General features: G+C 55.5%; 63 protein-coding genes and 1 tRNA gene (2 of these 64 cut by a window edge). 44 read left to right on the top strand and 20 right to left on the bottom strand.

Annotated features, from left to right (window positions below):
- On the bottom strand, positions 1-215 hold the 5' portion of the coding sequence (locus tag AURMO_RS08340; protein WP_110234718.1) for a DUF6421 family protein. Its footprint begins 1,144 nt before the window's first position; 215 of the gene's 1,359 nt are visible here — the first part of the coding sequence; it begins with the start codon at positions 213-215; its stop codon lies beyond the left edge, outside the window.
- A gap of 127 nt (positions 216-342) precedes the next feature.
- Here AURMO_RS08340 and AURMO_RS08335 point away from each other — a divergent pair, with 127 nt between their 5' ends.
- Entirely contained in the window at positions 343-1,176 is an 834-nt protein-coding gene (locus AURMO_RS08335; RefSeq protein ID WP_110234717.1) for an SDR family NAD(P)-dependent oxidoreductase, read from the top strand.
- Positions 1,177-1,260: 84 nt separating this feature from the next.
- Positions 1,261-1,863, top strand: coding sequence for a hypothetical protein (locus AURMO_RS08330; RefSeq protein ID WP_110234716.1), 603 nt, complete (start codon positions 1,261-1,263; stop codon positions 1,861-1,863).
- A gap of 11 nt (positions 1,864-1,874) precedes the next feature.
- Here the strand turns inward: AURMO_RS08330 and AURMO_RS08325 are convergent, their stop codons facing one another.
- Both AURMO_RS08325 and AURMO_RS08320 read right to left on the bottom strand, forming a co-directional pair.
- Positions 1,875-2,204, bottom strand: a complete 330-nt coding sequence (locus tag AURMO_RS08325; RefSeq protein ID WP_110234715.1) for a hypothetical protein — start codon at positions 2,202-2,204, stop codon at positions 1,875-1,877.
- Between the two features lie 6 nt (positions 2,205-2,210).
- Positions 2,211-3,044 (bottom strand): exodeoxyribonuclease III, encoded by an 834-nt coding sequence (locus AURMO_RS08320; RefSeq protein ID WP_110234714.1) that lies wholly within the window; start codon positions 3,042-3,044, stop codon positions 2,211-2,213.
- A 112-nt stretch (positions 3,045-3,156) separates the two neighbouring features.
- Here AURMO_RS08320 and AURMO_RS08315 point away from each other — a divergent pair, with 112 nt between their 5' ends.
- The 5 genes from AURMO_RS08315 (at position 3,157) to AURMO_RS08295 (ending at position 8,066) form a co-directional block, all read left to right on the top strand.
- Complete coding sequence (locus AURMO_RS08315) at positions 3,157-3,951, top strand: transglutaminase-like domain-containing protein (protein WP_110234713.1); 795 nt, start codon at positions 3,157-3,159, stop codon at positions 3,949-3,951.
- Between the two features lie 70 nt (positions 3,952-4,021).
- A tRNA-Arg gene (locus tag AURMO_RS08310) sits at positions 4,022-4,094 on the top strand.
- Positions 4,095-4,149: 55 nt separating this feature from the next.
- Entirely contained in the window at positions 4,150-4,911 is a 762-nt protein-coding gene (locus AURMO_RS08305; protein ID WP_110234712.1) for an SDR family NAD(P)-dependent oxidoreductase, read from the top strand.
- An 80-nt stretch (positions 4,912-4,991) separates the two neighbouring features.
- Entirely contained in the window at positions 4,992-7,133 is a 2,142-nt protein-coding gene (locus tag AURMO_RS08300) for a glycosyltransferase (protein ID WP_110234711.1), read from the top strand.
- Between the two features lie 192 nt (positions 7,134-7,325).
- Positions 7,326-8,066 (top strand): DUF429 domain-containing protein, encoded by a 741-nt coding sequence (locus AURMO_RS08295; protein WP_110234710.1) that lies wholly within the window; start codon positions 7,326-7,328, stop codon positions 8,064-8,066.
- 3 nt (positions 8,067-8,069) lie between these two features.
- Here the strand turns inward: AURMO_RS08295 and AURMO_RS08290 are convergent, their stop codons facing one another.
- On the bottom strand, positions 8,070-9,800 hold the full coding sequence (locus AURMO_RS08290) for an ABC1 kinase family protein (RefSeq protein ID WP_239406828.1): 1,731 nt from the start codon (positions 9,798-9,800) through the stop codon (positions 8,070-8,072).
- Between the two features lie 3 nt (positions 9,801-9,803).
- The gene (locus AURMO_RS08285; protein WP_110234709.1) at positions 9,804-10,334 is read right to left on the bottom strand and encodes a PadR family transcriptional regulator; all 531 of its coding nucleotides are present in this window, start codon (positions 10,332-10,334) and stop codon (positions 9,804-9,806) included.
- Positions 10,335-10,452: 118 nt separating this feature from the next.
- Between AURMO_RS08285 and AURMO_RS09110 the strand changes: the two genes are divergently transcribed.
- From AURMO_RS09110 to AURMO_RS08260, 5 genes are all read left to right on the top strand, one after another.
- Positions 10,453-10,590 carry a DUF2256 domain-containing protein gene (locus AURMO_RS09110; RefSeq protein ID WP_110234708.1) on the top strand — a complete coding sequence of 46 codons (138 nt, stop codon included), beginning with the start codon at positions 10,453-10,455 and terminating at the stop codon, positions 10,588-10,590.
- 73 nt (positions 10,591-10,663) lie between these two features.
- Positions 10,664-12,361 (top strand): circularly permuted type 2 ATP-grasp protein, encoded by a 1,698-nt coding sequence (locus AURMO_RS08275; protein ID WP_110234707.1) that lies wholly within the window; start codon positions 10,664-10,666, stop codon positions 12,359-12,361.
- Entirely contained in the window at positions 12,355-13,284 is a 930-nt protein-coding gene (locus AURMO_RS08270; protein ID WP_110234706.1) for an alpha-E domain-containing protein, read from the top strand. Before AURMO_RS08275 ends, AURMO_RS08270 begins: the two co-directional genes overlap by 7 nt.
- Positions 13,281-14,126: a transglutaminase family protein gene (locus tag AURMO_RS08265; protein WP_110234705.1), complete on the top strand. Its 846-nt coding sequence runs from the start codon at positions 13,281-13,283 to the stop codon at positions 14,124-14,126. Before AURMO_RS08270 ends, AURMO_RS08265 begins: the two co-directional genes overlap by 4 nt.
- 37 nt (positions 14,127-14,163) lie before the next feature.
- Complete coding sequence (locus AURMO_RS08260) at positions 14,164-14,526, top strand: rhodanese-like domain-containing protein (protein ID WP_110234933.1); 363 nt, start codon at positions 14,164-14,166, stop codon at positions 14,524-14,526.
- 52 nt (positions 14,527-14,578) lie between these two features.
- Here the strand turns inward: AURMO_RS08260 and AURMO_RS08255 are convergent, their stop codons facing one another.
- Both AURMO_RS08255 and AURMO_RS08250 read right to left on the bottom strand, forming a co-directional pair.
- Positions 14,579-16,000 carry a cryptochrome/photolyase family protein gene (locus AURMO_RS08255; protein ID WP_110234704.1) on the bottom strand — a complete coding sequence of 474 codons (1,422 nt, stop codon included), beginning with the start codon at positions 15,998-16,000 and terminating at the stop codon, positions 14,579-14,581.
- A gap of 182 nt (positions 16,001-16,182) precedes the next feature.
- Complete coding sequence (locus AURMO_RS08250; protein WP_110234703.1) at positions 16,183-16,827, bottom strand: winged helix-turn-helix domain-containing protein; 645 nt, start codon at positions 16,825-16,827, stop codon at positions 16,183-16,185.
- Positions 16,828-17,036: 209 nt separating this feature from the next.
- Here AURMO_RS08250 and tadA point away from each other — a divergent pair, with 209 nt between their 5' ends.
- Positions 17,037-17,507, top strand: a complete 471-nt coding sequence (tadA, locus tag AURMO_RS08245; protein ID WP_204163613.1) for a tRNA adenosine(34) deaminase TadA — start codon at positions 17,037-17,039, stop codon at positions 17,505-17,507.
- Here the strand turns inward: tadA and AURMO_RS08240 are convergent.
- Entirely contained in the window at positions 17,504-18,466 is a 963-nt protein-coding gene (locus AURMO_RS08240) for a cation diffusion facilitator family transporter (protein ID WP_110234702.1), read from the bottom strand. The genes tadA and AURMO_RS08240 overlap by 4 nt on opposite strands.
- Positions 18,467-18,513: 47 nt before the next feature.
- On the opposite strand from AURMO_RS08240, the gene proC reads away from it, so the two are divergent.
- Entirely contained in the window at positions 18,514-19,365 is an 852-nt protein-coding gene (gene proC, locus AURMO_RS08235; RefSeq protein WP_420807771.1) for a pyrroline-5-carboxylate reductase, read from the top strand.
- Between the two features lie 2 nt (positions 19,366-19,367).
- Here the strand turns inward: proC and AURMO_RS08230 are convergent, their stop codons facing one another.
- Both AURMO_RS08230 and AURMO_RS08225 read right to left on the bottom strand, forming a co-directional pair.
- Complete coding sequence (locus AURMO_RS08230; RefSeq protein WP_110234701.1) at positions 19,368-20,039, bottom strand: potassium channel family protein; 672 nt, start codon at positions 20,037-20,039, stop codon at positions 19,368-19,370.
- Positions 20,032-21,450, bottom strand: a complete 1,419-nt coding sequence (locus tag AURMO_RS08225) for a TrkH family potassium uptake protein (RefSeq protein ID WP_110234700.1) — start codon at positions 21,448-21,450, stop codon at positions 20,032-20,034. The genes AURMO_RS08230 and AURMO_RS08225 overlap by 8 nt, the downstream gene beginning before the upstream one ends.
- 73 nt (positions 21,451-21,523) lie before the next feature.
- On the opposite strand from AURMO_RS08225, the gene AURMO_RS08220 reads away from it, so the two are divergent.
- The 4 genes from AURMO_RS08220 (at position 21,524) to AURMO_RS08205 (ending at position 22,832) form a co-directional block, all read left to right on the top strand.
- Entirely contained in the window at positions 21,524-22,003 is a 480-nt protein-coding gene (locus AURMO_RS08220; protein ID WP_110234699.1) for an ArsR/SmtB family transcription factor, read from the top strand.
- Between the two features lie 81 nt (positions 22,004-22,084).
- Positions 22,085-22,183, top strand: a complete 99-nt coding sequence (locus AURMO_RS08215; protein WP_003792170.1) for a 30S ribosomal protein bS22 — start codon at positions 22,085-22,087, stop codon at positions 22,181-22,183.
- A gap of 92 nt (positions 22,184-22,275) precedes the next feature.
- Positions 22,276-22,533: a glutaredoxin family protein gene (locus AURMO_RS08210; protein WP_110234698.1), complete on the top strand. Its 258-nt coding sequence runs from the start codon at positions 22,276-22,278 to the stop codon at positions 22,531-22,533.
- Positions 22,530-22,832, top strand: a complete 303-nt coding sequence (locus tag AURMO_RS08205; RefSeq protein ID WP_110234697.1) for a Dabb family protein — start codon at positions 22,530-22,532, stop codon at positions 22,830-22,832. The genes AURMO_RS08210 and AURMO_RS08205 overlap by 4 nt, the downstream gene beginning before the upstream one ends.
- Positions 22,833-22,893: 61 nt before the next feature.
- Here the strand turns inward: AURMO_RS08205 and AURMO_RS08200 are convergent, their stop codons facing one another.
- Entirely contained in the window at positions 22,894-23,277 is a 384-nt protein-coding gene (locus AURMO_RS08200; protein WP_110234696.1) for an SHOCT domain-containing protein, read from the bottom strand.
- 96 nt (positions 23,278-23,373) lie between these two features.
- Between AURMO_RS08200 and AURMO_RS08195 the strand changes: the two genes are divergently transcribed.
- Positions 23,374-23,634 (top strand): glutaredoxin domain-containing protein, encoded by a 261-nt coding sequence (locus AURMO_RS08195; RefSeq protein ID WP_110234695.1) that lies wholly within the window; start codon positions 23,374-23,376, stop codon positions 23,632-23,634.
- Positions 23,635-23,698: 64 nt separating this feature from the next.
- On the opposite strand, the gene aspS is transcribed toward AURMO_RS08195, so the two are convergent.
- Positions 23,699-25,009: an aspartate--tRNA(Asn) ligase gene (aspS, locus tag AURMO_RS08190; protein ID WP_110234694.1), complete on the bottom strand. Its 1,311-nt coding sequence runs from the start codon at positions 25,007-25,009 to the stop codon at positions 23,699-23,701.
- A 65-nt stretch (positions 25,010-25,074) separates the two neighbouring features.
- Between aspS and AURMO_RS08185 the strand changes: the two genes are divergently transcribed.
- From AURMO_RS08185 to ccsB, 5 genes are read left to right on the top strand one after another with little or no spacing between them, the layout of a single operon-like run.
- Positions 25,075-25,734: a histidine phosphatase family protein gene (locus AURMO_RS08185; protein WP_110234693.1), complete on the top strand. Its 660-nt coding sequence runs from the start codon at positions 25,075-25,077 to the stop codon at positions 25,732-25,734.
- Positions 25,731-26,333 carry a TlpA disulfide reductase family protein gene (locus AURMO_RS08180; RefSeq protein WP_110234692.1) on the top strand — a complete coding sequence of 201 codons (603 nt, stop codon included), beginning with the start codon at positions 25,731-25,733 and terminating at the stop codon, positions 26,331-26,333. The genes AURMO_RS08185 and AURMO_RS08180 overlap by 4 nt, the downstream gene beginning before the upstream one ends.
- Entirely contained in the window at positions 26,334-27,086 is a 753-nt protein-coding gene (locus AURMO_RS08175; protein ID WP_110234691.1) for a cytochrome c biogenesis CcdA family protein, read from the top strand.
- Positions 27,070-28,707, top strand: coding sequence for a cytochrome c biogenesis protein ResB (resB, locus tag AURMO_RS08170; RefSeq protein WP_110234690.1), 1,638 nt, complete (start codon positions 27,070-27,072; stop codon positions 28,705-28,707). The genes AURMO_RS08175 and resB overlap by 17 nt, the downstream gene beginning before the upstream one ends.
- Positions 28,700-29,617, top strand: coding sequence for a c-type cytochrome biogenesis protein CcsB (gene ccsB, locus AURMO_RS08165; protein WP_420807770.1), 918 nt, complete (start codon positions 28,700-28,702; stop codon positions 29,615-29,617). The genes resB and ccsB overlap by 8 nt, the downstream gene beginning before the upstream one ends.
- Before the next feature lie 3 nt (positions 29,618-29,620).
- Here the strand turns inward: ccsB and AURMO_RS08160 are convergent, their stop codons facing one another.
- Positions 29,621-30,595 (bottom strand): o-succinylbenzoate synthase, encoded by a 975-nt coding sequence (locus AURMO_RS08160; RefSeq protein ID WP_110234689.1) that lies wholly within the window; start codon positions 30,593-30,595, stop codon positions 29,621-29,623.
- 45 nt (positions 30,596-30,640) lie between these two features.
- Here AURMO_RS08160 and AURMO_RS08155 point away from each other — a divergent pair, with 45 nt between their 5' ends.
- From AURMO_RS08155 to AURMO_RS08145, 3 genes are read left to right on the top strand one after another with little or no spacing between them, the layout of a single operon-like run.
- A complete protein-coding gene (locus tag AURMO_RS08155) occupies positions 30,641-31,531 on the top strand; it encodes a 1,4-dihydroxy-2-naphthoyl-CoA synthase (RefSeq protein ID WP_110234688.1) in 891 nt (296 codons plus the stop codon).
- 7 nt (positions 31,532-31,538) lie between these two features.
- Complete coding sequence (locus AURMO_RS08150) at positions 31,539-32,702, top strand: AMP-binding protein (RefSeq protein ID WP_110234687.1); 1,164 nt, start codon at positions 31,539-31,541, stop codon at positions 32,700-32,702.
- Positions 32,703-32,712: 10 nt separating this feature from the next.
- Positions 32,713-33,633 carry a 1,4-dihydroxy-2-naphthoate polyprenyltransferase gene (locus tag AURMO_RS08145; protein ID WP_110234686.1) on the top strand — a complete coding sequence of 307 codons (921 nt, stop codon included), beginning with the start codon at positions 32,713-32,715 and terminating at the stop codon, positions 33,631-33,633.
- Here the strand turns inward: AURMO_RS08145 and AURMO_RS08140 are convergent.
- Positions 33,604-33,891: a DUF4229 domain-containing protein gene (locus tag AURMO_RS08140; protein ID WP_162532713.1), complete on the bottom strand. Its 288-nt coding sequence runs from the start codon at positions 33,889-33,891 to the stop codon at positions 33,604-33,606. The two genes, AURMO_RS08145 and AURMO_RS08140, sit on opposite strands and share 30 nt — an antisense overlap.
- 62 nt (positions 33,892-33,953) lie before the next feature.
- Between AURMO_RS08140 and AURMO_RS08135 the strand changes: the two genes are divergently transcribed.
- Both AURMO_RS08135 and menD read left to right on the top strand, forming a co-directional pair.
- Entirely contained in the window at positions 33,954-34,241 is a 288-nt protein-coding gene (locus AURMO_RS08135) for a PLD nuclease N-terminal domain-containing protein (protein WP_110234684.1), read from the top strand.
- Positions 34,234-35,925: a 2-succinyl-5-enolpyruvyl-6-hydroxy-3-cyclohexene-1-carboxylic-acid synthase gene (gene menD / locus AURMO_RS08130; RefSeq protein WP_239406826.1), complete on the top strand. Its 1,692-nt coding sequence runs from the start codon at positions 34,234-34,236 to the stop codon at positions 35,923-35,925. Before AURMO_RS08135 ends, menD begins: the two co-directional genes overlap by 8 nt.
- A gap of 7 nt (positions 35,926-35,932) precedes the next feature.
- Here the strand turns inward: menD and AURMO_RS08125 are convergent, their stop codons facing one another.
- Positions 35,933-37,207: an isochorismate synthase gene (locus tag AURMO_RS08125; RefSeq protein ID WP_110234682.1), complete on the bottom strand. Its 1,275-nt coding sequence runs from the start codon at positions 37,205-37,207 to the stop codon at positions 35,933-35,935.
- Between the two features lie 36 nt (positions 37,208-37,243).
- Between AURMO_RS08125 and ubiE the strand changes: the two genes are divergently transcribed.
- From ubiE to AURMO_RS08105, 4 genes are read left to right on the top strand one after another with little or no spacing between them, the layout of a single operon-like run.
- On the top strand, positions 37,244-37,951 hold the full coding sequence (ubiE, locus tag AURMO_RS08120; protein WP_110234681.1) for a bifunctional demethylmenaquinone methyltransferase/2-methoxy-6-polyprenyl-1,4-benzoquinol methylase UbiE: 708 nt from the start codon (positions 37,244-37,246) through the stop codon (positions 37,949-37,951).
- A 19-nt stretch (positions 37,952-37,970) separates the two neighbouring features.
- Positions 37,971-39,032, top strand: a complete 1,062-nt coding sequence (locus tag AURMO_RS08115; protein WP_110234680.1) for a polyprenyl synthetase family protein — start codon at positions 37,971-37,973, stop codon at positions 39,030-39,032.
- 3 nt (positions 39,033-39,035) lie between these two features.
- Positions 39,036-39,395: a sterol carrier family protein gene (locus AURMO_RS08110; RefSeq protein ID WP_110234679.1), complete on the top strand. Its 360-nt coding sequence runs from the start codon at positions 39,036-39,038 to the stop codon at positions 39,393-39,395.
- 1 nt (position 39,396) lies between these two features.
- On the top strand, positions 39,397-39,690 hold the full coding sequence (locus AURMO_RS08105; RefSeq protein ID WP_110234678.1) for a hypothetical protein: 294 nt from the start codon (positions 39,397-39,399) through the stop codon (positions 39,688-39,690).
- Positions 39,691-39,701: 11 nt separating this feature from the next.
- Here AURMO_RS08105 and purF read toward each other — a convergent pair whose 3' ends face one another.
- Entirely contained in the window at positions 39,702-41,159 is a 1,458-nt protein-coding gene (purF, locus tag AURMO_RS08100) for an amidophosphoribosyltransferase (RefSeq protein WP_110234677.1), read from the bottom strand.
- Positions 41,160-41,256: 97 nt separating this feature from the next.
- Here purF and purM point away from each other — a divergent pair, with 97 nt between their 5' ends.
- Complete coding sequence (gene purM / locus AURMO_RS08095) at positions 41,257-42,363, top strand: phosphoribosylformylglycinamidine cyclo-ligase (RefSeq protein WP_110234676.1); 1,107 nt, start codon at positions 41,257-41,259, stop codon at positions 42,361-42,363.
- Positions 42,364-42,375: 12 nt separating this feature from the next.
- A complete protein-coding gene (locus AURMO_RS08090; protein WP_110234675.1) occupies positions 42,376-43,140 on the top strand; it encodes a sulfite exporter TauE/SafE family protein in 765 nt (254 codons plus the stop codon).
- Here AURMO_RS08090 and AURMO_RS08085 read toward each other — a convergent pair whose 3' ends face one another.
- The 4 genes from AURMO_RS08085 to AURMO_RS08070 all read right to left on the bottom strand — a co-directional run bounded on the left by AURMO_RS08085 (position 43,141) and on the right by AURMO_RS08070 (position 46,201).
- Positions 43,141-43,335, bottom strand: a complete 195-nt coding sequence (locus AURMO_RS08085) for a DUF3073 domain-containing protein (protein WP_110234674.1) — start codon at positions 43,333-43,335, stop codon at positions 43,141-43,143.
- 91 nt (positions 43,336-43,426) lie between these two features.
- Positions 43,427-43,807 carry a fluoride efflux transporter FluC gene (locus AURMO_RS08080; RefSeq protein ID WP_110234673.1) on the bottom strand — a complete coding sequence of 127 codons (381 nt, stop codon included), beginning with the start codon at positions 43,805-43,807 and terminating at the stop codon, positions 43,427-43,429.
- A complete protein-coding gene (locus tag AURMO_RS08075) occupies positions 43,808-44,218 on the bottom strand; it encodes a fluoride efflux transporter FluC (RefSeq protein WP_162532712.1) in 411 nt (136 codons plus the stop codon).
- Between the two features lie 15 nt (positions 44,219-44,233).
- On the bottom strand, positions 44,234-46,201 hold the full coding sequence (locus tag AURMO_RS08070) for an APC family permease (protein WP_110234929.1): 1,968 nt from the start codon (positions 46,199-46,201) through the stop codon (positions 44,234-44,236).
- 188 nt (positions 46,202-46,389) lie between these two features.
- Between AURMO_RS08070 and AURMO_RS08065 the strand changes: the two genes are divergently transcribed.
- The 9 genes from AURMO_RS08065 to AURMO_RS08025 form a co-directional block, all read left to right on the top strand.
- Entirely contained in the window at positions 46,390-49,572 is a 3,183-nt protein-coding gene (locus AURMO_RS08065; RefSeq protein ID WP_110234671.1) for an efflux RND transporter permease subunit, read from the top strand.
- Positions 49,573-49,585: 13 nt separating this feature from the next.
- Positions 49,586-50,506 (top strand): DMT family transporter, encoded by a 921-nt coding sequence (locus tag AURMO_RS08060; RefSeq protein ID WP_110234670.1) that lies wholly within the window; start codon positions 49,586-49,588, stop codon positions 50,504-50,506.
- 36 nt (positions 50,507-50,542) lie between these two features.
- Entirely contained in the window at positions 50,543-51,097 is a 555-nt protein-coding gene (gene pyrE / locus AURMO_RS08055; RefSeq protein ID WP_110234669.1) for an orotate phosphoribosyltransferase, read from the top strand.
- A gap of 2 nt (positions 51,098-51,099) precedes the next feature.
- Positions 51,100-51,735 carry a TrmH family RNA methyltransferase gene (locus tag AURMO_RS08050; protein ID WP_110234668.1) on the top strand — a complete coding sequence of 212 codons (636 nt, stop codon included), beginning with the start codon at positions 51,100-51,102 and terminating at the stop codon, positions 51,733-51,735.
- A gap of 10 nt (positions 51,736-51,745) precedes the next feature.
- A complete protein-coding gene (locus AURMO_RS08045; RefSeq protein ID WP_110234667.1) occupies positions 51,746-52,366 on the top strand; it encodes a class I SAM-dependent methyltransferase in 621 nt (206 codons plus the stop codon).
- A gap of 100 nt (positions 52,367-52,466) precedes the next feature.
- Positions 52,467-53,753 carry an adenylosuccinate synthase gene (locus AURMO_RS08040; protein WP_110234666.1) on the top strand — a complete coding sequence of 429 codons (1,287 nt, stop codon included), beginning with the start codon at positions 52,467-52,469 and terminating at the stop codon, positions 53,751-53,753.
- Positions 53,754-53,835: 82 nt separating this feature from the next.
- Entirely contained in the window at positions 53,836-54,750 is a 915-nt protein-coding gene (locus tag AURMO_RS08035; RefSeq protein WP_110234665.1) for a DMT family transporter, read from the top strand.
- Between the two features lie 24 nt (positions 54,751-54,774).
- Positions 54,775-55,077, top strand: coding sequence for a chorismate mutase (locus AURMO_RS08030; RefSeq protein ID WP_204163612.1), 303 nt, complete (start codon positions 54,775-54,777; stop codon positions 55,075-55,077).
- 3 nt (positions 55,078-55,080) lie between these two features.
- On the top strand, positions 55,081-55,253 hold the start of the coding sequence (locus AURMO_RS08025; protein ID WP_110234664.1) for an HtaA domain-containing protein. 280 nt of this gene lie beyond the right edge of the window; the window shows 173 of its 453 coding nt (coding positions 1-173); the start codon lies at positions 55,081-55,083; its stop codon lies off the right edge, out of view.

Here is a 55,253-nt window from a genome sequence, read left to right as displayed (position 1 = left end):
GAAGCATCGTGAGGGAATGAGGGTGCGAGCTCGGAGATTGACTCGACCATGACAGCTACGAGTTCACGAGCAGATGCGTGGTTACTTGCCTCAGGGATGGAGCCATCCTTGATCTGCATTGCCTGAAGAGCAATGGCCGCATTCTTGAGTGCAACCCATGCAGGAGTGGTTTCAGTAATGTCTGCAGCAGCAGTGAGGTCGAGTACGTTTGTCATACCTCTACGCTAACGCTGAATGCGCGCACGTTTCAGCGAAATCTTGCGTGAAAACAGCAAGTTTTGGCAACATCACGCACCAAAACCGCAAGGTCACGCAATAAATCTGCGTGAGTAGAGTATTGCTATGACCTTCACTGTTGCAGGAACCAGAATCTTGATCACCGGCGCTGCCATGGGAATGGGCCGCCTCTATGCCGAGCGTGCAGTTGCCGAGGGTGCAGAGACAATCATTCTGTGGGACATCAATAAAGAAGCCCTGAGTGACACCACCAAGGCACTTCGTGTTCACGCCGACAATACTCAAGAGATTGTTCCCATGCTCGTCGACATCGGACAGCGCACTGCCATTGAGAAGGCAGCTGCCAATGTCATGGAAAACCATGGTGGTGTGGACATCATCATCAACAACGCGGGCGTTGTTCGTGGCACCTACTTCTGGGAGCACGAGAACGAGCGTGACACCGAATTCATCATGAAGATCAATGCCCTGGCACCCATGTTCATTACCCATGAGTTCCTCAATGGAATGATCTCGGGCAAGCGCCCCTCGCGCATTGTGAACATTGCCTCGGCTGCCGGAACACTCTCCAACCCCAAGATGAGTGTCTATGCCTCGAGCAAGTGGGCACTGATCGGCTGGAGCGACTCCGTCCGCCTCGAGCTCAAGCAACAAGGTCACGACAACGTGAAGGTGACTACTGTCTGCCCCAGCTATATTGCCACCGGAATGTTTGAGGGCGTGAAGGGCCCTTTGATGACTCCCATCATGCAGCCCGAGTATGTGGTGAATCGCGTGTGGCATGCCATGACCGCAGGCAAGCCCATGCTCATGCTGCCCTGGACGGTGCACCTGTCTAAGGTGCTCAAGGGGATCTTGCCCCAGAGCTGGTTCGACGCCATCGCAGGAAACATCTTTGGTGTTTATAACACCATGGATAAATTCACTGGGCGGAAGTAAACAGAGGGCTCAACCCCTCTCCCTCAGAATTCTCCGAACTTGCTCTCGGTATCCTTGTATGTAAGAAAACTCGGGGAGTAACGCATGGCTGGCTGGCGCATCTGGCGCAAGGACTCCTTCGTTGACGAACCCACACCAGAGATTCTCGAGAGTATTGAGAACTCTGCTGAAGATGGCCTTGCCATGGCCCGCTTGGGTGCCATCATGGCGGTCAAGAACAAGATTCTTGTTCAAGCCATCACCGGACCTGAAGCTTTTGATCCAGGGCTCTTCATCGAGCCAGCCAAAGAAGCGGTCACCATGCTTGCTGTGGAATCACTCGAGACGGCAGCCACTGTCTCAGCCGATCTGAAGCGCGCTCGTAAGCTTCGTGGTGAAGCGATGTATCGAGACGACTATCGCCGGGGCGATGTGAAGAACCTCACCATCCGTCTGGGGTCACTCGAGAAAGTTGCCCAGTCACTCAAGGACAACCTTGAAAACGAGGAATGGCTGCGCGCACTCATTACCGAAGCACACGAACTCGCCTGGGCAGAGCTCTCCCGAGAGATGGAACGCTCACTCGATCGCAAAGAAGCGAGCGAGTTTGGCGACGAGAACTACGAAGAAGAGCGCAAGGATCGACTACGTCAGTTCATCAACCTTGATCTCGCTCAACTTATCGAAGAGCAGACGCCCGAATACTGATCGAAGCGCAGCTACTTGAGTGACGCTGTGATGAAGGTGATGGCTAAGCCGAGCATGAATGCTCCATAGGTTCCACCCAGTCCAATGAGAGCGAAGCTCACAGCGTCTTGCTTCTTCACCATCTTGATAATGGTGAAGACAACACCGGTGATCGCCGCGAGAGGCGTTCCGAACACCGCGATGTAGTAACCGAGGGTGAACACGGCCATGTTGCAGCCAGAACTGCAGCTATCGCTGACCATGGCAAGCATGAGTGAAGGAACAAACAGCACGAGTGCACTGAGCACGGTAACTACCAGCAACACAATGCTGGTGATGTTGGTCTTCTTGGAAGCTGTCATGTCTGCCTACCAAATCATGGGGCGGTCGTCTTCGTCGCCCTCGCGCACTAAGTCAACCACGACGGGAACGTGGTCACTAGGGCCATCACCCTTGCGCTCGTCGCGCGCGATCACCGCGCTGTCGACGAGTTCAGCAAAAGCAGGAGAGCCCATGATGAAGTCGATGCGCATTCCCTCATTGCGAGGGAAGCGCAGCTGCTTGTAGTCCCAGTAGGTGTAGCCCTCAGGAATGAGAGGACGCACAACATCTTTCAGCCCCACAGCTTCGAAAGCGAAGAAGGCTTCGCGCTCGGGAGGAGAGACGTGGGTGCTTCCGGCAAACTCGCGAATGTCCCAGACATCGTGGTCATAGGGAACAACGTTCCAGTCGCCCAGCAGCGCGAGAGGCATATCAGGTGACTCAGCAAGCCAGCCCGCGGTGTCGCGGGCAAGGCCACGCAGCCATTCCAGTTTGTAGACATAGTGTGGGTGGTCAAGTTCGCGGCCGTTGGGCACATACAAACTCCACAAGCGGACACCATCCACCGTGGCAGCTATGGCACGAGCTTCCAGTGGAGCATTGCCGTCTGCGTCTGGTTCACCAAAGCCAGGCTGTGAAGGGAACGTGATTTGCACATCTTCGAGAGGAAGGCGTGAGGCGATGGCCACACCGTTCCACTGGTTCAATCCGTGAAGTACGACCTCATAACCTGCAGCAGTGAATTGTTCATAGGGGAACTGGTTGTCCCGGCACTTGATTTCCTGCATGCACAGAACGTCAATCTCTTCGCGGACGATGTAGTCCACCACGCGCTCCACACGAGCACGTATCGAGTTCACGTTCCAGGTGGCGATGCGCATGCTTCTAAGTTATCGGCTGGTGAGTAAGCAGGTGACATTGACCGCTATTCTGTGAGAGCAGGTGGGGGCCTGTCCTCTTGTTATTCACTCTTTGAGACCGGACACTGTATTCATGCAGAGAACTGCTTCCACGCACATCGTTCTTCACGCGAAGGCGCCTGCCCGACTGCTACTTTCCATTGCAGTTGCAGATAAAGCCAACGCTGAAGAAACCTTGGTTGTGCGCCAGGACGAAGTTGAGGTTCCCGTCCGTGAACTCGTTGAAGCCAACGGCAGCAGACTCCACATCGCAGAAGTCACCTCAGGTCGCGTCACAGTTTCTTATGACGCCACCATCACCGGAGTAACTCCACCACCTCCAGTTGAGGAATCAGATCTCATTCTCTATTCACGTCAGAGCCGCTACTGCGAATCAGACCAGCTGGGCAATGTTGCTCGTGCTGAGTTTGGTGGACTTGCCGGTAGTGAACTGGTGAACAGTGTTCGTGACTGGGTCAACCAGCAGCTCAGCTATACACCTGGAACTAGTCGCTCCTCTGACGGAGCACTCCACACCCTCATTTCTCGTCACGGCGTCTGCCGAGACTTTGCTCATCTCAACATTGCGTTGTTGCGTGCTCTAGATGTTCCAGCACGATTGGTCTCCACTTATGCGCCGGGTGTGACCCCCGCTGATTTCCATGCAGTCACCGAAGCCTTCATTGATGGTTCCTGGCACGTCTTTGACTCAACTGGCAAAGCACCTCGTCAAACTCTGATGCGCATCGCGACCGGTCGCGATGCTGCAGACACTGCGTGGCTCAGTGTGGTGGGAGGTCAGGTGAACTTCGGTTCACTGGCCGTCAACGCTGAAGCTGATGATTTCCAAGAAGACGATCACACCGCTTTGGTAAACCTACCTGCCTAGGAATCGTTTCCAGCTCGATTTTCTAGGCACCTCCTAGCCCTGCTATGCTTTCAAAGTTGTTTTCAACACTGCGCCCGTAGCTCAACGGATAGAGCATCTGACTACGGATCAGAAGGTTGGGGGTTCGAATCCCTCCGGGCGCACAAATCAAGACCCACTTCGGTGGGTCTTTTTTGTTGCCCCTGTTAGCCTTGGGCCATGTATGAATACAAGGGTCTGACCGTCCTCATCACCGGCGCTAGTTCTGGAATGGGCGCGCAATATGCCCGCGAATTCGCAGCGCGAGGCAGCAACCTGATTCTCGTTGCGCGACGTCTTGACCGCCTCGAAGAGCTGGCGACTGAGCTTCGCACCGCTTACGGCATCCCGGTGACCTGTCTCGACCGCGACCTCTCTGCAGCTGGTGCTGGACGAGCGCTCGCAGAAGAACTGATTGCCAAAGGAACTGTGGTTGATGTCCTGGTCAACAATGCCGGCTTCGGCACCAGCGGTTCTGTGGCAGAGCAGGATGCTGACGCAGTGGTCAACGAAATTAACGTGAACGTCGTGACAGTAACCGAACTGACGTGTGGTCTGCTTCCCGGAATGCTCAAGCGCGATCGTGGCGTGATTATCAACATGGCGTCGTTGGCGGCTTTCCAAGCACGAGCTAACCATGCCCTGTATTCCGCAACCAAGGCATATGTTCTGTCGTTCACCGAGTCTCTCTGGGGCGAAACATTCTCGACCAATGTTCGAGTGACTGCGGTGTGTCCAGGTCCTATTGCGACCGAGTTCTTTGCCGTTGCAGGAACTACTCCTCCGGGCACACCTATGGACGTCACCATCCCCATCAACGAAGCACTTGCTGCCATCGATGCGCGCAAGCCTTTTGTGATTGTGGCGAAGCCGGGCATCCGTATTGCCTCGAAGCTCATGAGAATGCTTCCCGCACGCGTCGCACTCAAGATGGGTAAGTAGTCACTTTTTGCTCAAAATAATTCAGAATTAAATGTGTATTTCTACCCTGACTGGTTAATTTAGGCTCATCAGAGGATTGAGTGGAATTTCGCCGAGCCGATTACATCACCTCTCTACTTGGTCTAAGAGTTTCTTCAGTAACCAAGAGCTATAAACTCGACACAGGGGTCTTAGGTGGGAGTCAAAAGTCATTGACAAGGGTCACGATTGTCATTCCTGTATACGGCAATCCCACATACTTTTCGCGGGCAATTAATTCAGTGCTCCAGTACGGGGATCTAGCGAAAAATAAACTCATTGTCATCAATGATTGTGGCCCAAGCACTCCGCAGATAAAAGCAATTGCCAAAAAAGCCATGTTGTCTTTCTCGAATATCGAGTACTTCGAAAACGACTTAAATCTTGGTTTTGGAGAGACCTGCAATCGTGCAGTGTTTGAGTTGGATGAAAGCTCGAATGATGTTCTCCTCCTGAATAGTGATGCTGAGCTCACGAGGGGAGCACTACAGGAATTGCAGAGCGTACTCGCTCAATCAAATCAACATGCATGTGTGTCACCTCGAACAAATCAGGGGACAATTTCGACTGTTCCTTATTATCCACGACGGCTAAGAAGCCGTGAAGAGTCGTTTGATTTTTTCAAAAAACAACACCGCTTATTGCCCCGATATTCAGTGGCGCCAGTAAGCCCTGGTTTCTGCATGCTTATTCGACGAGACGTGATCCAAGTCCATGGGCTTTTTGATGAAGTCTTCTCTCCCGGATATGACGAAGAAAATGACTTCTGCATGCGAATTAATTCAGTTGGTCTTTCTTCTGTAATAGCGAATCATGCTTTTGTTTTTCATGGGTCTGGAAAAAGTTTTGGCAAGAGAAGAGAGCCTTTAGCTGAGCGTCATTCACAAATCCTCAACCGAAGGTTTCCTTTCTATCAGAGGTTAATCGAGCAATACCATGTGACCGGAGTGGACCCAGTCGACAAGTTCCTTGATTACATTGACCCCCTGAATTCACCCTCGATTCTGTTGGATTGTTCGGCGCTTTCGGAGCACCTCAACGGAACTAGTAAAAATATTTTGAGTTTTTTAGATTTTTTGAGTTCAAAAGCAACTTTTAAGGACCTCAAACCTCGATTTACAATCTTGGCCAATCGGTCTATGAGTCATTTTTATGGTCTCAACAAATTAGGGTTCAAAATTTCCTATGTTGAAGATGGAATCCATGAGTTATTCGACGTCGGCTTTGCACTTTCTCCGGTCTGGTCAAAAAGTGCATTGGATCGACTTGTTTCATACTGTTCTCGCTTTGCCATCCTTCATTTGGACATCATTGCTATTCGAACTTGGGAACTCAATGGAACTTCCGTTAATCGTGAACAAGCAGTTTATTCAGCAGTGGAATGGGCAGACCTCACCATTTTTATCAGCAATGCCTCTCGTAAAGACTTCTTGGATTTCAAGCCAAATGCCCGAATCCGCAACGGTAAGGTAATTCATCAAGGCATCATTTCAAGCTACGGTTTTCAAGCTCCAACAGAAGTTAAAGACCATAAGAAGACCGGCTTTAGAGATACAAATAGATTGTCGGTTCTTATTGTTGGTAACGCGTTTAAACATAAACAAGTAGATAGAGCAGTTGACGCAATTAAATCTGAAGATTTTGATGTGGTCGCTCTTGCTGGACATAACAGCATTCAAGGTAACGTTCATAAGATTCGCTCAGTAGGGCTGACTGATGAACATGTCAACAGCCTTTTTGAGCAAGCAGATGTGATTGTTTTCCCCTCTGCCTATGAAGGTTTCGGACTTCCGATTGCTGAGGCATTAAAAGCACATAAACCTCTAGTTGTTTTCGAAACCCTTACTTCGCGTGAGGTTGTTGCAGTGCTGGGTGGCCAGAATTCAACATATTTCTTTAATGATTTTTCGATGCTTTCTGATCAAATCAAAGATGCATCGAAACAAATTTATGAATGCCCTCCTCATGAATTGAGATCTTCTGATGATTTCAATGCAGAGGTTCTAAGTGAAATTCTCAACCTTTCTGCAAAAACCATCGACACGAATTTCCTGAGGGAACGTGCGAAACATTTCAGAGAATTAGCGATAGATGAGTTATCGCATAACGCACGAGCACAATTAGAGCGGCTCTCAGTTAGGTGGTCAAGCAAACTCGCGGATGTGCTTTGGGGTCCTTTCTATTCCCGCATATTCCGGAAGTAACTCTTTGAAGCCACGATTATAGATTTTTCGAACATCGAAAGATCGCATGTTAATCGCGCCTTTAAGTTGGAACGAAGTAATAGGTCTTCGGATACGGGTAATGGCGGGCAATTCCTTAGGGCCCATTTGTCTTGGTGAACTCAAGGGTATTTGTTGGGTGTCTGCAGTTCCATTTATAGGTAGTGTGAGCCTGTGTTGACCGCAGGAGTAGATCTCGCAGCAGAACCCAAAGGTACTGCGCTGGCTCTCGTGGAGTGGACTTCAGCTAGTGCCACAGTGGTTGACCTGCAATTGGGTGTTACTGATGAACCCATCGTGGAGATGGCTTCACAGGTGGACAAACTGGGCATTGATTGCGCTCTGGGTTGGCCCCAAGAATTCGTGAACTTTGTTTCGCAGCAATCAGATGCAACTCTTTCCCAGCACAACTTTGATGGCGGAATGGCGTGGCGCAGGAGCCTGGCTTATCGCGAAACGGACCGTCACGTTCGAGAAGTGACAGGGCGCTGGCCGTTGAGTGTTTCAACAGATCGACTGGGTCTGACGGCAATGCGCTGTGCTGGATTACTCACCCGCTTGAGCGCAAGTGGTGTTGAGATAGACCGCTCTGGGTCAGGTCTTGTTACTGAGGTGTATCCCGGCGCTTCGCTTCGCTTGTGGGGCTTCAACACCTCGGGCTATCGAACTTCTGAAGATCTTCGAGCGACGCTTCTCAATTCCCTTACAACTCAAGCAATGTGGCTCGAGCTCGGTGAGTATGAAGAGCTGATGATTTCATCCTGCGATGCTTTTGACGCCGTGATTGCAGCACTCGCTGCTCGAGCTGCGGCGGTGGGGAGAACTCTGCCACCGAATGAGGACCAAGTCAGTACTGCTCGAGTGGAGGGCTGGGTTGCTCTGCCCGTTGGACCGTTGAACACTCTCAACACGTAATCGCTAGGGCAGTGGTCCTCGTCGGGCGATCACGTCCGCGAATAGGGCATGCAGCAGAGGAACCCCCGAGATCACCAGAAGAACGGTGCCCAGGTCTTGCTCGGTGGGGAACATCAGCAGACCGCTGATGAAGAACACTCCAAAGAGCACAGCTGAGATCACTCGTCGCACTGCTCTCGCAAGTGACGAGGTGCGCTTCTCAAGTTCAGGATTACGCAGGGTGAGCTGACCCAGTTCTGCACGAGTGATGAGGGAGTCCACTCGTTTGGGCAAGCGAGCAAGAAGACTGAGTGACGTGAGACCGTCTCTGAGGAATGCTTCAATGACATTGCCACCCTCTGTTTTGATGAGCTTGGCTGAGTAAGGCTCGATGGCATTCCAGATGTTGAACTGTGGGTTCACCGAGCTACACACACCAGAGGTCAACGAGATCGCTCTGATGACCAAGAGGAAGTTCTCGGGGAATTGGAAGGGGAGCGCTCTGACGATGTCGGAGAACTCATTGACGAATGCCTTGAACTCGCGCGGATCAATAGTTTGAAGCTCGACAAAGCTGATGCCACCGAAGCGGTCAAACACTTTGGTCAGAGCACGCTCCAGTTCAACGGTGTCTGCACTCGGCATGAGCACACCGATTTCACGCATGCCATCGACCATGCCGGCACCATCTCGTGATGCGGCAGCAATCACGGTGGTGCGCAGGGCCTTGCCCAGGCTGGAGGGAACTTCGCCCATCATGCCGAAGTCGATGAAGGTCATTCGCCAGGTTTGACCGAACTCGTCTTCTTTCTCCAGTGGCTGAATGAAGATGTTGCCTGGGTGGGGATCGGCATGGAAGAAGCCGTGGATGAACACCTGGTCAAACATGATGGCCGCGAATTCATCAGCAACCTGCGCAGGATCAATTCCCACAGCACGCAGCGCATCAAGGTCTGTGATCTTGATGTTGGTGACATCTTCTTGAACCAGAACCCGACGAGTGGATTGCTCCCACACAACACCAGGGACACGAACACGTGGGTTGTCGGCGAAGTTCTCCGCGAAGCGCTCAGCATTGGCCGCCTCATTGAGGTAGTCGATCTCTTCAAGGCAGGTTGCCGCGAATTCGTCCATCAGGGCAGGTGCATCGGCTCGGCGATTGACCAGACGAATTCGGCTGAGCCAGCCGGCAACGCGACGCAGCGCACTGAGGTCCACCTTGACAATGCCGTCAATGCCGGGCCGTTGGATTTTCAGAACAACGTTGGCAAATCCGAGCTCTGCTGCTTCGCCATCTGACAAGACGGCGCGGTGGACTTGGCCCAGTGAAGCTGCTGCCAGAGGAGTGGACTCAACGGAGGCAAAGACCTGTTCGAGCGGGAGGCCTAGTTCACTCTCCGCCATCGCTCGAATAAGCGCGAAGTCCACGGCGGGGACTTCGTCCTGCAGTCCTTCAAGTTCTTTGGTTATTTCCGCGGGGAGGATATCCAGACGAGTGGACATGAACTGCCCTAGCTTGATCAGGAGTCCACTGAGGTCCAGTGCGAGCTTTTGAAAGCTTCTCGCAATGCGTTGCAGACGCTTGGTCCGGGTCTTGTTGGCGATGGAATTCAGACCAAACCGAGGCAACACCAGCTCAAACCACCACAGGGAAGCAAGGTGGAGAGCGGCGAAGCGCAGGATTCGTCGATAGCGCGCACGAGCAGCGCGAGCACTCAATGGCTCGCTTGCAATACCTGCCTCGGGGTTACCCACCCCTTAATTGTGGGTCACGATGGAGGAAAGTTTTTTCGCAGCCTCGTCGATGAGCTTGGTGGCCTTCTCCATTTGTTCTGGAGTTCCCACCCGAGCCACCTCAGCAGCAGCCTTGGCAAGCTTCATGCCAGAGAGAGCCAGTGTTCCACGAGGACCGGTTGAGCGATCAAAGCCGGTTTCCCAGGGAGCAGGTGACTCTGCTTCTGCGGCAGCAACTTCCTTACCGGTTGGGGTCAAGGAATAGGTTCTGCGTCCCTTGGTTTCCTTGCTTTCCAGGAGACCCTCATCGACCAACAGCTGAAGCGTGGGATAGACAGAGCCGGGGCTGGGCTTCCAGGCACCACCGCTGCGAGATTCAATCTCGTGGATGATTTGGTAGCCGTGCATGGGGGACTCGTTCAACAAGCGCAACACAGCAGAGCGAACATCACCCTTGCGCATGCGCATATCTACGTTGCGCTTGAACTGTCCACCAAAATCTTCAAGAGTTTGCAGGGCAGAAGCAATTGACCAGTCTGCGGACGAACTCTTCATAATGACTCCTTCGTGCTGACCCCAAGCGGGAAAGTGTTGTGTTAACGATATATCGCTGGTTTGAGTCTCTTCAACACTTTCAGTACTTCAGCAGGAAGCTCTCAGCTATGGTGAGCTCATGCCTCGAGTTGCACAAACTAAGAACGGGTTCCCACCCAAGATCTGTGAACGCTGCGGTTTACCTTTTGAATGGCGCAAGAAGTGGGAACGTGACTGGGAGAACGTGAAGTATTGCTCGCAGAAATGTAAGGGTTAATTCAGCAACCTCTTCCTAGGTGCAGAAGTCTCGCGGTAATCTGCTTGTAACCAAAGATGGGCAGGATGTACATATGGCAACCCTCTTTGATGGCTATGGCAACACCCGTGAAACACCACGGGTACGTAAGGGTGCCGCTGCGTGGGACGAGATGTTCCCCAAGACCGACAAGCCCGGAAATCCCCGCGCTCCCTATAAAGACCTCTATAACGCCCTGGCTCAGATGACCCAGGAGGAGCTTCGTGGTCGCACGGAAGCTCTGGCCAGTTCTTATCTTGCTCAGGGTGTGACCTTCGACTTCGCTGGTGAAGAACGACCCTTCCCGCTCGATGCCGTTCCCCGCGTTATTGAAACGGACGACTGGAACAACGTCGAAGCGGGCGTGCAGCAGCGAGTCAAAGTTCTCGAGATGTTCTTGGCCGATGTTTATGGCCCCCAGAACGCAGTGCGCGATGGCGTGATTCCCGCCAAGCTCATCAGCACCTCTAGCCACTACCACCGCCAAGCAGCCGGTATCCGCTCTGCCAATGGCGTGCGCATTCACGTTGCCGGTATTGACCTCATTCGTGACCAGGAGGGCACGTGGCGTGTGCTGGAAGATAACGTGCGCGTTCCCTCCGGTGTGAGCTACGTCATCTCCAATCGCCGTGTGATGGCACAGACTCTTCCCGAGCTGTTCGTGGAAATGAGCGTTCGCCCCGTTGGTGACTACCCCTACAAACTTCTGCAAGCACTGCAGGCATCTGCACCTGATGGTGTGGACGAGCCCACCATCGTGGTGCTCACTCCAGGTGTTTATAACTCTGCCTACTTCGAGCACACCCTGCTCGCCCGCCTGATGGGTGTGGAGTTGGTGGAAGGACGCGACCTGTTCTGCTCGAACGGTCGCGTGTGGATGCGCACTACCGCAGGCCCTAAGCGAGTAGACGTGATTTATCGCCGCGTGGATGACGAATACATTGATCCACTGCAGTTCCGTCCGGACTCCATCCTGGGTTCTCCTGGCATGCTGTTGGCCGCACGCCTGGGTCACGTCACGATCGCCAACGCCGTGGGCAATGGTGTGGCAGATGACAAGCTCGTCTACACCTACGTCCCCGAGCTGACCAAGTACTACCTCGGCGAAGAACCAATCCTTCCCAATGTCGACACCTGGCGCTTGGAAGAGTCCGAGGCTCTCGAAGAAGTGCTCGACCGTCTCGACGAACTCGTCGTGAAGCCCGTGGATGGTTCTGGTGGCAAGGGCCTGGTCGTGGGACCCGATGCATCCAAGGAAGAGCTCGAAGCTCTCCGCCAGCGTCTGATTGCGGACCCTCGCGGATGGATTGCCCAGCCGGTTGTGCAGTTCTCCACCATCCCCACGCTCGTGGAAGAAGGTATTCGTCCCCGTCACGCAGATCTGCGCCCCTTCGCCGTCAATAACGGCGAAGACGTTTATGTTCTCCCCGGCGGCCTCACTCGCGTTGCTCTTCCCGAGGGCGAGCTAGTGGTGAACTCCAGCCAGGGTGGTGGCTCGAAGGACACCTGGGTTGTCGGTCCGATTGAAGATCGTCCCGGCAAGGGTGCCAAGCGTGAACACGTCAGTGTCTCTGACTTGGTTGCTGACCAGGCCACCCTCGAGTCGGATGAAGTGGAAAGCTCCGCATCCGGTTCACACGAATCACGTGCTTCCTTGCCATCTGTTCTTCCACAGGATCATGACGCTACTAAGCGCCACCAGCAGCAAGAACAGCAACAACAGTCCGTTGACGGAGAGGTGAGCTCATGCTGAGCCGTATTGCCGAGTCTCTCTTCTGGATTGGCCGTTATGTTGAGCGTTCCGACGGAACCGCCCGTATCTTGGATGTTCACCTGCAGCTGCTGCTCGAAGATCCCTGGATCGACGAAGACACTGCTTGCCGTTCATTGCTTTCTGTGATGGGTACTGATCTTCCCCCCGGCAAGCTGGTCACCCGTGAAGACGTGATCAATGACTTGGCTGTGGATCGTCAGCACCCGGGTTCGATTGCGTTCGCCATTGCCTCGGCACGTGAGAATGCTCGTCGTGCTCGCGAGATTGTCTCGACGGAATTGTGGGAGTGCCTCAACAGCACCAACGCTCGTATTCCGAAGAAGGTTGCTGCCGAGAAGACCCACGAATACTTCCGGTGGGTGCGCGAGCGCGCAGCGCTCGCCATCGGCATCGTGGACTCGGCAACGAGCCACGACGAAGCGTGGCAGTTCTTCACTCTGGGTCGCGCTCTCGAGCGTGCAGATATGACCGCCCGTCTGCTCGCGACGAGGTCGCTCACCGACGCCAGCGGTCCTTCCTGGACCACCATTCTCCGCAGCTGTGGTGCCTATGAGGCTTACCTTCGCACCTACCGCGGTGTTCCCTCGACTCGTAACGCGGCAGAGTTCTTGCTCACGGACCGTCTCTTCCCGCGCTCGATTCTCTACTCGGTTACCAAAGCTGAAGAGTGCTTGCGTGAGATTGATCCTCGTGAGGGTCGCGCGGGTGTTGTGGATCAGGCTCAGCGTTTACTCGGTGGTATTCGTGCGGAACTGTCGTTCCGTCCGATTATTGAGCTCATGGATGACCTGCCTGCCCACATGGAAGAAGTGCAGGCAGTCACCAGTGCTGCCAGTGACCAGATTCGCTTGAAGTATTTCCCCACCAGCGCGGTGCCCGTCTGGATTGGAGAGAACTCATGAGTCGTCTCCGCATAGTCCACCGCACAGGTTTCTCCTATGAGCTTCCTGCGACTGCGTCCTATAACGAAGCACGCATGTTGCCGGTGAGCAACAACGAACAGTTTGTGCTGCAGGCCAATCTCCAGATTCATCCCACGGCAGCTCAGCACGGCTATGTCGATTACTGGGGAACCCAGGTGAGCACCTTCGAGGTGCTCACTCCCCACACGGAGCTTTCTGTCACGGCAACCAGTGTTGTTGAGGTTCGTCCTGCGCTGCGTGAAGTTCCCGATATGAGTTGGGAAGAGCTGGAGAAAGCCCGCACCAGCAGCACCAAGTTTGTGGAATTCACCGAGCAGACCAGGCTCACCACTCCGCCCGAAGGACTTGCGGAGCTTGCTCAGGGGATTGTTGCTCAACACAAAAATCCTGGCGAGGCAGCCCTCGCTATCGCCGCCGCGATTTACGACAACATCGAATACACCAAGGGCGTGACCGGCGTTCAGACCACGGCAACCCATGCCTGGGAGAACAAGAAGGGTGTCTGCCAGGACATTGCTCACGTGACCTTGGGTGCTCTGCGTGCTGTGGGCATCCCTGCCCGCTATGTCTCTGGTTATTTGCAGTCGAAGCCAGACGCCGCCATCGGTGAAACCATCGTGGGTGAATCTCACGCCTGGGTGGAGTGGTTCACGGGAGACTGGTTTGGGTATGACCCCACCAACATGCTGAACATCGGTGAGCGCCATGTTCTCATTGCACGCGGCCGTGATTACAAGGACGTTTCTCCGTTGCGCGGTGTGTATGCAGGCGCCAGTGCGTCAGGCGTTTTCGTCAAGGTTGAGATCACCAAAGAGGCCTAAGCAAGATACCCCCAGGGGTATCTGCTATTCTGTGGACATGAAGAAGTTTTTAGCGCTGTTCGCCCTCGTTCTTGCGACAACCTTTGCGTTGTCCGCATGCGCTCCCGCAAGTGAGCCCATCACGGTGGATTCCAACACCATCGTCATTGATGTGCGCACGCCCAGTGAATACAGCGAAGGCCACCTTGATGGTGCGGTGAATATTGATGTTCAGGATGCCAACTTCGGCACTATTTTGGGCCAGCTCCCCACCGATGGTGAATATGTTGTTTACTGCCGTTCTGGAAACCGTTCAGCCCAGGCAGTTGAGATCATGAAGGCCTCTGGCTTCACCAATGTTGTTGATGCTGGTGGCGTCAACGATGCCTCGGCCAAAACGGGCATCGCCATCGTTCAATAGAAGTCAAAGAAATGCCCCGCTTGTTCTTGCCGAACGAGCGGGGCATTTTTGTTTACAGATCGATGGTGGGCGGGGCAATGCTCCGGGGATCATCCGCCAAGGTCTTGAACGCCTCGAGTGCACGGTTTCGTGACTCGAGGAGATCCACGATTGGTTCGGGGTATCCGCTAAGCATGGGGTGTTCATATTCTCCGAGGTAGCGGTGAAGGTATTCCCGCTTCGGGTCGAACTTGTCTGCTTGCAGCACGGGGTTGAACACGCGGAAGTAGGGAGCCGCGTCAGCACCGCTGCCGGCAACCCACTGCCAGGAGGCAGCATTGCTGGCAGGGTCAGCATCGACGAGGGTATCCCAGAACCATGCTTCGCCTACGCGCCAGTCAATGAGCAAGTTCTTGATCAGGAAGGATGCCGCAATCATGCGCACACGGTTGTGCATGTAACCGGTCTGCCAGAGTTCACGCATACCGGCGTCCACCATGGGGATGCCGGTGCGACCCTGTTGCCAGGCTTCGAGAATCTCTGGATCTGGTTCGCCCCAGGGGAAGTGGTTGAAGCGCGCATCGAAATTCACCGTGGCCAGATCTGGCCAGTGATAAAGCAGGTGATAGCTGAACTCACGCCATCCCAGTTCAGCTAAGAACTTCGCGGCGTTCGTGGAGAACTCTGCAGAGTTGCCGTGATCACGACGGAAATCATCGGTGGCATGCCAGATCTGGAAAGGACTGATCTCGCCCCACCGCAGGTGGGGAGAGAGCTCACTGGTCGAATACTCAGCAGGGAAGTCTCTGCCCTTGGCATAACGATCTATGCGGCTGGCAAAGAAGCGCTCCAGTGCAGCATGTGCACCGTTTTCTCCCACGGTCCAGCGAACGGGGAACGCAAGTGCCCAGTTGGGGTTGGTGGGAAGCAGGTTCCAGTTATCGAGGTCATCACTGTCAGGAAGTGTTGCCGGAGAAGTGATGGACTCGGGCGTGGGCGCAGGAAGCCTGGGTGGAGTCGGGCGGTTGATGCAGGACTTCCAGAACGGAGTGAACACGGTATAGGGAGTGCCACTTCCGGTGCGCACCGTCCAAGGCTCAAACAACAGGTTGGCCTGGAAACTGTGAGCTTCGAGTCCGGAGGCTTTGGCGTAGTCCTTGATGCTGGCGTCCATGTCGCGCTCGGGCTTGCCATAGCGACGGTTCCAGTAGAGAGCAGTTGCACCTGTCTCTCGGATGAGGGTGCGAATGATGTCTGGTGCCGCTCCCTGGCGAAGAATCAGCTCGCCACCGAGACGGTGAAGCTTGTCTCGCAGTGCGGTGAGACTGTGGTGGAGCCACCACTTTGTTGCGCCGCCCAGGGGGCGAATGCCGGGAGAAACTTCATCCAGGATGAACACCACAACGACGGGCTCACCACGTTCTACCGCAGCAACAAGAGCGGGGTTATCTGCAACGCGAAGATCGTCGCGCAGCCATACGAGTGAGCAGGTCATGAGTACAGCCTAGGCAATAGGTAAGGGCCGATCGGAAGAGGCATCCGATCGGCCCTTGTATTACACCAAGAGTTTTGCAATCACATTCACGAGTTAGCCACAGCTAGCAACGCTCGTAATGACACTTTATAACGGAACGGTAACGGTGGGGAAGTGTTTTTCCTACAAGTTTCCTGAGAACTTTAGAAAAGATCCGGGCTGGGGGTGCCAGCATGCATGACGGTTACGTCAGCGTGAGTGTCATAGCGGTAACCCACACCACGCACCGTGCGCACGATGTCTTCGAAGCGGCCGAGCTTGGAACGTAGACGTCGAACGTGAACGTCGATAGTGCGCTCGTTGGGGATATCGAGATCATCTTCGCGCCAGAGTGCCTTGATGATTTCTTCACGGCTGATCGTCTCACCCTTGTGAACAACAAGGAACTGGAGCAGCTCAAACTCTTTGAAGGTCAGCGGCGCCGCTTGGTAGTCAATCAGCACGCGCTTGCGCGAGATGTCGACCACAACACCACCGTCACCATCAGATGGCTCAAAGTCTTCTTCTGGGGTGTATTTCGCCACGGCGGAAGGCTCTTGCAGAGCGAGGCGAACCAGGTCCACTTGGCGACCTCGTGAGCTGGCAGGAGCAAGTGCAACCGCGGCATAGGTTTCGGTGCCAGGAACGAGTTCATTGGTGAGCTTCTTGAGAGCTTCCACAACCTTGCCCAGGTCTAGACCGCGCTCAGCAGCAGTTGCCTCGTCGAGGCCGACATAAAGCGCGAATCCCTTAGGGATAGGGCGTTCGGTGGGTGTTGACATTGGAATCCTTTGTGGTGCCATAAACATCAGGCCGGGTTAACACGGGCGATGTGTTGAGTGTCGAATGAGGGGTAATGCAGCGGGAGTTAGTTGCTGCAACACATTCGACGGCAGGCACAGCTCATCACGGGCATCATGCCGTGAGCACCAGTGAAGGTGTGAGCGCCAGTTGTCATAGAGATAAGTTAACCGGACTGCGCTAAACCCTGTCAAATATGCGGATATAGGCTCGAGGTATGGCAGTTCCCACATCCCACGAACGCAAGGCCCAAATGGAGCTTGCGTTGGTGGAAGCACGTGCCTGTGCGCACTCGGATGATGTGCCCGTGGGTGCGGTCATTCTTGATGCCGAAGGCACAGTTATTGCCACCGGACGCAACACCAAAGAGCGAGATGAAAATCCACTCGGCCATGCCGAGGTGATGGCTATTCGTGCTGCGGCAGAGAAACTTGGCAACTGGCGCCTCAGCGACTGCACGCTTGTGGTCACTCTCGAACCTTGTGTGATGTGTGCCGGAGCAATCCTGGCAGCACGCATTCCCACCGTTGTTTATGGCGCTTGGGATGAGAAAGCCGGAGCTGCCGGCTCTGTCTTTGACCTCTTACGAGACCGCCGTCTCAACCACCAGGTTGAAGTGATCTCGGGTGTGCTGGCCGAAGAATGTGGTCAGCTCCTGACCGAATTCTTCCGAGAGAAGCTGGGTTAGTCGGTTCCCTTAATCACGATGGCATCGGTTGCCACCGATTCGGTGCGGTCAAGACGTGCAACATCAGGCTCAATGTAAATCACACGTGCTGCAGGAACTGCCTCGCGCACGCGGGTCTCAATACTGTCGATAGATTTTGCCACTTCAGAGAAGCGGAGCTCTGCGGGGAATGCCAGCTTGGCACCCACCATGAACTCATCTGGTCCGAGGTAGAGGGTCTTCATGTGAATGATGCCGTCGGTCTCACCACCGGAGATGATGGCCTTCTCGATGGCCTGGACGTCCTCAACGCTGGCGCCTTCACCGACAAGCAGACCCTTGGTCTCGAGTCCCAAGATGATGGCCACAATAATCAACAGCACACCAATTGCAATAGTGCCCAGAGCATCGAAGACACTGTCACCGGTAATGACCGTCAAGCCCACACCAAAGAAGGCCAGCACCAAACCAAGCAGAGCTGCAGTGTCCTCGAGCAGGACGACAGGAAGCTCGGGTGCCTTAGCGTGACGAATGAACTGGAACCAGGATGCATTGCCACGTAGCGGGTTAGATTCCTTGATGGCGGTGCGGAGCGAGAAGCTCTCGAGAACAATCGAAATGGAAAGTACCAAGATGGGCAGCCACCACATCTCAATGGGCTCAGGGTGTTGCAGCTTGTGGATTCCTTCATAGAGAGAGAAGACGCCACCCACGCTGAACAAGATGATGGACACAACGAAGGCGTAGACGAAGCGCTCACGGCCATAGCCGAAGGGGTGCTTGCCGTCAGCACGTTTCTTTGCCTTGCGTCCACCGAGTAACAACAGAAGCTGATTACCGGAGTCAGCGAGGGAGTGGACACCCTCGGCTAGCAGAGAGGTAGCTCCGGAGAACGCCCATGCAATGAACTTGGTGGCGGCAATACCGAGGTTTGCCAGCAGTGCAGCAACGATTGCTTTGGTTCCACCTGAATGGCTCATCGACGTATCTCCCTCATTGGCTTGTGTCCCAATCCTAGAATGAGCAGGTGACAGACAAAACACAGGTAACCCTTCCGACCATCGCGATGCTGGGTGCTGGCTCGATGGCACGAGCCATCCTGGCCGGCCTCTTAGCTCCCCATGTCAGCGTGGACGGGCAGGTACGTGTGACGAACCGCAGCGCCGAGAACGCTGCCCGGTTCGACACCGAACCACGAGTTCAGGCCTGGGCAACAGCCAATGACCCTGAGGCCAACAGCAAGGCAGTTGCCGGTGCACAGATCGTGCTCGTCGCTGTGAAGCCTGCCATGGTGCCCGACCTGCTCGATGAGATCTCCCCCGCGCTCGCCGAAGGCGCCATTGTGGTCAGCGTTGCGGCCGGTGTCACCACCGCAACCATGGAAGCTCACCTACCCGAGCACGTCTCCGTTATTCGCACCATGCCTAACACTCCATCCAAGATTGGACTTGGGGTCACTGGCATTGCAGCAGGCACTCGCTCCACCCCCGCGCAGCTCGAGCTCATTTCCTCGATGTTCAGCACAGTGGGAGAAGTGATCATTCTTCCCGAGAACAAGATCGATGCTCTCGGTGCCATCTCTGGTTCAGGCCCTGCTTATGTCTTCTACTTCATTGAGCAGCTGACCAAGGTTGCCCTTGAGCACGGATTCAATGCTGAGCAGGCCGAGAAGATGGTGCAGGGCACCTTCCGCGGAGCAGTGGAACTACTGGCCCAGTCCGGTGTAGAACCCTCAGAGCTACGTCGCCAAGTCACCAGCCCCAAGGGAAGCACAGAGCGCGCTATCGCCGTGTTCGATGAAGCTGACATCAAGGGCATCCTGCTCAAGGGAACGCAGGCAGCCATTGCTCGTTCCGAAGAAATGGCTCGCGGCGAGTAGTACTACTTAGGAAGTGCGGCGAACTTCTCAATGTCAGCAGGGTGACCTGAGACCAAAATCTGATCACCCTCAGCAATCAGAGTCTCTGCAGTCGCATAGGTAAAGGATTCATCAGGCTTCTTCACGCCCACAGTCGTAATCTTGTATTCGTTTCGAATACCTGCCTGAGCAAGGGTCTTGCCAAGAAGAATTCGGGGTGGGAACATCCGCACGATGGCGAAGTCTTCGTCGACTTCGACGAAATCCAACATTTGTCCATTCAACAAGTGGGCAACACGCTCGCCGGCTTCCGCTTCTGGATATATGACATGGGTAGCACCAATGCGTTCCAGAATCTGACCGTGTGATCTGCTGATTGCCTTGGCCCAAATCTCGGGGATACCCAAATCGACCAAGTTCGCAGTGATGAGAACGCTAGCTTCGATAGAAGAGCCAACGGCCACAACGGCTACAGAAAATTCCTGTGCACCAATCTGCTGCAAGGCTTCAATTTTGGTGACATCAGCTTGAACAGTGTGGGTAACGCGTTCTGACCATTTCTGTACCAACTCCATGTCGGAGTCCACAGCGAGAACCTCTCTATCGAGACGGTCTAACTCACCAGCTGTGGCAGCGCCAAAGCGTCCCAGCCCAATAACCAGAACGGCATTGTCTTTCTTTTTGCGATCAACCAACGATGGGCCTTTCTTCGGGGCGTCTAAAGAATTGTCCCACTTGAGATGCCGCAAGGGCAGCAGCCAAGGTTACGGTACCTACTCTGCCCATGAACATCACAATGGACATGACGTACAGACCTTCGTCGGGAAGAGTCGCGGTCAGACCAGTCGACATCCCCACAGTGGCAAAAGCAGAAATGACATCAAAAAGTACGTATTCAAATGCGGCGTCTGTGAATTCACTAACAAGGAGCGCACCAACAGCAACGGTGGTTGCGCCCCACAGACCCACACTCACGGCAAGACGGAGAACATCTTGGGGGATAGTTCTGCCAAAAGCTTCAATTGAACTTCGTCCACGTGCTTCAGACAAAGCGGCCAAAATTAGCACCGCAAATGTAGTGACTTTGATGCCTCCAGCGGTAGAAGCTGATCCACCACCGATGAACATGAGCATGTCAGTCATGAGCAATGTGGAGGAGTCCAGCTGACCAATATCGACCAGGTTAAATCCCCCGGATCGTGCCATGGTGGAGAGGAATGCCGCCTGGTACGTCAATTCACCTGGCCCCATCCCTGCAAAGACGAGGCTGTTCTCTGGTTCGAGCAAGAGATAAGCGATGACCCCACCTACCCACAAAATGGCCCAGGTCACCAGAGTGATCTTGACGTGCAGCGACCATTTTCGAGGGTTCTTGAGATTGCGACTCAATGCGTAGATGACGGGGAAACCGACGCTTCCCAGTAATACTCCAACCATGATGAGTGTGAGGAACCAGTAGTCCCCCGCAAACATTTCAAGCCCGCCCACATTCGGCGTAAACCCTGTGTTGGTGAAAGACATAGCTGAGTAGTAGAAGCTAAACCATATGCTTTCCCCAAGTGGGTAGCCAGCAGCAAGAACACTAGGCAACATCAGCGCCGCAATCACGGACTCGATAATCACCAGGCTCAACGCAACTGTTGCAAGTAGTCCTCCGACTTCACCAAGGCGAATGGCCTGGCCCTCAGAAACAGGGCCACTGTGCAGACGCAAAGGGTTCGTGTCGCTTGCTGCCATCAGGCGGGCACGAAGACCTAGTCGACCCGAAATAATTGCACCCAAAATAGATGCAAGTGTCAGCACGCCGAGCGCACCCACCTGAGTACCGGTAAAGACAATTGCATTACCTAAGGGAGACCAGTAAGTCGCCATATCAACGGTGCTCAGCCCAGCGACGCAAATTGTTGAGACAGCTGAGAAAAGTGCGTCAGCAAAATTCGTGGTTTTACCTGAAGCTGAGGCAAATGGCTGCGAGAGCAGAAAGGTGAAGACGGCAATAAGTGTTGCAAAAACTAACAGAGCAAAGCGCGAGGGTGAACGAGAAGCAAAGCCTTCTACCCACTCGCGAAACTGCGGGGGGAAAGACTGAGAACCTTCTGTAGCCATCTTTTCCCCCTCTGGTAGTTGTGCTGAGACATTCCCATGCTACGCGGTGCATATAGGGCGGTAACCTTATTCCATGGCTGACATTTTTGACGTAGTCGCAGATTCCACCCGACGCGAGATGCTGCAGATTCTTTTAGAGAATCTGGTTGCTGACTCGGGTGAGATGAGTGTGTCTGAACTCGTAGCACGCACTGGCCTGAGCCAGCCCACTGTTTCAAAGCAGTTGAAAGTACTCCGCGAAGCTGGACTGGTAGGTGTGCGTGAAGATGGTCAGCACCGTCTCTACCACCTCGACCCCACACCGCTGGAAGAGCTCGAAGACTGGGCGATCCCTTTCCTCAGCGTGAACTTCCCCGGCGATGCCGATGAAGCAGGCCAAGAGCGTCTCTTCGCAGCTGCTGATGAAGCAGTAGTTGCAGCGGGAACCTCGGTCGGTAGTGCTGCTGCCACAACCGTTTTCCAGGTGACCCAGGCCTTCGGTGATCTGCAGAACACCACCAAGGATGCTGTTCGTAATGCAGTTTCCCGCCTTCGTAAATCCAGCGGTAAGTAATCCGCTAGACTTCCACGAGGCATTATTTGCCAGTCACTGATCGCAATCATCGCGATCTAGCCCAATTTTTGTGAGGTTCGTGTGGGTTCAGTCATCAAGAAGCGCCGCAAGCGTATGGCGAAGAAGAAGCACCGTAAGTTGCTTCGTAAGACTCGCCACCAGCGTCGTAACAAGAAGTAGGTCTCTACTTCTTGCAGCATAAAGGCGTCAGAGCATCAGCTCTGGCGCTTTTTGCTGTCTTCTGGCACGAAGCAGTGTCTTAGTCTGGAAGGGTGTCCGAGATCACCCTCACCCTGATTGGTAAGCCAGGCTGCCACCTCTGCGATGACGCAGAAGCAGTCGTTGCCACCGTGGTGAAGGCTCTTCCCGAGCAGAACATTGCCGTGGAGGAACTCAGTATCGAGGACGACAAAGAGCTCTTTGATTCCTATTGGGATCAAATCCCTGTGCTGTTGATTAACGGCAAAGTTCACAACTACTGGCGCATCGACCCTGAGCGTCTCACCACAGCATTAAAGGAGCTCTCATGAGTATTCGTCACATCGTGATGTGGAAGTTGGCCAGCGAAGCTCCAGAAGAGAAGCTCGCTCAGGCAGAAGAGATGCGCGTGGCACTTGAAGGACTCAACGGAGTTGTTCCCACGCTGCGCTCACTCACCGTTCGCCCTAATGCTTTATTCGTGGGCGCCAACTACGACGTAGTCCTGGACTCCACCTTCGATGACCCCGATGGCCTTGCTGCCTATGCAGCACACCCTGCTCACGAAGAGGCTGCCAAGGTAATCAAGAAGTATGCGGCGCAGCGCACTGCAGTCGACTACGAGTTCTAAGAACTCAAGTGTTAACGACGAAGGCCCCGGGATAACCCGGGGCCTTCGTGTTGTTCAATGACTACTTCGAAGCGAGGATCTTCTTCTTCAAAGCGGTGAACTCTGCAGCGGTCAATGCACCAGAGTCCTTGAGTGCCTGTGCCTTAGCGATCTCATCAGCGTGAGAAGACTCGCCTGCAACCTGCTTGATGTAAGCGTCAGCCTGTGCCTGTGCTTCCTGCATAGCAGCCTGCTGGCGTGCTGCCATACCGCCACCGCGAACGATGAGGTAGATCAGAGCGGTAATCCAGAAACCGATGATGAGGAAGAAGATCCATGCTGCCTTAGCCCAACCGGACATTTTGTGGTCGCGGAAGAGGTCACCAATGATCGAGAAGAGGACCATCAGGTAAGCAATGAAAACAAATGCCCAGATGAACATTGTGAGGAAGGACATGTCGCCCATAGTTATAAACCTTTCAAAAGTGGAACCGGTGAAAACCGAAACCTGTGCGGGAAATTTATCCCAACACGTAATCGTAGCGAGGATTAGGCTAAAGGTATGAGTAATCCACAGGACAAAATCACGATGTATGGAGCCGAGTGGTGTGGTGACTGCCGCCGCTCAAAGAAGCTCCTCGACACTCTCGGTGTTGACTACGACTACGTCGACCTCGAAGCAGTGCCCGAGGCCGCAGCTATTGCTGAAGGAATTGCGGGACGCAAGAACATCCCCGTTATCTCTTTCCCCGATGGCGCATTCCAGGTTGAACCTGCAGATAGTGAACTTCACGCCAAGCTCACTCAGCTAGGTGCAATCTAAACCACGACCGTAAATTACAAACGCCTCCGAGATTCGGAGGCGTTTGTCGTTGAAGCTGAGCTGACTACGGGGTCAGACGGTTGGGTCCGCGGAAGAGGTAGGTGACCTCTCGCAGGTTGGGCTGGTGCAGCATGAGCATCATTACGCGGGACAGGCCCATACCGAATCCACCGTGGGGTGGAACCCCGTAGCGGAAGAAGTCGAGGTAGAACTCGAGCTCGGTGGGGTCAAGACCCTTCTCGCGTGCCTGTGCTTCGAGAATGTCGATGCGGTGTTCACGCTGAGCACCGGTGGTGATCTCAGTGCCGCGCCAGATCAGATCGTAGCTGTTGGTGATGGTCTGATCGTCTGCATTACGCATGTGATAGAACGGACGAATGCTGGTGGCGTAGTCGGTCAAGAAGACGAACTCGTGGCCATACTTTTCTGCAACATACGCAGCAATCTGGCGCTCACCCTCGGGGTCCATGTCGTCATCTTTGCGAGGTACTTCATAGCCACGCTCAGCAACAATCTTCTTGGCTTCAGCCAGAGGAATTCTGGGGAAAGGAATGGTGGGAACGACGACGTCCACGTCGAACAGTTCCTTGATTTCCTCGCCGTGCTTTTCCCTGACCGCGCTAATGGCGGCAACGAGAAGCTCTTCCTGCATCTTCATGACGTCTTCGTGGCTGTCGATCCAGCTGATCTCAGCGTCAACCGAGATGAACTCGGTGGCGTGACGAGAAGTGAAGGAAGGGTCTGCGCGGAAGACGGGGCCGATCTCGAAGATCTTGCCAAAGCCAGCGGACTGCGCCATCTGCTTGAAGAACTGCGGCGACTGCGCGAGGTATGCCTTGCCTTCGAAGTATTCAACCTCGAAGAGTTCTGCGTTGGATTCGCTGGCGCTTGCCATGAGCTTGGGGGTGTGCAGCTCGATGAAGTCGCGCTCAATCCAGTAGGTACGCATAGCGTGCTCAAGAGTGGTCTGTGCGCGGAAGATGAGGTTGTTACGTGCTTCACGCAGGTCGAGGAAGCGCCAGTCCAGGCGCTTGTCGATGCCTGAGTCGGCAGCAATAGGGGTCTCAGGGTTAGCTGCGGTGACTACCTCGATATCCGCAATCTTGATTTCAAGACCGCCAAGCTTCACGCGCTCGTCGAGCTTGAGTTCACCAGTGACGCGAATGAAGGTTCCGGTAGCAAGACCCGAGATGATGTCCGCAATAGGGTCAGACTCTTCAGCACGAGGGTGAACCAGCTGAGCTGCGCCACTCTCGTCACGGAGCACAACGAACTGCACCTTCTTCTGGTCACGGACCTTATCTACCCATCCGGCCACGGTTACGTTGCCCTCGGGAATGGTTGCCAGGTTCTCAATTACGATGCGTTCAGTCACAAGGTAAGAGTTTACTTGCCCACTCTCGGCGAATTCACCGGAACGGCAACCGTAGACTTAGAATCATGGTCGCCACTCAGCTTCACCTCGTCCGTCACGGCGAGGTTTTCAACCCGAACAGGGTGCTGTATGGCCGCTTGCCTGAATACGGTCTCTCCGAGGCTGGCCACCAGATGGCAGCTCTTGCTGCAGCAGATTTAGCCGGTCGTGGCCGCGCTTATTCACGCCTGATTGCTTCCCCCCTCCAGCGCACACAAGAATCCGCAGCACCGGTTTCTCAGGCGCTTGCGTTGCCTATCGATATTGATGAACGGGTTATTGAACCCACCAATGCATTTGAGGGAAAGCGCATGCGCGGTGCCGACTCCGCACTCAAGGATTCTGGTAACTGGAAATACCTGGTGAACCCCTTCCGTCCCAGCTGGGGTGAGCCTTACCAATCCATTGCCTCTCGTATGCGCGAAGCAATGATTGATGCCGCCACCTCGGTACCCGGTGGTGACGTTGTCATCGTCAGCCACCAACTCCCCATCTGGATGGTTCACCGTGACGTCAACGGCAAGAACTTATTCCATGATCCGCGCGCTCGCCGCTGCACCCTTTCCAGCATTACCACCTTGGAACTGATTGACCCGATGAAGCCCGAGCTCGGCTTTGTTGAGGTGGGCTATGTTGAGCCAGCTGCTGAACTAACTGCCACCGCATTGGATGTGGGCGCAGTATGAGGAAGAAACTAACCACGCTTCTTGTTGCTGGTGCTGCCGTCCTTGCACTGGGCCTGTCTGGATGTTCTAGTGATCCTCTAGCTGAGCAATACCGAGAAGGTTCCAACAAGAACTACATCGCTGGTGATGGCTCCATCACCGAGATCACGCTCGACAACCGTGGTGACGTGATTACGTTCTCGGGAACGACAGAGACTGGCGAAAAAGTTTCTTCTGCTGACTATCTGGGCAATGTTCTTGTGGTCAATTTCTGGTACGCGGGCTGTGCTCCTTGCCGTGCTGAGGCACCAGATCTGGAGCAGGTCTACAACGAGATGTCACCACAGGGTGTGAACTTCCTCGGGGTGAACGTGCGTGATCAGGCTGCCACCATCGACAGCTTCAACAAACGTTTTGGCATCACCTACCAGAGCATCATTGACCAAGACGGTCAGGCGCAGCTTGCCTTTGCTGCTCAGGTTCCCCCCAATGCTGTTCCCACCACGTTGGTCTTGGATGCCCAAGGCAGAGTCGCGGCCCGCATCTTGGGTCAACTCACAGACCCGTCCATTCTTTCTACGTTGATCAATGACATCTCCGCGGAATCGAGCGCTCAGTAAATGAACGTGGGTGAGCTGGTTTACAGCGGGCAGCTTCTTGTCGCCATCCCGTTGGCGTTGCTAGCCGGACTCATCTCCTTTGCCTCACCCTGTGTTCTCCCGCTTGTTCCCGGCTACCTTGCCTATGTCAGTGGAGTGACTCAACCAGCAACAGATAAGCAGGGTCGTCGCAGGAACATTCGTCGCATGGTTGCCGGCGTCTCGCTGTTTATTGCCGGTTTCTCTCTTGTCTTTGTTCTCTATGGCGCCGCCTTTGGAGCCATCGGTGCCTGGTTGATCCAATGGCAAGAACTCATCACGGTCATCTTGGGCTTCGTTGTGATTGCCATGGGCTTTATCTTTATTGGACAGTTCGGTTTCTTTCAACGCACCGCCAAGCTCAAGATTTCCCCAGCCAGGGGCCTCGCCGGCGCTCCCTTGCTGGGCATTGTTTTTGGTTTGGGTTGGACCCCATGCATGGGTCCCACGCTGACCGCCATCTTGTCGCTGAGTATTGATGCTGCCTCGCCCTGGCGCGGTGCGCTGCTCGGCTTTGCTTACTGCCTCGGTTTGGGTATCCCCTTCGTCCTTCTTGCTCTGGGCTTAGGCTGGGCAACAGGCTCAGTCGCTTTCCTCAAGCGTCATATTCGAGCCATCAACATCTTCGGTGGAGTTCTGCTGATCGTCATGGGTGTGCTCATGGTGACGGGATTGTGGACTGCATGGATCTATCAACTACAGGCGGTGATCAATAACTTTGTCCCGACCCTCTGATCACATTGATTCGAAACCTGTTGACGTCGACGCCAAGATTATGAACCCCAACCTTGGTGTTGTGGGCTGGCTGCGCTGGTTCTGGCGTCAGCTCACCAGCATGCGCACCGCGCTACTCCTTCTGTTGCTGCTGGCTATCGCTGCTGTTCCTGGCTCTCTTGTTCCACAGCGCAGCTCAGACCCCAACGGTGTGAGCCAATACTTCGTCGACCACAAGGACACCGCACCGATACTGGATCAGTTCCAGATGTTCGATGTGTATTCCTCGGCGTGGTTCTCGGCCATCTATCTGTTGCTGTTTGTTTCCCTGATTGGGTGCGTGCTTCCCCGCACTAAGCACCACATCGAAGCATTGCGTGCTCAGCCTCCTGTTACTCCTGCGAACCTGGTTCGCCTGCCTGCGTATGCCAAGCTCACTATCTCGGGCAAGAGCGCAGAAGAAGTACTCGAAGCAGCACGCAAGGTTCTCAAGTCAGACCGTTACCGCGTCGCTCGCTATGACCGTGCTGCCGGAGGCAAGGGCAAGCTCAAGACCGAAGCTGCAATTACGGTCTCTGCAGAGCGCGGATACATGCGCGAGACCGGAAACCTCATCTTCCACTTTGCCCTGGTCGGTGTTCTCATTGCCGTGGGCTTTGGTGGTGGCTTTGGCTTTGCCGGTCAGCGCGCTTTTTATGAGGGCCAAGCCTTCACTAACTCACTGATTGCCTTTGACTCGTTCAACCCAGGACGCTTCTTCAACTCAGCCTCGCTTCCTCCTTACACAATTCAGTTGGACAAGTTCACTGCTGTGTATGAAGAGCAAAACTCCAACGCGATTGGTCAGCCTGTGGATTTCACCGCTGAGGTGACCACGCAAATTAAGGGTGAAGAACCTCAGAAGCAGACCATCAAGGTCAACGAGCCTTTGCGCATTGCCGGCACCGATGTCTATCTCCTTGGCCATGGCTATGCCCCCACGGTGACGGTTCGTGACCCTGAAGGCAATGTCGTCTTTACGGACTCCGTGAACTTTCTGCCTCAGGATATGAACCTCACCTCTCTGGGTGTGATCAAACTTCCTGACGGCTTGGCTGAACAAGTTGGTTTGATTGGTTTCTTCTATCCCACCGTGAGCGCAGGCCACAGCGGCGCCTTTTTCTCGATGTATCCAGACTTGATTGACCCTCGCCTCACTTTGGATGTGTATTCCGGGGATCTTGGTGTCGATGAAGGAATTCCTCGTTCGGTCTATGCCCTCGATACCGAGGACATGACCAAACTCGCAGGACGCAAAGCGCCTCAGAAGTCGCTCGAGTTCAAAATCGGTGACACCGTCGAACTTCCCAATGGTTTGGGTACGGTGACCTTTGACGGTGTGAAGCGTTTCGTCTCACTCGAAATTCACCGTGATCCCACGCAAGGGTGGGTTCTCTTCTTCTCCCTCGCGGCATTGGGTGGTCTCTTGATCTCGCTCTTTATCCCTCGCCGCCGTATGTGGGTTTCGGTCACTGAAAACTCAGACGGTTCGGTTACAGCGGAATGCGCTGGTCTTGCCCGTGGTGATGACCCAACGCTTGAGGGCGCCGTTGCTGCCCTGAAAGACAAGCTCGAACGAGCCTTAGGATTGACCCGTGACTGACACCCTCTCGCAGTACTCCGTTCTTGCCCTCTATTCGGCCATGGCAATCTACGCCATCGCGTTTGTGCTGTTCACTCTTGACCTTGCTAAAGGTGCCAGTGACGATTCAGCAGCCGTTGGCGAGGCAAAGAAGGTCGCCGTTGTGCCCGAACGACGCAAGCTTGCTCGCGTTGCGATGGCACTGACCGTCATTGGTTTCTTGTTGCAACTTGCTGCCACAGTGATGCGCGGTCTTGCCGCTTCCCGAGTTCCCTGGGCAAACATGTATGAGTTCGCCATGACGGGAACCCTCGTAATTGTGGGCGTCTTCCTTCTTGTGAACCTGAAATGGGACATAAAGTTCCTGGGTTCCTTTGTTACAGGTCTGGTTCTGCTACTGCTGGGTCTTGCAGCCACTCGCTATTACGTCGAGATCGCTCCACTCCCACCTGCGCTTCAGTCCTACTGGCTCGTTATCCACGTCTTCGTGGCAACTCTTGCCACGGGCTTCTTCGCCCTGGGCTTCGCACTCTCCTTGATGCAGCTTCTTCAAGGCAAGCGAGAGAGTGCTGTTGCTGCGGGCGAGAAGACACGTTTGGCTTTCCTGACGAGACTTCCTGACTCTGTGCAGCTGGAGAACTTTGCTTACCGTCTGATCATCATCGGTTTCGTGCTCTGGACCTTCACCCTCATCGCCGGCGCCATCTGGGCAGAAAAGGCCTGGGGTCGTTACTGGGGTTGGGACACCAAGGAAGTCTGGACCTTCATTATCTGGACCATCTATGCCGGTTACATCCACGCCCGCTCCACCCGTGGATGGCGTGGTAGCCGTTCTGCATGGCTAGCCATGGTGGGCTTTGCCGCGGTGATGTTCAACTTCACAGTGGTGAACATCTTCTTCAAGGGCCTGCACGCTTACTCAGGCCTCTAAGCCTTAGAGCAGGTTGTAGCAGCGCTCCAGCCGCTCCAGCCACCACGCAGTGGTGTCAGAGCTGGCTGCGAAGCGCTCGAGCAAGTCTTCACTGACCGCAGGACGCTGCACGGCAATAGAGCCCCCCTGGGCCACCATAGGTGCCTCAGTGACGTCACCGGCTAACAGGGATGCTGTTCCTAAGCCGCAGTCGTAGTCGAGCACTTTCACCGCAGCTGCGGCATAGAGACCCATGGCAATGCCCACGGAAGATTCCAGGGCACTGGAGAGCACGATGGGCAGGGTTACTTCTTCAGAAAGCTCCACAATTTTCGAGATGCCACCCAAGGGCTGTGCTTTGAGCACCAACACATCTGCCGCAACGGCTTGTGCAACTGCTCGAGGATCTTCTGCTTTACGAATACTCTCATCGGCAGCGATCAGCACGTCCATGTAGTGAGTGCGTTCACGCAGCTCTGCGAGTTCTTCGAGTGAAGCGCAGGGCTGCTCGACGTATTCGAGATCGAACTCAGCCAGGGCATGGAAGGCATGCTCTGCCTCGTCTACATTCCAGGCGGCGTTGGCATCCACGCGAATGCGGCCCTCAGGGCCCAGGATCCTGCGCACTTCGCGCACACGCTCGACGTCCTCGCTGAGAAGCTGACCGGGTTCGCCCACCTTCACCTTGGCGGTGCGACAGCCATCAAAGTGGGAAAGAACTTCGGCTACCTGATCTGGGGCAACAGCAGGAACGGTGGCGTTGACCTTGATTTCGTCGCGATGCAGCTTCGGCAGAGGCTGCCAGCCAAACTCAATCGCAGCACGAAGCCAGTGCACGGCCTCGTCATCGTTGTATTCCACGAACGGACTGAATTCGGTCCAGCCCTCAAGTCCTTGGAACAGCATGATCTCTCTGGACCAGATGCCCCGGAACTTCACCGCAAGGGGAAGTGAGACCACGTGGGCGGTGGCGAGAAGCTCAGATAGAGGTGGGTGCACGTCCTTAGTCTCCCACCGTTGCTGTGGTTCTCGTAGGCTGGAGGCATGGCATCTCCCGTTTCGGACATCTTTGACCCCACGCAGTGGGTTGTTGCACCTGGCTCAGAAGGCTTCACGGACATCACCTACCACCTCGACGTGCGCGGACAGGTTGCTCGCATTGCCTTCAACCGTCCCGAGGTGCGCAATGCTTTCCGCCCCCAGACGGTTGATGAGCTCTACCGCGCACTCGACGATGCCCGTCAGAACAGCAAGGTGGGCGTTGTGCTCATCACCGGTAATGGTCCTAGCCCCAAGGATGGCGGCTGGGCATTCTGCTCTGGTGGAGATCAGCGCATCCGCGGCAAGGCAGGCTATGAATACGCTGACGGTTCCACGGGAACTGGTCGTCTGCACATTCTTGAAGTGCAGCGCCTCATTCGCACGATGCCCAAGGTTGTTATTGCTGTCATCCCAGGTTGGGCGGCAGGTGGTGGACACTCGCTCCACGTGGTCTGCGATCTCTCTATTGCCAGCCGTGAACACGCACACTTCAAGCAGACCGATGCTGACGTGGGCTCGTTTGATGCCGGTTACGGCAGCGCTTACTTTGCCAAGCAGGTGGGTCAGAAGTTTGCTCGTGAGGTGTTCTTCCTCGCTGAGGAATACAGTGCAGACCGTGCCTATGAAATGGGTGCCATCAACCGCGTTGTGGCGCACGAAAATCTCGAGACAGAAGCTCTCGCAATGGCACGAACCATTATGACCAAGTCGCCCACCGCTATTCGCATGCTGAAGTTTGCCTTCAACGCTGTCGACGATGGCATCTTGGGCCAGCAGGTCTTCGCTGGTGAAGCTACCCGTCTTGCCTATGGCACAGACGAGGCAGTCGAAGGTCGCGACTCCTTCTTGCAGAAGCGCGAACCTGACTGGTCACCCTACCCCTGGCACTACTAGGCCTCACATGACAGCTGTGGTGCTCTGTGATGCGGCTGCGCCGCAGCAGGTCTTTGCCGCACTCTCGGAAGCACTGAACAACAACGGACCTGCTGTGCTGGTTCGGGACGCACGAGCCTCACGGATGGTGGCAGCAGGAGAGACACCGCTGACCGAAGCTCCTGACGGAACTGCTTTGCTTATTCAGACATCTGGCACTTCGGGTAAACCGAAGACGGTTGCGCTGAGTGCTGCGGCACTTCGAGCTAGTGCAGAATCTGCACACGAACGTTTAGGTGGGCCAGGGCAGTGGTTATTGGCTTTGCCCCTCACCTACATCGCAGGGATGTCAGTCCTTGTGCGCTCCATTGAGTCCGGAACCGAACCGGTGTTCATGCCCTCGGGTCCTTTCGATGCAAGAACCTTTCTGCAGTCCGTCAGCGAGATGACAGGTGCTCGTCGATACACCGCACTTGTTCCCGTTCAGTTGGCACGAGTCCTCGAGGAAGCAGAAGACAACACTGAGGCACTCGAGTCGTTGCGCACACTGGACGCTGTCCTCATCGGTGGTCAAGCACTGGAACCTGATCTGCGTGAACGGGCACAGGCACTCGGTGTGAAGATTGTCACGACGTATGGCTCAAGTGAGACTTCTGGTGGTTGTGTCTATGACGGGGTTCCACTCACGGGAGTGAACGTGGAGATAGCAGAAGGCTCAGATGAAATTCTTATCTCAGCCCCTCAGCTCGCTAGTGAATACGTCGGTGATGAACAGCGCACAGCAGATACATTCCAAAATAGGAATGGAGAGATCTGGTATCACACAGGAGATGCAGGGACCCTAGAAAACGGCGTGCTTACAGTGCTTGGTCGTCTCGACCGAGTGATTACCTCTGGTGGACTGAAGATTGACCTCGACGCGGTAGAGGCTGTAGTTCGGGGAATTTCTGGCTGCTCACAGGCTCTCGTCATACATATTCCAGATTCGGAATGGGGTGTTCGACCAGCTGTTGTTGTGCCTGGAGCTGAGGAAGACGCAGAGCTCTCTGCACAGATCTATGACGAGATTGTTGCGGAGCTAGGTCGCGTTGCCGCACCCAAGGTCGTCTGCTTTATCGAGGAGATTCCTCGACTGAGTTCGGGCAAGCCAGACCTGCTCACACTGTCTTCATACGCAGCGTCACAGAAGTAGGCTCGGACATATGAGTAAGACCAGTAAGAAGCACCACGGTTCAACCTCGCACAAGCCTCGTAAGGCAACGGCGGCTGACTGGATTTCTGGCGCACGCATTCGCACTCTGCCTCTCGCCTTTGCACCGGTTGCGATTGGTTCTGGTGCAGCAGCAATTACCGATCAGTTCAATGCACCTGTTGCCCTGTTGTGTTTGGTTGTTGCTCTCGCACTGCAGATCGGTGTCAACTACTCCAACGATTACTCTGATGGCATTCGTGGCACTGATAACTACCGTGTGGGACCTGCCCGCCTGACTGGCTCTGGTGCAGCTGATCCCAAAAAAGTTCTTGCCGTGGCATTGGCGTTCTTCGCCCTCTCCGCCGTGGCAGGGGTCCTCATTGTCATTCTGACAAATGCATGGTGGATGCTCGCTATTGGCGCTGTTGCCATTGTGGCTGCGTGGTTCTACACCGGCGGCCGTCGTCCCTACGGTTATGCCGGACTCGGCGAAGTCATGGTCTTCATCTTCTTTGGACTGGTTGCCACGGTTGGGACAACGTATGTTCAAACTGGAAACCTCAGCCAAGAAAGTCTCATCGGCGGTGTTGGGATTGGCTTGATCTCGTGCGCTGTACTCGTGGTGAACAACATCCGTGACATCGAAACAGACAAGCTTGCTGGCAAGAAAACTCTTGCAGTGCGGATGGGTCGCACACCCTCCGCTGTGCTGTTCTGCTTCTTAATGTTGATTCCGTTTGGAATCGTCATCTATCTCGGCCTGTTCTATGCGGCAGCATTCCTGACGCTCTTTGCGTTACTCGCAGCGCTTCCAGCCTGCTTGATCACGCTGACCGCAAAGACTCCACAGGAATACATCCTGGCTCTGAAGCTCTCCAGTCTGACTGGATTGCTTTATGGCTTAGGCCTTGCCTTTACTTTCTTTGGCTAGGACAGCTTCAACTTCAGCGTCCTCGGCGTCGGCGTCCTTGTCATGGTTGACGTTTTTGGCTGCCCGCTTTTCATAGAGCGATTCAGATAAAGCGTTACGTGTTTTCGCGAAGAAAATGTAGGAAACACAGAGGCCGATGATGGCTGAGAGGGTGGCGGCAAGCCACGGAATCATTCCCAATAGCAGCATGATTGCCAGAGGGAGCGCAAAAGCCGCTAAGCGCATCAGGCTGAACCAGAACCATGTCGATTTCTTCACACCCCAAGTCTATACCGGCGGGGCTGTGAGCTACTCGAGAGCCAACCTAGACTGGAAGCACTATGACTCGCTTGATCATCGTTCTTGCTGCCGTCGCTGTGGCACTCATGGTGTTCTGTCTTGTTGATGCCATTCTCATTGACCGATTCCGTGTGCGCGGAGTTCCCAAGGGTTTGTGGATTGTCTTGATCCTGATCTTGCCGATTGTGGGGTCGATACTCTGGCTCACTGTGGGACGTGGACGCAAAAACGGGCCAGGTTCCAAGCGTGGCTCGGTCGCTCCAGATGACGACATTGATTTTCTTCGAGGGTTGAATACCGATCCTCCAGGTGATGGTCCCCGTGGCTAACCCAGCACCTGCCTCTGTTTTCGCTGCGGAGTTTTTGACACATGTTGTTGAACTTGGTGTTGAGCACATTGTTCTTTCGCCAGGTGCACGCTCACAGGCTTTAGCTCTCGTTGCTGCTGAGCTCGAACGCCGCGGAGATGTGAAACTTCACGTGCGCATCGATGAGCGAGCTGCCGGGTTCCTTGCTCTTGGTCTTGCAGTGGAAACCCGCATTCCCGCGGTTGTCATTACCACCTCAGGTTCTGCAGTGGCGAATCTTCACCCAGCCGTTCTCGAGGCACACCATGCAGGTGTCCCCATGATTGTGCTCACTGCGGATCGACCTGAAGAGCTGCGTGAGATTGGCAGCAACCAAACCACTCACCAACACGACATCTTCGGCCCTGCTGTGCGCTTGAGTGTGGACGAACCCGCACCTGTTCCTGGTGCAACGGCAGAGCGACGCGGTGCAGAGCTTGCTCACGATGCCTTCTACACCGCTACTGATCACTACGCGCCCGGTCCTGTTCACCTCAATGTGGCATTCCGTGAACCGCTCTCCAGCGCCATTGATGTTCGCCCGGTGGAAATGCTCATTCAATCTGAACGTCGCATTGAACCAGGCATCACCATTGAGCTCACGCGTGGGCCCAACACGATTGTGATAGCTGGAGCAGATGCGGGTCCTCGTGCTGAACAGGTAGCTCATGAGGGCGGCTGGCCACTCATTGCCGAGGTCACCAGTGGCGCACGCTTCGGCCGAAACCTTGTTCCTGCCTATCGTGAACTTCTGGCAAACCCTGAACTCACTTCGCAGATTGAACGCATTGTGGTCTTTGGCCACCCCACGCTCAGTCGAGAGATTCCCGCGCTGATTGGTGACTCCAGCACCGGCGTCCAAACCGTCGTGGTTCGAGGTGTAGCACCTGAGGGTTACAACCCCGGTCTCAATGTCTCCTCTTTTGTCAATGACGTGACAGTCGAACCAGGAGAAACAGATCGTGACTGGCTAGGACTCTGGATTGTTTCTGGCCGAGAAGCGTTTGAGCGCTATGAATCAACAGCAATCGATGCAGCACTTGCTACTGCACCGAACGTGACCGCGTCACGCTCAGACAGCATGGAAGATAAGAAGGCCTTCCTGGCGGCGGAACTGGCTGCCTCACGCGTGAAGATTTCTCGTGAGCTTCTTGTCGATGCGGTCTGGCGCTCAACCTGGCCACACGACCGTCTGGTTTTTGCCGCATCGCGCTTGATTCGTGTTGCTGACAAGTTTGTCGGGGGTAAGAAGATCAGCGTTCACGCTAACCGCGGTCTAGCCGGCATCGACGGAACCATTGGCACCGGAATCGGTATTGCTCTGGCCACAGAGAACGCCCTGACACGCATTGTGGTGGGGGATCTCGCAGCACTGCATGATGCGGGCTCGATGTTGTTCGGGACCCAGGAAGAGCGCCCTCGCGTTCAAGTGATTGTGGGCAACGATGGTGGCGGCACCATCTTTGATGCTCTTGAAGTGGGCCAGACTGCCTCAGCCGAGAACATGGATCGCGTTTTCCTCACTCCACAGCAAGTCGACCTCGAAGCCCTCGCCACTGCCTATGGCTGGGGATACACCAAGGTAGCCACCGTGAGTGATCTCGAACGTGCCCTGACCGGTGCAGGCGATGGGCCTGAACTCGTCGAGGTTGAACTCGAGCGCTAAAGACTTTTTAGCTCAGCGCATCCACGATGGGACGGAACTTCATTTCCGTCTCCACCAGTTCGTTTGCCGGAACTGAGTCGGAGACAATGCCACAGCCTGCATAGGCAGTGACGGTGGAGCCGGTCAGTTGCGCACAGCGCAGTGCGATGGCCCATTCGCCATCGCCGTCTGCACCAATCCAGCCGACGGGGCCGGCATAGCGGCCACGGTCAAAGGGCTCGAGGTCATCAATCACTTCCACGGCTGCAACAGTGGGTGTTCCTGCCACAGCAGCGGTGGGGTGTAGCGCGAAGACCAGGTCGAGTGAGTTGGAGCCGCTAGCCAGGGTGCCCGCGATGTCGGTGGCGAGGTGCCACAGGTTTGGAAGCTTCAAGGTGAAGGGAGAGTCACTCACCGTGAGCTGCTCGGCATAGGGGGTCAGAGCATTGACGACCGAGCGAGTGGCAAAGCCATGCTCGTCGAGGTCTTTATGACTTGATGCCAGTTCTGCCGCATTGCTCAGGTCAGTGGCAGTGTCACTGCCACGACGGGCAGTACCCGCCAGAACTCGCGCTGTGACCTTGCGGCCGTGAACTGTAATGAGAGTTTCGGGGCTGGAACCAAACAGGCCATCGACGCTAAAAGTCCAGCAATCGGGATAGCTTTCGGCAAGGCGCGTGATGGCCACACGAAGATCCTGAGTTCCTGCCAGTGTTCCCTCGAGTTCACGAGCGAGAACAACCTTCTCTACTTCTCCCGCATCAATTCGCTCAATGGCTTTATTCACTGCTGAGGTGAATCCAGCTTCTGACAGAGAGGCGGGGGAGAGGTGAACAACGGGCGCAGCGCCCAGCTGTGCGCTCGCGGTGATGTGCTCGGCAAGAATCTGTTCAGCAGATTCTGTGGTCAGTGGCTCAGCGCTCTCGTCAGCAAAACCAATTCGGGTAAGCCAGGTCACCCCAGCACGCTGCCCCACCACGAAGCGAGGAATGATCAGGACGCTGGGAATTTCAGAGGTGGAGCGGAACGCAAAGGTGCCAAAAGCCATCAGGCCAGAACCGGCCACAGTGACAGCGTCACTGACCGTTGCGGCTTCGGCAACTTCACGCCAGGTAGCTCCCGCATCTTTGATGCGGGTCTTGCCGGAGAAGCTCAGAGTCTCGACAACACCGATGCCCACCATGCCATCACCGCGTCGCCACCACAGCAGTGGTGAGTCGACGCTGAGCAGGTTAAGCAACTCTGGAGTGACGGTTAACGGAACCGACTCCACACGAAGACCACGGGTTGCTGACACACTCACCTGAGACAGCCTACGCTTCAGCCGTAGACTTCTCTTGTGACTACAGCTGACCTTTCTAAGAAGCCCGAAGCCGTCTCGGCAATGTTTGATGACGTTGCCGCTGGCTATGACGTCACCAACAACCTGCTCTCGGCAGGAAATGCACTGTTGTGGCGCATCGCCACCACCCGTGCGGTGAACCCCCAAGCATCTGAGCGGGTTCTTGACCTGGCTGCCGGCACCGGTACTAGCTCGGTCGCCCTGGCAAAGTCTGGAGCACACGTCGTTGCTGCCGACTTCTCACCCGGCATGCTCGAAGTGGGACGCCAGAAGCACGGCAGTAATCCTCTGGTGGAGTTCGTTGAAGCAGACGCCACCAAGCTTCCATTTGCAGATAACAGCTTTGACGCAGTGACCATGTCTTTCGGTCTTCGGAATGTTGTCGAGCCGAAGAAAGCTCTTGCTGAGCTCTACCGCGTGACCAAGCCCGGTGGCCGCATCGTGATCTGTGAATTCTCCACTCCACCTGCGGCACCTATCCGTGCCGGCTACAACTTCTACCTGCGCAAGGTCATGCCGATGGTGGCGAAGTATTCCTCTTCGAACACCGAGGCTTACACCTATCTCGCTGACTCGATTGAGGATTGGCCTAACCAGACAACCTTGGCCACCTGGATTCGTGAAGCGGGCTTCATGAACGTGGCCTACCGCAACCTCACCGCTGGAGTGGTTGCCCTTCATCGCGGCATCAAGCCAGTCGCCTGAGCAGGACTAGGCTGAACGGGTGAACGCAAGCGTGAGTGGAGTAGCCGGAGTCTCCGGTCGTCTTTCGCTGCGCCAACGCCTGTTTGCCTCCCCCGAAACTAAGCAGCTCGCCGACACCATCGATGCGGGCGTTGCCACCATTGAAGAAGGCTTGAGCAAAGAGCTTCACTTCACTGATGCTTTGGCCGATGTTTCTGGTCGCTACCTGTTCGGTGCCGGTGGCAAGCGAGTTCGCCCCATGCTCACCCTGCTCACTGCTCTGTTGGGTAATGGCGCAACACCTGATGTCATCACCGCAGCACAAGCAATTGAGATCACTCACTTGGCTTCGCTGTATCACGATGACGTTATGGACGAGGCTCCGCTTCGTCGTGGTGTTCCCAGTGCCCACGAGGTCTGGGGCAACTCCGTTGCCATTCTCACTGGTGACCTGCTCTTCTCACGTGCCAGCACCTTGATGACCCGCCTGGGTGAGAAGGCCATGCTGTTGCAGGCAGAGACCTTCGAGCGTTTGTGCTTGGGTCAGCTGCACGAAACCATCGGTCCTCGTCCCGATGAAGATCCTGTCTCTCACTACATCCAGGTTCTCGCTGACAAGACCGGTTCCTTGATTTCTGCAGCAGCACGCTGTGGCATTGTCTACTCCGGTGCTCCACTGGAATACGAAGACGCCATGGTGGAGTTCGGTGACAAGATCGGTGTTGCCTTCCAACTCGCTGACGACGTTCTCGACCTCTCTCCAGAATCTGGTGCAACAGGCAAGCAGGCAGGAACTGACCTGCGCGCAGGCGTTCCCACGCTTCCCACTCTGTTGCTTGAGCAGCAGGCAGCGACCGACCCTGCTGCCGCAGCACTGTTGGCACGCATCCGAGATGACGCCGATGAGGCATCTGCTGAAGCAGATGCTGATCTCGAACTTGCTATCGCCGAGCTCTATGCGCACCCTGTGACCCAGGCCACTCGTGAAGAGGCTCGTCGCTGGGCAGCAGAAGCAGTCGCTGCGCTGGACATCCTGCCTGCAGGACCAGTCAAGCAAGCACTGTCTGCCTTCGCAGAGCACGTCGTATCTCGCTCGGCCTAAACCATGGCTAAGCCACGGGTTGACTCTGCTGAGGGGCATGCCGCAGTTGCTGCTGTTCTAGCCGGGTCTTCAGAGCGCACTGATGTTGCTTCTGCGGTGAGATATTTACTCCAGCTCATGGGTGATGCCACTCCTGGTCACACCGTGGAACTGCGGGTTCCGCCCTTTGGCGCTATCCAGTGCGTGGAAGGGCCCGAACATACTCGTGGCACACCGCCGAATGTGGTGGAGATGGATCCACCCACCTGGATTGCTCTGGCAACCGGTTCACTCAGCTGGGCTGGGGCTTATGACGCGGGCAAGATCAGTGCATCTGGTGTGCGTAGCGATCTCAGTACTCAGCTACCACTGGCACAATGGTGACATGAGCGAAAAAGAGACCATCACCACCGAACAGGTCACTGTTCGTCGTTCCCCCAAATTCCTCACCTTCATGGTCCTCGGAATTATCGTGGGAATCCTTGTTGCGTTGATTCTCACCTTCGCCCTGCCCAATGACAGTCAGTTCACCCTGACGCAGATCTTTGGCTTCCTGCTGTTGTTCACCGGAACCATTGGTGGAACTCTCGGTCTGATCTTCGCATTGATCGTTGACCGCTACTTTTCTCGCCACGTCACGAGTGCGACGGCAGAGAAGATTTCTGTCACGAAGGACTAGTTCTTTACCAACTAGCTGAGCTGGTTGCGCTCGACCCAGTCCAAGTACTCGGGAGTGATGGTGCCGGTGACGTATTCGCCGGTGAAGCAGCTCACATCAAGGCCGGTCAGGTTGGAGCCTTCCATGATGGCGGCTTCCATGTCAGCGACTTCCTGATAGATCAGGTGGTCTGCACCAAGCTCCTGAGCAATCTCAGGAATCTTGCGACCGTGTGCGATGAGCTCCTGTCGCGACGGCATGTTGATGCCGTACACATGGGGGAAGCGCACGGGGGGAGCAGCCGACGTGAAGGTCACCTTGTTCGCTCCAGCAGCGCGAGCCATTTCGACGATCTCGCGAGAGGTAGTGCCTCGCACAATCGAGTCATCCACGATGAGCACGTTCTTACCCTTGAACTCGGCAGACATGGCGTTGAGCTTCTGGCGGACGGAACGCTTGCGCTGAGCCTGCCCAGGCATGATGAAGGTGCGACCGACGTAACGGTTCTTGAAGAAACCTTCGCGGTATTCCACGCCCAGCTTGCGAGCCACCTGCATGGCAGAGGGACGTGACGAGTCAGGAATGGGCATGACTACGTCGATGTCGCCCAGTGGCGCATACTGCGCAACTGTGGCAGCCAGGCGGTCACCCATGCGCAGACGAGTCTCATAAACCGAGATGCCGTTCATCACGGAGTCGGGACGAGCGAGGTAGACATACTCGAACGAGCAAGGACGAAGGATAGGGTTCTCTGCGCACTGGCGTGAGAAGAGTTCGCCATCCTTGGTAATGAAGATTGCTTCACCTGGTTCGACATCGCGCACGATTTCGTAGCCGCCGGACTCAAGAACGAGAGATTCGGAGGCGACCACGTAGTCAAACTTGCCGTTTTCGGCAGGACGCTTGCCCAGAATCAGTGGGCGAATTCCGAAGGGATCACGGAATGCGAGGAGGCCGTGGCCAGCAATGATGGCGATGGTGGCGTAGGAACCTTCAACGCGCTTGTGCAGGTTCTCTAAGGCGGTAAAGACGTGCTCGGGACCTAGCTCAGTTCCAGAAACAGTTCCCTGAAGTTCGGTGGCCAGAACGTTGAGCAGAAGTTCAGTGTCGCTTGAGGTGTTGACGTGACGACGGTCTATGCGGAACAGGTCGTTGGTGAGTTCACGGGTGTTGGTGAGGTTACCGTTGTGAACCAAGATGATGCCGTAGGGGGCATTGACGTAGAAAGGCTGTGCTTCTTCTTCGTTTGATGCGGCGCCTGCGGTGGCATAACGAACGTGACCCAGGCCCACGTTTCCAAGCAGGGCACGCATGTCACGGGTGCGGAATCCTTCGCGCACCTGACCCTTGGTCTTGTGCATGTGCAGGTGTGAACCATCTGCCGTTGCGATACCGGTGGAGTCTTGTCCGCGGTGCTGCAGAAGCAACAGTGCGTCGTAGATTTGCTGATTGACCGGCTCAGTAGAGACGATTCCGACGATGCCACACATGTGCGGTGGGAGCTCCTGAAAGTCGAGGGGCGTAAAGGAGCTCTATCGAGTTCCTAGTCAAGTCTGGCACATCTTTCCTGAGGATAGACTTGACTCTGTGAGCCAGAATTCTTCCTACGCACGTGCGGGTGTTGACACCGCTGCCGGTGACCTCGCGGTCGAACTCATGAAGGCGTCGGTGAAGGCCACGCACGGTCCCGAAGTACTTGGTGGCGTAGGCGGTTTCGCGGGACTTTTCGACGTCTCCTTCCTCAAATCTTTTGATCGTCCCCTGTTGGCAACCAGCACCGATGGTGTGGGCACCAAGGTGGCTATTGCGCAGGCACTCGACAAGCACGACACCATTGGCCAAGACCTAGTCGGCATGGTCGTAGACGACATCATCGTGTGTGGTGCACGTCCCCTCTTCATGACGGACTACATCGCTTGCGGCAAGGTATATCCAGACCGCATTGCCGCAATCGTGAAGGGCATCGCAGATGCCTGCTCGGCAACCGGCACCGCTCTCGTTGGTGGCGAAACCGCTGAGCACCCAGGCCTGTTGGGTGTCGATGACTACGACGTCGCTGGTGCAGCCGTCGGTGTTGTTGAAGCCGCTGATGCTCTCGGTGCAGAGCGCGTAGTCAACGGTGACGTCGTCATTGCCATGGAATCTTCTGGACTGCACTCCAACGGTTATTCACTTGTTCGCCACATCTTGGCCGAGAACAAGCTTGGTTACTCCGACAACTCTGCTGACCTTGGTGGTGTGGTTGGTGAGGTTCTCCTCGAGCCCACACGCCTCTACACCGGCCCACTCGTCGAGGTTCTCGCTGATCCCGCTCTTGCAGGCAGCGTGCACGCGCTCAGCCACGTCACCGGTGGTGGCATCGCTGCCAACCTGGCACGCGTTCTTCCCGTGGGTTCGTGGGTTGAAGTCGATCGCTCCACCTGGTCACCCAGCAACGTCTTCCGTGTGCTGACCTCCCTCTCGGGTGAAACTCTCGAAAGCACCGAAGGAACCTGGAACCTCGGCATCGGTATGTTTGCCGTGGTCAGTGCAGGTTCTGCCTCTGCAGTCGTGAGCAAGCTTTCTGGTCTGGGTATTCCTTCGTGGGTGGTGGGCATGGTCTCCACCTCTGAGCGTGACTTCACCGGTTTTGAGCAAGGCGCCAAGGGTGTCAACGGTGGCGCGGTTCGCCTGGTTGGCAGCTACGCAAACTAGCTCACTGCTGCCTTGCTGATTCCATTACTTGTCACCGGCGTCGTCGGAGGGTTTCTCTCTGGCTTCTTTGGTGTCGGTGGCGGCATCATCATGGTGCCATTGCTCATGATGTGGGCAAAGTTTGATCAGAAGCGGGCATCTGCCACGTCACTGCTCGCTATCGTTCCCACTTCACTCGTGGGTGCGATGACCTATGCCAGCAATCACCAGGTAGATGTCCTGGTCGCCGTGTTTGTGGCTATCGGTGCGATTGTCGGAGCACCGCTGGGTTCGAAGTTGCTCCGCGTTTTACCGGTGGCAGTTGTGCACTGGACCTTTATCACCATGATGGTGATTGAGGCATTCCGACTCCTCTTCGTCACAGATGTAACGCGCGGAAGTTTTGAACTGACCTTCTTTACTGGTGCAGGCCTCATTGGTCTGGGACTGCTGATGGGAGTTGCCTCCGGCATGCTCGGCATTGGTGGTGGCGTGATTGCCGTACCCGTGTTCATGAGTGTGTTTGGTCTCGCACCACTCTTGGCGAAGGGAACGTCACTGCTTGCCATGGTTCCCACAGCAATTGCAGGAACAATTCCCAACCTGAGGGCAGGGCTCGTTGTGCTCAAAGATGGAGTCGTCGTCGGCATTGCTGCCGTGGCAGCATCCTTTGGCGGAGTTGCTCTGGCGTTTATCTTGCCGGATCAACTCTCAGCTCAGCTCTTCGGGCTGTTGCTGCTGGGCGTCGCTATTCAGAGCGCAGTGCGCAGACTGAACAAGCGCGCAGTGAAGAAGTAGTTAGGCGGAAGCTGCAGCTTCGCTTTCTTCATCTTCGTCGTCGGGGTAGAGGTCAGCCCACTTGTCGACGAATTCGTCACCTTCAGAAACGTGACCGATCTCTTTTTCAAGCGCAGAGAGGTCTGTGTTTGGGCTGAAGTACTTCAGCTCGCGCGCAACTTTAGTGTGCTTCGCTTTTTGACGGCCACGCCCCATGCGTAACCCCTTACCTTGCTAACCGGGAAAAATTCACCGGATGACCATTAGGAAAAATCTAAGCGTTAGTCTAACACCGGCTTGGAGCTCTTTAGCTGAGCGGACCGCCACCAAGAAGGTAACCAGCGCCCACAGCCAACAGACCTACTGCCGTGCTTCCGACAATATTGAGCCCAGCCACCATCCAGTGGCCAGCACGAAGTCGTTCAATTGAGTCAACGGCGAAGGTGCTCATGGTGGTGAGACCACCACAGAAACCAGCAACGAGAACAAAGGCAACTTCTGGAGTAACCAGCGCATTTGCCAGCAGTGCTGTGAACAAACCAACCAGAAGCGAACCCACCGCGTTGACCACAAAGATCGCGAAAGGAAAACCATCCTTCTTTGCCGGAGCAAAGACCGTGGCGGAATAACGCAGTCCCGCCCCCACACCGCCGGCAATGATGGCCAAGATGAGCGAAAGGAAGTTCATCTACTTCGCCACCTTTCGGGTGGTGCGCTTTGCTGTTTTCTTCGCAAAGGGTGTTCCCACCCAGATGCCCAGCAGGGCAGCAAACAAGCTGGTTCCAATAGAGAGTGCAAGATAGCCAGCGGTTGCCCACGGGTTTTGAACCAGCAGTGCCTGCAGCATGACCCCAGAGAACGTGGTGAATCCACCGAGCACACCAGGCCCAACAGCTAGCTTCATCCACTGCGGAGTCTTAGGCCTGGTCCAGATGCCGGCAACCAAGAAGCCCAGCAAGAAAGACCCAATCGCGTTGATCACGATGATGCTCACCAAAGACATGCTGAAGAAGATCAAGCTGAGCATGATGTCCAGAAGGATGCGCAAGGCGGTGCCAATGGCACCACCGATCGCAACCGAAAGGACGTCTTTTTTCACGAAAAGAATCTTCTGTTATTCGTCGTCTTTACTGCGCTTGGCAGGAGTGACGGGCTTGCGCGCGATGGGGCGCACAGGTTCACCACGACGGGACTGTCCCGGAACAGGACGTGAACGACGACCGTAGATGATGTCTGTGGAGTCCAGCAGCCAGGGAACCAGAGCAATGGCAACACCGTGCTCCATCATCAGCTTCATCTTGAGACGACGAGCCTTGTGGTTGTGGAGGGCATGCTCCCACCAGTGCCCCACGATGTATTGGGGAAGGTAGACAGTGACAATCTCAGAACCATGTGCAGCACGGTGTTCACGAATGTGCTGAATCAGTGGCCAGCTCAGGTCGCGGTATGGCGAGCTGATGATACGAAGCGGCAGGTGAATGTTCTGGCGGATCCAGTCCAACTCGAGCTTGGCTGTGGAGAGCTCATTGATGGACACGTGCACGGCTTCGATGGAATCGTGACGGGCTGCAATGGCGTAGTCGATGGCCTTGAGAATGGGCTTTTGCATCTTGCCGACCAGCACGATGGCGTGGTCACCCTTAGCGCCGAAGGTGGTCTCTGCATCCACCGCTACTTCGGCTTCGACGTCGCGGTAGTAGCGGTTCACACCAATCATGAGGGTGTACAGAATGGGCATTGCCAAGAAGACAATCCATGCACCATGAGTGAACTTAGTAATTGTCACGATGATGAGAACGGTTGCGGTGAAAGTAGCACCGGTGATGTTGATCAGACGTGAACGGATAATGCTTCCGCGGTTGTCAGGATTTGTCTTGAGCAATTTCGTCCAGTGCACCACCATGCCGGTTTGGCCAAGTGTGAAGGAGACGAAGACGCCGATGATGTAGAGCTGAATAAGTTGGGTTAGATCTGCCTGGAAAGTTGCCAGGATCACGATGGCGGCCAAACCGAGAGCAATCACACCGTTGGAGTAGATGAGGCGGTCACCGCGGGTTTCGAGAGCCTTGGGCGCGTAACCGTCCTTGGCCAATACGGAACCCAGAAGGGGGAAGCCGTTGAAGGCGGTGTTTGCAGCCAGCAACAGCACCAGTGCAGTACCCGCCTGGATGGCGTAGAAGAAAATGGTGTTATTACCGAAGGTGGCGGCAGCAATCTGCGCAATCAGCGAGCGTTGTGGAACCGTCTCACAATTGGCATAGCCAATGAGGTGGCAAGCGTCCTCGGCGTAGTGCACGTTAGAGATAAACGCCATGGTGATCAGGCCGGCGAAGAGGGTAATAGCGATGGCGCCCATGACGACGAGAGTGATTTGTGCGTTCTTGATCTTGGGAACGCGGAAAGCGGGAACACCATTGGCGATAGCTTCCACACCAGTCAGTGCAGCACAACCGCTGGCGAAGGAACGCAGCAGCAGGAGAATTAGTGCAGCCTGGGCAACACTTTCACCTTCAACCATGTACTGAGCAGACTCAGCAATAGGAGCATCACCCATCAAGGTGCGGGTAATACCCACCACGATCATGATGAAAACGCTGGCAACGAAGAAGTAAGTGGGAATCGCGAAGGCCTTACCCGACTCACGCACACCGCGCAGGTTGATAGCGGCCAAGATGATCACGAAGACCACGGCCAGGAGCACGCGTTCTGGTGCGAGCTCGGGGATCGCCGAGATGATGTTGTCGACACCTGAGGCAACGGACACCGCCACGGTCATGACGTAGTCCACGAGTAGTGCCGAGGCGACAACCACACCAGACTTTTCACCCAAGTTCTTGTGAGCTACTTCGTAGTCACCACCGCCGGAGGGGTAGGCCTTGATCAGCTGGCGGTAGCTGGCAATCACCACAATCATCAGCAAGATGACGCAGGCAGCGATCCAGGGAGCAAAGCTCAAGAAGGCGAGGCCACCGATGAGCAGAATCATCAGGAGTTCTTGCGGGGCGTAGGCCACGGAAGAAAGAGGGTCGCTGGCAAAGATGGGAAGAGCGATGCGCTTCTTGAGAAGCTCGCCTTCCAGCATCGCTGTGGGGAGTGGATCACCAATAATCCAGCGCTTAGGCGACTTGGATTCGGGGATTGAACCAGTATCAGTGTTGTCAGGACTCACGAAGAGCTACTTTACGCCGATTCACCCGGTAGAGAACTCACATTTATTCGTTATAAAGAACTGCCAGACTGTGGAATGTGTATTTCTTAGCTAAAGCCAGTATGAAAAACCGCGCCCTCATTGCGCTGGTGACCATCGTTGTAGCCATCTTCGGAGGGCTTGCACTGACGAACCTCAAGCAGGAATTGGCACCCAGTGTGCAGTTCCCTCAGCTGGCTGTGCTCACTGTCTACCCCGGCGCTGCGCCAGAAGTAGTTAACCAGGACGTCTCTGGCCCTATCGAGACCGCTATTCAGGGTGTTCCGGGTATCGAAAACACCACCGCGACCTCGAGCACCAACTTGAGCCTTATCTCGGTGTCCTTTACCTATGGCACCGACCTGATCATCTCTGAGCAGAAGATCAATCAGGCCATCAACCGCATCAAGTCTCAACTCCCCTCTGATGTTGACCCTCAGGTCATTTCCGGATCTTTCAGCGACTTCCCCGTCATGCAGATTGCGGTCTCCAGCGATCTCAACACCCTTGAACTTGCTGACATTCTTCGCTCGTCGACTCTGGCCGAAATTAAGGACGTCGAAGGCGTCCGCGACGCGATCTTGCTGGGTGCTCCCGAAAAGCGTGTCACCATCGAGCCCAACCAGGCAGAACTTCGTGCCCAGGGCCTGACCACCGCGTCCATCAAGGACACCTTGGATGCCAACGGCCTCCTGATTCCTGCTGGTGAAATCACCGAGAACGATCAGACGCTCTCTGTTCAGATCGGTGAACGCATCAACTCGGTTGACGCCATTGCAGCACTTCCCATTACCGGCGCTAACGGTCCTGGTGTGGTCACCATCGGATCTGTCTCGACAGTTGCTCTCACAGACGCACCCACCACCACGCTTTCTCGCGTGAACGGAAAGCCTGCCCTCACCATTGCGGTGACCAAGCTCCCCGCGGCAAACACGGTTGATGTGTCGAAGGCAGTCAACAAGGTTCTTCCCACCTTGGAAACCAGCCTGGGCAACAACGCCGTCTTCACTACTGTCTTTGACCAGGCTCCCTATATTGAGAAGTCAATTGAATCGCTGACCACCGAAGGTCTGCTGGGTCTGCTCTTTGCCGTCATCATCATCCTGATCTTCCTCGTGTCGATCAGATCCACCCTGGTGACCGCTATCTCCATCCCCACCTCGGTGCTCATTACCTTCATTGGTCTGCAAGCAGCGAACTACACCTTGAACATCCTGACCCTAGGTGCTCTGACCATCGCGATTGGTCGTGTGGTCGATGACTCCATCGTGGTTATCGAGAACATCAAGCGTCGACTGGTGCCTGGTGTTGACCGCGCGAAGGTCATCGTCGATGCGGTTCGCGAAGTTGCCGGCGCCATTACCGCTTCAACAGCCACCACTGTTGCCGTGTTCTTGCCCTTGGCATTCGTCGGCGATATCACCGGAGAGTTGTTCCGCCCCTTCGCACTGACCGTGACCATCGCCCTAGTTGCATCATTGCTGGTGTCGCTCACCATCGTTCCTGTGCTGGCGTATTGGTTCCTTCGCGCACCTTCTGAAACCGGTAAGCGTGCTGAAAAGGCAAAGGCTGCAGAACTCGCTGGAGAAGAGAAGCCCGGCTTCCTTCAGAAGGGCTACCTCCCCGTCATCAACTGGACCCTCAAGCACTCGGTCACCACGATTATTTTGGCTGTTCTGGTCCTCGTGGGAACCGGCGCAATTCTGCCTCTGATGAAGACCAACTTCTTGGGCTCATCTGGTCAGAACACCTTCACCGTGACGGAAGCCATCAAGCCCGGCACCAGCCTGGAAGCCCAGGACGTCATGGCCACTGACATTGAAGGTGCCCTGCTGGACACTCCTGGCGTGGAGATCGTCCAGGTCTCCATCGGTTCTTCCGGTAACGCACTGCGTGACGCCTTCGTCGGTGGCGGCGACACCGCCATCACCTTCTCTGTCACTACCAAGGATGGCGGTGACCAGCAAAAGATCCAGGACGCTGCTCGCGCAGCCGTCGAGAAGGTAGCTGACAAGGACACCATCACCGTGGGTGCCCAGAGTGGCTTCGGTGCTTCAAGTGACATCGCCATCGATATCACTGCACCTAACCAGGCAGCTCTCGACAAGGCATCTGCCGCCGTCGATAAGGCCATGCGTGCTCTTCCTGCCGTCAAGCAGGTCACCTCAAACCTCACTGAGGCCCGCCCCTACATCGCTGTCACGGTCAACCGTGATGACGCTGCAGCTGCTGGCTTCTCCGAGGTCGCGCTCGCCGGATACGTTGCCCAGGCCATGCGCCCCACCACTATCGGCACAGTAGTCATCGAGGGAACTACTCTCGATATTTACATCGCCTCGAATGATCCCCCGACCACAGAAGCAGAGCTTGCTGCTCTCACCGTTCCCACGGCCAAGGGTCTCGTTCCTCTGGACACTCTGGCAACCGTCACAGTGAAGGATGGCCCTGCCACCGTGACCACCGTCAAGGGACAGCGCAGTGCAACGGTGACCGTCACTCCGAACAGTGAAGACTTGGGAACGGCAACCGCTGAAGTAACCAAGGCCCTCAAGGATGTAGATCTGCCTTCGGGTGCTTCCGCCAAGATTGGTGGCGTGAGTGCCGACCAGGCAACTGCGTTTAGCTCGCTCGGTATTGCTCTGCTGGTTGCCATCCTCGTTGTCTACATCATCATGGTTGCCACTTTTGGTTCGCTACTGCAGCCACTGTTGCTGCTGATCTCGGTTCCCTTCGCCGCCACCGGAGCGATTGGTCTCCAGGTCATCACAGGTGTTCCACTCGGTGTTCCTTCCTTCATCGGTCTGCTGATGCTGGTCGGTATCGTCGTGACGAATGCCATCGTTCTCATCGACCTGGTCAACCAGTACCGCAACAAGGGACTGGCTGTGGCAGAGGCACTTCGTGAAGGTGCCATCCGCCGTCTGCGTCCGATTCTGATGACGGCATTGGCAACCATCTTCGCGCTGATCCCGATGGCTGTCGGTATTACCGGCTCCGGCGGATTCATCTCGCAGCCTCTGGCCATTGTGGTGATTGGTGGTCTGATTTCCTCGACCGCGCTGACCCTCATCGTTCTTCCCACCATTTACAACCTGGTTGAGGGTGGTCGTGAGAAGCGCAAGGCTAAGCGTGCTGAGAAGAAGGCGGCTAAGGCTGGCGTCACTGCTTCCGCACCGGTCTCCAAGGAGCCTGTCTTTGACACCCTCGTCGTGGAAGACGATGGTGACGATGACACTCCTATCCGTCGCCGCACTCCTTCTGCCTAGCTAGGCTGGAGGGATGAAGACATCCCGCCTCGCATTGTGGTCACTGGTTTCAGTGGCCGCAATGTGGGGCGTTGCCTTTGTCGTCATGAAGCCGGCAATTGAGCAGCAGCCCTTCTTTGACTTCCTTGCTATCCGCTTCACGATTGCTGCTGCAATCATGCTCGTGATCAAGCCCAAGGTAGTTCTTGCAATCAAGGGCAAGATGCTTGCTATTGGCGCGGTTTTGGGTGTTGTGCTGGGCCTGGCCTATGTCACGCAGACCATTGCATTGGAAATGACCACCGCCGCCATCACCGGCTTCCTCACCGGAACTTATGTGGTGCTCACCCCTGTGTTGGGCTGGCTCATCTTCCGCCGCAAGGTGGGAGTGAAGGTCGCTATTGGTGCCGTGTTGGCATTGATCGGTTTGGGGCTCATCTCCATCACCGGCGTCTCTATTGAGGTCGGCCAGATTTGGGGCATCGTCTGTGCTGTCCTCTATGCCTTGCACATCGTGGGCTTGGGACGCTTTAGCTCAGGTCTTGATTCCTACGCACTGACCTTCGTGCAACTCGTTTTCGTTGCGGTGGTCTGCTGGATCGGTGCCCTTCCTGATGGCTATCAGCCACCTCCCACCGTCGACGTTTGGATGGCAGTTCTCTTCACGGCGATTTTTGCCACCGTTATTGGCTTCTTTGTGCAGACCTGGGCTCAGGCCCAGATGGAACCCTCCCGCGTGGCCATCATCTTGACTCTCGAGGTCGTCTTCACCGCAGTTGTTTCTGTTGCTGTAGGCCAGGAAGTTCTGGCACTGAAGACCATCATCGGCGGCGCATTCATGGTCGCCGCCATGGTGATTGTGGAAATGCCGACCAGAGGCCGCAAAGAACACATCGCCGGAACTCCTGGTTCCGACGATGACGACATCGTTCCACTCGAGCCCCTCGCTCACTAGGAAGTGGGCCCTGTCTGGGGAAGATAAACTGAACCCATGACTTCTGCACGCGAACAGCTGATCAACTTCATTAAAGAAGAAGCCGTCTTCCACGGTGACTTCACGCTCACCAGCGGCAAGAAGGCCACGTATTACGTGGACATGCGCAAGATTTCTCTCGATCATCGCGTTGCTCCCCTCATTGGGCAGGTCATGCTGGACGTGCTGGCACAGATTCCTGATGTGGATGCCGTTGGTGGCCTCACCATGGGTGCAGACCCCATCGCTACCGCAGTACTGCACCAGGGTGCTGCCAAGGGCCTCACCTATGACGCTTTTGTTGTGCGCAAAGAGCCTAAAGACCACGGTCGTGGCCGTCAGGTTGAAGGACCAGACCTCGTGGGTAAGCGCGTTGTTGTTCTTGAAGACACCTCCACCACGGGTGGCTCACCACTCAAGGCCATTGAGGCTCTCGAGAAGGTCGGTGCTGAGATCGCTGGTGTTGCTGTGGTTGTGGACCGCGCCACCGATGCACGTCAGCGTATCGAGACTGCTGGCTACCCCTACTTCTATGCTATTGGTCTGGAAGACCTCGGCCTCGAGCCTCAGTAGTCGTGACTGACCTTCCCGAGTCACCCACACATGAGCTCAGCACCTCCGGTGTTGGTCCGTGGATTGGTGAACTCCCGGAAGACCCCTGGTTTGATCGTGAGCTCCTAGAAAAGGGAGACACTCGTAACGTCATTGACCGTTACCGCTACTGGACCATGGAAGCCATCGTGGCGGACCTGGACGAGAAGCGTCATCCGTTCCATGTCGCCATTGAGAACTGGCAGCACGATATGAACATTGGTTCGATCGTGCGCTCAGCCAATGCCTTTGGTGCCGACACCGTCCACATCGTGGGTCGCCGTCGCTGGAACAAGCGTGGCGCCATGGTCACCGACCGTTACCAGCACGTGGTTCACCACGACACCGTGGCAGATCTGGTCGAGTGGGCCAAGGCAGAGAACATGCCCATTCTCGCCATCGACAATGTTCCTGGCTGTGTCAAGATCGAAACCTTTGCACTCCCCGAGCGCTGCTTGTTCTTATTCGGTCAAGAAGGCCCGGGTCTTTCTCCTGAGGCCATCGAGGCTGCCGAAGCCGTGATCGAGATCACGCAGTTTGGTTCCACTCGCTCCATTAACGCCAGTGCCGCCGCGGCAGTGACCATGCACTCCTGGGTCATGCAACACGTAACGTTCTAAGAAAGAACTGATGACTACTCGGAACTCTCCCGAAGCGTGGGACCAGCGCTATGCCGAGGCCGAGTTGGTGTGGTCGCAAGAACCCAACGAGTTCGTCGTCGAGTATCTCTCCGATCTACCTGTCGGCAAGATGCTCGACTTGGGTGGCGGCGAAGGCCGCAATGCGCTGTGGTTTGCCAGCCGTGGCTGGAACGTGGAGAACTCGGACTTCTCTGCCGTGGCCGTGGAGAAGTTTCTCCAGCGCGCCGAACATGAAGGTCTTAGCGACCTTTGTACCGGCACCGCAGTGGATGCGACCAACCCCGAATCCTGCGTGACCAAACCTGTTGATCTGGCCGTGATGGCTTATCTCCAAATCCCTGCAGCAGACCTCGCTGCTGCAATCGCCACGGCAGCGCAGAGTCTGCGCGCAGGCGGCACACTTTTTGGGGTGTGGCATGCACGCGAAAACCTTGAACACGGCTTTGGCGGACCGCCCAGTCCTGAGTTGAACCCCACGCAGGATGAGCTCCGCACTGCGTGTGATTCTCTGGGATTAAATGTTCAGACTTTGACTCTGCGCGATCGATTCTTTGTCTCGGGTGGGGAAGAACGCAAGGCGATCGACGTCGTACTTATGGCCACCACTTAGCCTGAAGTAACCGCAAGAAATAGGCGTTCTCTAGCCGGTAGAATGAATTACTGGCAGGTCGCAGTTGCACAGGCCGTACTAACGACGAGGGGATATCGTCATGCCAGCAATCGTTCTGATTGGTGCCCAGTGGGGCGACGAAGGTAAGGGTAAGGCTACCGACCTTCTTGCTGAACGTATCGACTACGTTGTGAAGTTCAATGGCGGTAACAACGCCGGTCACACTGTCGTTATTGGCGACGAGAAGTACGCCCTCCACTTGCTCCCTTCGGGTATTTTGACCCCCGGTGTTACCCCCGTCATCTCTAACGGTGTGGTTATCGACATCTCTGTTCTCTTTGCTGAGCTTGATGCTCTGAACTCTCGCGGCATTGACACGTCGAAGCTGCGCGTGAGCGCGAACGCGCACGTCATCACCGACTACCACCGCACCTTGGACAAGGTCACTGAGCGCTTCTTGGGTAAGCGCCAGATCGGCACCACCGGTCGCGGCATTGGTCCCACCTATGCAGACAAGATCAACCGTGTGGGTATCCGCATCCAGGACATCTTTGACGAAGGCATCTTGCGCCAGAAGGTTGAAGCTGCCCTCGAGATTAAGAACCACTTGCTGGCCAAGATTTATAACCGTCGTGCCATCTCGGCTGACGCAGTTATTGAAGAACTTCTCTCCTACCGTGAGCGTCTGGCACCGATGGTCGCGGACACTGCACTCGAACTGAACCAGGCTCTCGAAGCGGACAAGGTCGTGCTGTTCGAAGGCGGTCAGGCAACCATGCTCGACATCGACCACGGAACCTACCCCTTCGTTACCTCGTCGAACGCCACTGCTGGCGGCGCCTCGACCGGTTCGGGTATTGGTCCCAACAAGATTGAACGCGTGATCGCGGTCATCAAGGCGTACACAACCCGCGTGGGTGCTGGTCCGTTCCCCACCGAGCTCTTCGATGAAGACGGTGAATACCTCCGCGCTAAGGGTTTTGAATTCGGTACGACTACCGGACGTCCCCGTCGCTGTGGTTGGTATGACGCACCCATTGCTCGCTACACCGCACGTATCAACGGTGTGACTGACTTCGTGATTACCAAGCTCGACGTTCTCACTGGCCTCGAGCAGATTCCTGTCTGTGTTGCCTATGACGTTGATGGTGTTCGTCACGATGAGGTTCCGGTGAACCAGAGTGACTTCCACCACGCCAAGCCCATCCTGGAATACTTCCCCGGTTGGACCGAAGACATTACTGGTGCACGCACCTTCAGCGATCTTCCCAAGAACGCTCAGGACTACGTCACCGCACTCGAGGCAATGAGTGGCGCACGCTTCTCCGCCATTGGTGTGGGTCCTGCTCGCGATGCCATCATTGTGCAGCACGACCTCGTTGGCTAAATAAGTTCCCGTCTGACCGCTCGGTCAGAACCACATTGTTCTTGCCCGAACGAGTTCGTTCAGGGCTAGGCTGAAGCTTGTTATGACTACGACTTCAGCAGCTGCCAAAGCGGGCGGTTCACCCCTCCTTATTGCGCTGAAGTTCATCTTCCTTGCCTTGTTATGGGGATCCAGCTTCTTCTTCATCAAGATCGCCATGACTACCCTGTCGTGGGGTCAAGTTGCTTGGTCTCGTGTGGTTGCGGGTGGCATCTTCATGCTCGTGTTCTGGTTGATAAGTCGAGAAAAGCTACCTCGTGACCTCGTCACCTGGGGCCACATCGCTGTGGCCGGTGTCTTCGGTATTGGCATCCCTTTTATCTTCTTCCCCTGGGCTGAGCAGTTCATCACCTCCGCCGTTGCAACAATCTATAACGGTCTGACTCCCATCATGACGGCCATCATTGCGGTCTATGTGTTGCGCGTGGAGAACTTCAACCGCAATCAAGCAGCCGGTGTTCTTGTCGGTCTTGCTGGTCTTGTCGTCGTCATCGCCCCCTGGACTATTACCGACCTGGGTGGCAGCTTCTGGGGTCAGATCGCTGCCCTCAGCGCAGCGGTGATGTATGGATTCTCAGGAACCTATTTGAAGAAGTACGTGTTCCCCCGAGGTGTCTCGGCTAAGGCGATTTCGATCATTGAAGTGGGTGCAGCGACAGTGTTTATCCTGCTGTTGACACCCTTCCTAGCAACTGGTCCACTCACCATTGACTGGACCACCATCATTGCCATCGCCATTATCGGATTCGGTGGAACAGGCCTGGCCTATCTCTGGTTTAACGACGTTCTTGAGTCATGGGGTCCCACCCGTGCTTCTTCGGTGACCTATGTCATGCCCATCGTCGGCATCATGTTGGGCGTGGTCTTCCTGGGTGAAACCCTGCATTGGTATGAACCTGTGGGTGGTGCCATCGTTATTGCTGGTGTCTTGATTATGCGTAGGCAAGTTAAGAACTAAACACTCCTGCGCTAACCTGAAAGCATGGCGCAGAACGAGATGACCCCTGAGGTTGCAGAAGAACTCGCAGGAATTCGCGAGAGCATCGACAACATCGATGCAGCCCTCATTCACATGCTCGCAGAGCGATTCAAGTTCACCCAGAAGGTGGGCAAGCTCAAAGCCACCAACGATCTTCCCCCTTCCGACCCAGCACGTGAAGCTCGCCAGGTTGCACGCCTGCGTGCCCTTGCAGAAGAAGCAAACCTTGACCCCACCTTCGCTGAGAAGTGGTTCCACTTCGTCGTGGAAGAAGTTATTCACCACCACGAACAAGCTCGAGGCTAAGTAATGAGCGGTTTAGAACTGCACTGGTCCGTCAAAGACAGCCTCATTGCCTACATCTCTCGTTTAGAAGACGGTGTTGTTGAAGCACTGGAACCAGCAACTCGAACAGAGTCAGGGTTCACCTTCGTTCTCAACGAGGTTGCCTCAGACTTCAACCCAGAAACCCACACTGGTGT

The organism is Aurantimicrobium photophilum (assembly GCF_003194085.1).
In the GTDB taxonomy this organism is placed as follows: domain Bacteria; phylum Actinomycetota; class Actinomycetes; order Actinomycetales; family Microbacteriaceae; genus Aurantimicrobium; species Aurantimicrobium photophilum.
This window is presented reverse-complemented; position numbering and strand designations above follow the sequence as displayed.

Bases quoted from the DNA above. Each gene is read 5' to 3' on its own strand.
- AURMO_RS08335 (WP_110234717.1), top strand. From the start codon at position 343: ATGACCTTCACTGTTGCAGGAACCAGAATCTTGATCACCGGCGCTGCC.
- AURMO_RS08330 (WP_110234716.1), top strand. From the start codon at position 1,261: ATGGCTGGCTGGCGCATCTGGCGCAAGGACTCCTTCGTTGACGAACCC.
- AURMO_RS08325 (WP_110234715.1), bottom strand. From the start codon at position 2,204: ATGACAGCTTCCAAGAAGACCAACATCACCAGCATTGTGTTGCTGGTA.
- AURMO_RS08320 (WP_110234714.1), bottom strand. From the start codon at position 3,044: ATGCGCATCGCCACCTGGAACGTGAACTCGATACGTGCTCGTGTGGAG.
- AURMO_RS08315 (WP_110234713.1), top strand. From the start codon at position 3,157: ATGCAGAGAACTGCTTCCACGCACATCGTTCTTCACGCGAAGGCGCCT.
- AURMO_RS08305 (WP_110234712.1), top strand. From the start codon at position 4,150: ATGTATGAATACAAGGGTCTGACCGTCCTCATCACCGGCGCTAGTTCT.
- AURMO_RS08285 (WP_110234709.1), bottom strand. From the start codon at position 10,334: ATGAAGAGTTCGTCCGCAGACTGGTCAATTGCTTCTGCCCTGCAAACT.
- AURMO_RS09110 (WP_110234708.1), top strand. From the start codon at position 10,453: ATGCCTCGAGTTGCACAAACTAAGAACGGGTTCCCACCCAAGATCTGT.
- AURMO_RS08275 (WP_110234707.1), top strand. From the start codon at position 10,664: ATGGCAACCCTCTTTGATGGCTATGGCAACACCCGTGAAACACCACGG.
- AURMO_RS08270 (WP_110234706.1), top strand. From the start codon at position 12,355: ATGCTGAGCCGTATTGCCGAGTCTCTCTTCTGGATTGGCCGTTATGTT.
- AURMO_RS08265 (WP_110234705.1), top strand. From the start codon at position 13,281: ATGAGTCGTCTCCGCATAGTCCACCGCACAGGTTTCTCCTATGAGCTT.
- AURMO_RS08260 (WP_110234933.1), top strand. From the start codon at position 14,164: ATGAAGAAGTTTTTAGCGCTGTTCGCCCTCGTTCTTGCGACAACCTTT.
- AURMO_RS08255 (WP_110234704.1), bottom strand. From the start codon at position 16,000: ATGACCTGCTCACTCGTATGGCTGCGCGACGATCTTCGCGTTGCAGAT.
- AURMO_RS08250 (WP_110234703.1), bottom strand. From the start codon at position 16,827: ATGTTTATGGCACCACAAAGGATTCCAATGTCAACACCCACCGAACGC.
- tadA (WP_204163613.1), top strand. From the start codon at position 17,037: ATGGCAGTTCCCACATCCCACGAACGCAAGGCCCAAATGGAGCTTGCG.
- AURMO_RS08240 (WP_110234702.1), bottom strand. From the start codon at position 18,466: ATGAGCCATTCAGGTGGAACCAAAGCAATCGTTGCTGCACTGCTGGCA.
- AURMO_RS08225 (WP_110234700.1), bottom strand. From the start codon at position 21,450: ATGGCTACAGAAGGTTCTCAGTCTTTCCCCCCGCAGTTTCGCGAGTGG.
- AURMO_RS08220 (WP_110234699.1), top strand. From the start codon at position 21,524: ATGGCTGACATTTTTGACGTAGTCGCAGATTCCACCCGACGCGAGATG.
- AURMO_RS08205 (WP_110234697.1), top strand. From the start codon at position 22,530: ATGAGTATTCGTCACATCGTGATGTGGAAGTTGGCCAGCGAAGCTCCA.
- AURMO_RS08200 (WP_110234696.1), bottom strand. From the start codon at position 23,277: ATGGGCGACATGTCCTTCCTCACAATGTTCATCTGGGCATTTGTTTTC.
- AURMO_RS08195 (WP_110234695.1), top strand. From the start codon at position 23,374: ATGAGTAATCCACAGGACAAAATCACGATGTATGGAGCCGAGTGGTGT.
- AURMO_RS08185 (WP_110234693.1), top strand. From the start codon at position 25,075: ATGGTCGCCACTCAGCTTCACCTCGTCCGTCACGGCGAGGTTTTCAAC.
- AURMO_RS08180 (WP_110234692.1), top strand. From the start codon at position 25,731: ATGAGGAAGAAACTAACCACGCTTCTTGTTGCTGGTGCTGCCGTCCTT.
- AURMO_RS08175 (WP_110234691.1), top strand. From the start codon at position 26,334: ATGAACGTGGGTGAGCTGGTTTACAGCGGGCAGCTTCTTGTCGCCATC.
- AURMO_RS08155 (WP_110234688.1), top strand. From the start codon at position 30,641: ATGGCATCTCCCGTTTCGGACATCTTTGACCCCACGCAGTGGGTTGTT.
- AURMO_RS08150 (WP_110234687.1), top strand. From the start codon at position 31,539: ATGACAGCTGTGGTGCTCTGTGATGCGGCTGCGCCGCAGCAGGTCTTT.
- AURMO_RS08145 (WP_110234686.1), top strand. From the start codon at position 32,713: ATGAGTAAGACCAGTAAGAAGCACCACGGTTCAACCTCGCACAAGCCT.
- AURMO_RS08135 (WP_110234684.1), top strand. From the start codon at position 33,954: ATGACTCGCTTGATCATCGTTCTTGCTGCCGTCGCTGTGGCACTCATG.
- AURMO_RS08110 (WP_110234679.1), top strand. From the start codon at position 39,036: ATGGCTAAGCCACGGGTTGACTCTGCTGAGGGGCATGCCGCAGTTGCT.
- AURMO_RS08105 (WP_110234678.1), top strand. From the start codon at position 39,397: ATGAGCGAAAAAGAGACCATCACCACCGAACAGGTCACTGTTCGTCGT.
- purF (WP_110234677.1), bottom strand. From the start codon at position 41,159: ATGTGTGGCATCGTCGGAATCGTCTCTACTGAGCCGGTCAATCAGCAA.
- AURMO_RS08085 (WP_110234674.1), bottom strand. From the start codon at position 43,335: ATGGGGCGTGGCCGTCAAAAAGCGAAGCACACTAAAGTTGCGCGCGAG.
- AURMO_RS08080 (WP_110234673.1), bottom strand. From the start codon at position 43,807: ATGAACTTCCTTTCGCTCATCTTGGCCATCATTGCCGGCGGTGTGGGG.
- AURMO_RS08070 (WP_110234929.1), bottom strand. From the start codon at position 46,201: ATGCTGGAAGGCGAGCTTCTCAAGAAGCGCATCGCTCTTCCCATCTTT.
- AURMO_RS08065 (WP_110234671.1), top strand. From the start codon at position 46,390: ATGAAAAACCGCGCCCTCATTGCGCTGGTGACCATCGTTGTAGCCATC.
- AURMO_RS08060 (WP_110234670.1), top strand. From the start codon at position 49,586: ATGAAGACATCCCGCCTCGCATTGTGGTCACTGGTTTCAGTGGCCGCA.
- pyrE (WP_110234669.1), top strand. From the start codon at position 50,543: ATGACTTCTGCACGCGAACAGCTGATCAACTTCATTAAAGAAGAAGCC.
- AURMO_RS08045 (WP_110234667.1), top strand. From the start codon at position 51,746: ATGACTACTCGGAACTCTCCCGAAGCGTGGGACCAGCGCTATGCCGAG.
- AURMO_RS08040 (WP_110234666.1), top strand. From the start codon at position 52,467: ATGCCAGCAATCGTTCTGATTGGTGCCCAGTGGGGCGACGAAGGTAAG.
- AURMO_RS08035 (WP_110234665.1), top strand. From the start codon at position 53,836: ATGACTACGACTTCAGCAGCTGCCAAAGCGGGCGGTTCACCCCTCCTT.
- AURMO_RS08030 (WP_204163612.1), top strand. From the start codon at position 54,775: ATGGCGCAGAACGAGATGACCCCTGAGGTTGCAGAAGAACTCGCAGGA.